This window comes from Cohnella kolymensis (assembly GCF_000829465.1).
GTDB classification, from domain to species: Bacteria; Bacillota; Bacilli; order Paenibacillales; family Paenibacillaceae; genus Cohnella; species Cohnella kolymensis.
In genome coordinates this window covers 173014-218436 of the sequence record NZ_JXAL01000006.1, presented here as the reverse complement: position 1 = coordinate 218436, position 45423 = coordinate 173014, and the positions used below count along the sequence as shown (strand labels likewise).

Below are 45423 nucleotides of genomic sequence, written 5' to 3'. Positions count from 1 at the left end.
AGTGTGGCCGTTCACCCTCTCAGGTCGGCTACGCATCGTCGCCTTGGTGGGCCGTTACCTCACCAACTAGCTAATGCGCCGCAGGCCCATCCGCAAGTGACAGATTGCTCCGTCTTTCCCAGCCCTCCCATGCGAGAGGACTGTTTATCCGGTCTTAGCATTCGTTTCCGAATGTTATCCCGATCTTGTGGGCAGGTTGCCTACGTGTTACTCACCCGTCCGCCGCTAAGTATCAGAGAAGCAAGCTTCTCATCAACTCCGCTCGACTTGCATGTATTAGGCACGCCGCCAGCGTTCGTCCTGAGCCAGGATCAAACTCTCCATAATAGAGAGCCATGAAGGCTCAAAATGCTGACTTAAAAAAGTAAATCGTTGTCTATCGTCCCAAAGGACGACAGGAACCGTATTACGCTCGATGTTCAGTTTTCAAAGAACAATGTTACTGCTTATTTATCCCGCCGCCGTAAGAGGCGACTTGAATAATATATCACAGTTGACAAGTCAGATGCAACAACCAATTTCTCCCTCAACATTGCTTATCGGTTGAAACTTCATTGCCACCGTATCAACTCTCGTTTTTAGCGGCGAGTAATAATTTATCACAGAAACAAACCTAATAGCAACTGGGATTTATCGGGCATTGTTTTGCACAACCTAGACTATGTTGTAATTAGTTGTATTAATAGAGAGGTGATGTTCTATGCGTGAGATTCCCATGCGTTACGTAAAAGCAAATCAGACCGGCATTGTCGCATCCATTATTCTTTTCTTCCTGTTCGGCGAGCTGTGGATCTTGGTTGCACTGTGGCTCATCCAAGTCGTCGGGCTCCTGAGCGGCGGAAAATTCAATCTATTCGTGGCCATCGGCAAGCGCGTACTGCCCGGTAAAGGGCGGGACACGCAAGCGGAAGAGCTGCAGCGTTTCAATAACCTATTGGCTGTCATTTTCTTGACGTTATCGCTTCTTTGCTTCTCCATAGGCTGGGAGATCGCCGGATACGTATTCAGCTCAATGTTATTCGCCGCTGCAGGCATGGCTTTAGCCGGCTATTGTATTGGCTGCACGATGTACTTTCAGTTCAAACAGCTGCGTGCGAGAATTCGCGCGAATGCAAGATAACATCATTGCACCGATTCAACGCAGCTTTGACAGCCTGCCAAAATACCCGTTTGATGAACCGACGTAAAGCTTACCTTTAATGACCCTCAAATATCCGGCCATCAGTTGTTCAGGCGTAAAGTCGTAATAACCGACACGTACATCGAGCAATCTGCCTTCCGCTTGGCCGTTGCGGCTATCCATGACATAGACGCCGTTCGCGTCCGTGGATTGTATATTCGTATTTATGGATGCATTTATACGCTTTCCGTTATAAGTTACCGATGGACCGGCTGTAACAAGATCGCTGTCCCAAAGCTGCCGGCCATTGTTCAAGTCGTATGCCATCGGCTTTCCGTCCAAGGTGTAAAACAATACCCCGTCCATGCGTTCCCCATATTCGGCTTTACCCGAAACCGTCCACACTGACTGCCCAGTTTGCAGATCCACCAAAGAACTGTTCAATTCAACATCATCAGGGAAGGGTCCATTATCTGTTTCCTGATTTTTAAAAACATAACGATCATCGATTACTGAGTAACGGGTGTCCGCAGGTAAATCCAATGTTAGGCGGTCATGCCCATTAGCTGCGTCAACAAAGATGAGTTTGTCCGTTGTCCGTGTCCAGAAACCTCGCCATTTTTGGGTCGATTGTTGCGCATCCACAAGCTCCCGTTCGCCCGCTAGCCGCCGACCGTGCAGTGTCCACAGCATTTTTCCGGACGAAGGAGAGTAACCGCGCAATTCCCCATCATTGGCGGAATCGGAGTTCGACTGCACAAGAACAACCGGCTGATTTGCGATGCTCGTATATGACACTTCGGACGAATCGGGAAGCTTCACCTTCCACAAGTGTTTGCCTGTTTTCATGTTCCATCCTTCAAGGAAAGACTGACCTTTTTGTTCACTGTCCATCGTAAACTGGGACAACACAGCGGCAATATCGTCCGACACGGCCAGCGAGATATTCCATAAAACGCCCGGTTTGAAGCGCAGTGTCTTCTCCCAAACTGTTGTGCCTGTAGATATCTGCAGGGATTGCAGCTTGTAGAACTCTTCACCGTCTTTGACCGATCTTTTTAAAAACATGATGTTCTTGCGGTCCGAACTCAACCCGTAAAAATGGGCTTCGTGTCCGAAATCAAACTGCCATATCTTTCGCCCGGTGTCTGAATCAAGCGCATAGAGATTAGAGTTTTCGTGCATTCCGCTAAAGCCCCCGTCTTCACCCGCAACCAACAGTACATTTCCGATCCGATCAATCAAAAAGTTGTAAGCCAAATCGGAGCGGTAGCGCCAGTCCCAGTCTACCGGCTGCGACGGCACGAAGGGTCCAGGGACTCCGGTTAAGCCGAAACTCGAAAAGCCTGCAACATCTCGAAACTGATAGTTACTTAACTTGCCGTCCTCGGACCATGAAATGACAAGCTGCGTTTTCGCGTTTTCGTACCTCCACACCGGCAGTGTCCGCGCCTTCTGATCATACTGGGCTACATTTTCCGAGGCTTCTACGAAGTTCGGCTCACCTAGTATTTCCCGAACCCGCTTCTGAGGTACGAACGGCAGGAGCTCGCTGCGTACAACCGCAGACAGCACTTCAGACGCCGCTTCTTTGGACTTAACGTCCGAGTACCAGGCCGGCGCCTTCCCCATCGACACCAATTGATCTTTACGAACCCAGAGCAGTCCGGGTTGTCTGTCAGGGTTATCGCGATCCGGCGCGGCAACGCCGTACCAGTCCCCATACCGGCGGTATGCGTACAGCACCGAACCTCTTTTCAGCAGCATCGCGTGCCCTTCCGATTCCGGATACCATGACACAGGCAATTCACCGGAAGCTTGCATGACCAGTGGAGATATTTCCTGTATATCTGAGGCCGCTTTAGTCAAATACCAGACGGGCACCCAGTATCGGTATCCGGTCTCCTCTTCCAGTTCCGCAAAATCATCCGACAGCGTGATCACGCGGTATTTCAAGCTTGATTTAACAAGCGTTGCAGCTATCGGCCGTTCGCCGCCCCACCACTCGTATCCGGAAGCATCCGCATATAGAGTGGCAGGTTGATCCAAAGCAATGCCGTTATTCCGGGCGACCCGATTATTTCCCGAGGAAGATGCTTGCATGCCGCCAAGTGCCGGCAAATAACTTCTTCGTTCGCCCACTGCGTCATTGTCGTAAAATACCGCATGAAGCAATCGACCTTCTCCCGACCAATAGACCATTAATTGAGCGTCGGGTGTTCCGTATAGCTCAAGCTTCACCTTATGCGCCATATTGTTTATTGAAATGTAAGTTTCTTTGACATCCGTTACCGGGCCGAAAATAACATCGAGTTGTTTGGCGCTCATGTCAGACCGCCATAGCGTTTGAACACGTTCGAGCGTCAGGGGTTGCGATGTTTCGGAAGCTGCAGGCGACGCTTTTGGAGTTTGCACCGGCACAGGAGTTGAAACAGCTGTCCGCAGGGGCACGGACTCTGGCTCCACGTCTGACCGGCAGCCACTCACCAATACTGAGCATAGAAAAAGGAAACCGGCTGCCGCCCATTTCTTCGAATTCATCGGTCATCATCCCCAATCTGAACAGTTAGACGATACAGGAGGCATTGAAGTTTCAACAGAAAAAGCCGCCTAGTCGGCGGCTTTCAGCATTTGTAACAACTCGTTCTCATCCTCAAGCACAGGCACGCCCAGCTCGCGCGCTTTGGTCAGCTTGCTGCCCGCACTCTCGCCGGCAATCACGAGGTCGGTTTTCTTCGACACGCTGCCCGACACTTTGGCGCCTAAGGCTTCCAGCTTCTTCGCGGCCTCGTCCCGGGTCATTAACGTAAGTGTGCCGGTAAGCACCACAGTTTTTCCGTACAGCGGATGGCTCGTATCCGTTTTGGCCGCGGCCGCCCGGGATGCTTCGGCCTTTACCCCCAGTTCTCTCATCCGGGTGATGCTCGCCTGCATAACCGGATCCCGGAAGAAGCCGGCGATGCTTTCCGCGACAATGCCGCCCACATCGGGAAGGCCCGTCAGCTCAGCTGCATCTGCAGCCATCAGCCGGTCCAAATCGCCGTAGTGCTCGGCCAGCATTTTGGCTGTGGCTTTGCCGGTATTCGGTATTCCTAACGCGTTAAGGAAGTTAGCCAACTCCCTGGTCTTGGATTTATCGATCGCGGCAAGCAAGTTGCGCGCTTTCTTTTCTCCGAAACGTTCCAGCTTGATGAGGTCCTCGTATGTAAGCGCGTAAAGGTCGGACGGGTCTCGTACATTTACTTCTTCATATAACTGTTCGGCAGTTTTGCCGCTGAAGGTGTCGATGTCCATGCAATCGCGGGAAGCAAAATGGGTGATCCGCCCCACTACCTGCGGTTTGCATCCGAGCCGGTTGTTGCAGAACAGATGAGCGCCGCGCATCTCGAGCGGATAACCGCAGCCCGGACAATTCGATGGCACCTCGATGGTGCGCCGGACTCGTCGTCTGCTTTGCCCAGAATTTCAGGGATCACGTCGTTAGAACGCCGCATAAATACCCGGGTTCCCAGGGCGTGCTTCAAATTTTTGCGTTCGATATCGCCGATGTTGTTCAGTGTGCAGTTCTGCACGGTTACACCGGCGAGCTCCACTGCTTCCACCCGGGCCAGCGGAGTTATTTTGCCCGTCCGGCCGACTTCCCATGACACGGATTGCAGAACGGTGGTCGTTTCCTCCGCCTCGAACTTGAATGCGACCGCCCAGCGCGGGAATTTATCCGTATATCCGAGCACCTGCCGGGTGCGCATGTCGGTCAGCTTCACCACGGCTCCGTCAATCAGGTAATCGAACTGGCTGCGGCGGGCGACTATCCGATCCAATTCGGCGGTCAATTCGTCAATCGTGCTGCAATAAGTGATATAAGGATTGACAGGGAAGCGGTTCTCCCGCAGAAAATCCATCATTTCACGATGATTATCAAACGCAATGCCTTCAGCAAATCCCACATTATAAATAAAAGCATCAAGCTTACGTGACGCGGTAGTCCGGGGATCCAGGTTCCGCAAAGCGCCCGCCGCGCCGTTGCGCGCATTTTTCAGCGGTTCGGCAGCCGTTTTGTTGTACTCTTCGAGCACAGACAGACGCATGATCCCTTCGCCTTGCACTTCGATTGTACCGTCCGCAAATCCGATCGTGAGAGGAAGAGACCGGATGGTCCGCACTTGCGCTAAAATCCCTTCGCCAACCTCGCCGTTGCCGCGAGTAGCCGCTTGACTTAAATGGCCGTCGCTATAGGTCAGGTTTAAAGTCAGTCCGTCAAATTTCAGCTCGATGACATACTCGGGATCAGGGAGCGGCTGTGCGGGATTCTTCGCATTGAAATCATTAATCAGCCGCTGAACACGTGCCGCCCAGGATTGAAGATCTTCCAGGTTCTGCGCTTTGTCCAAGCTCCACAAGCGTGAAAGATGGCGGTGCGGTTCGAACCCTTTTAGAATATCTCCGCCCACCCGCCGCGTCGGCGAATCGGGCATAACGGTGCCTGTCTCGCGCTCCAATCGGGAAAGCTCGTCATACATCACGTCATACTCTTTATCGCTGATAGTAGGAGTATCCTCTGTGTAATAACGATGGCTATGTAAATTAAGCTCGGCGATAAGCTCTCGCATGCGTTCCATGGAATCCGATTGGGTCATCCGACGTCAACCTCTCTTTTTCGGTCAAAATAGGTCATTCACCTAAGTCTATTTCAGCGTACAATAACGTGTCAAATGAAGGCTTCAATGCCATTTTCGACCTGTTTCATTGTTTCACGTTATCAGATGCCTGTGTAAATATAATTAGTGTCGTTGGGAGGTGACCAGAGATGGAAAAACAACGTTACTACGTTTCTGTGTCGACGGGCATGATCAATAAGGAACCGACACTGACGGATCAACTTACGATTATGGCCACAGAAACCGAACGCGATAATCTGCAAACATTGTTGGATAGAGAAAAATCCGTTGATGATAGAACGCATGCGCGTGCTCCGATTCCCTATAAATCAGCGGATCGCGACTCGGCTACGAATCAGTTCAACGATAGCCTGATGGAGGTTTACCGATACATCTATCAAATCGGAACGGTGGAAACGCGGCGCCATATCGAATATATGGACATTCTGGAGGAGCTGCGAACGCCGGATTATCACCATCAGGGATACACCCGCAATTAGGTTGGGACTGCCGAGTGACTCGGCAGTCTTTTTATTAGGGTCAGACCTTCGTAATCGGCGCAAAAGCCGCCAACAATCGCTTAACGCCTACCGGTGCAGGAAAAGCGATCTGCAGCTCCACATCGTTGCCTTCGCCTTTGACGGAAACAACGGTTCCGATGCCCCACTTGGCATGCTGAACCTTGTCGCCGGCTGTCACGTTCAACCCTTCGCCGGCCGGGCGCGGCGCAGCTGCTGCTGCCGGACGAACACCTGCCGTTCCGCCGGATACGGCCGGCCTGGCGCCGAATCCCGCCGGCGATGCAGTGCGCGAACCGAAGCCGCCGCCGCTGACACGTGAACCGTACCCTCCGTATGATCCGAAACGTCCGCCTGCCTGCTCAACCGGTTCTTTCAATTCGGTCGGGATTTCCTCCAAAAACCGTGAAGGAGCGTTGCTGCTCGGACGCCCATAAAGCAAACGACCGCGGGCGCAAGTCAGATACAGCTTCTTCTCGGCGCGGGTGATGCCGACATACGCCAATCGCCGCTCTTCTTCCATCTCGGCATTGTCCATGAACGAACGGCTGCTCGGAAAGATGCCTTCTTCCATTCCAACGATAAATACGACCGGGAATTCGAGGCCTTTGGCGCTATGCATCGTCATCAGGACGACCGCATCGCCATCATCCTCGTCGTTATTGTTCATCGAATCGATATCCGCGATCAGCGCCAAATCCGTCAAAAACGCAACCAACGACTTGTCATCGTTGCGTTTCTCGAATTCCTGCGTAACGGATAAGAACTCGTCGATGTTCTCTAATCTGGACTGGGATTCAAGTGTGTTCTCCCGCTGCAGCTCCATCCGGTAACCGGTCATTTCAAGCATTTTCTCCGTTAATTCCGTTACAGACAGGTAATCCACCATTGCGCTCAGGTTGGCGATCAGCTGACGAAACTCCGACAAAGCGGCTTTGGCACGGTTTTGAATGTCCACACGGTACAGACCGTCACCAAGCAATCCATCCCCTTCGCTAAGGAGCCGGTAAATGGAGATTCCCCGCTGCGCGGCTTCCGCCTGTACTCTCGCCATCGTCGTGTCGCCCAAGCTTCGCTTCGGAACGTTAATGATCCGATTCAAGCTGATGTCATCATCCGGATTGGAAATGAGGCGCAAATACGACAAAATGTCCTTGATCTCCTTACGTTCGTAGAACTTAATACCGCCCACGATCTGGTACGGAATTTCCGATTTGATCAGAATTTCCTCGATCACACGGGACTGCGCGTTGGTCCTGTAGAGAATAGCGTGATCGGCGTATCGCTTGGCATTATCTCGATTTTTGCGAATTTCGCCTGCTACGAAGTACCCTTCCTCATGCTCGGAGTCACCTTGGTAAACGGTAATTTTGTCCCCGCCGCTGCGGTCGGTCCACAAATTCTTCGATTTGCGTCCCAGATTATTCTTGATGACCGAGTTCGCCGCATCCAGAATCGTCGAGGTTGAACGGTAGTTCTGCTCCAGTAGAATCGTCCGGGCTTCCGGATAGTCAGCCTCGAAATTGAGAATATTCGTAATATCCGCGCCGCGCCAACGGTAAATCGACTGATCGCTGTCACCCACTACGCAGATGTTATGATGCTGCTCCGCCAACATTTTGCACAAGCTGTACTGCGCTTTGTTCGTATCCTGGTACTCGTCGACGTGAATATAGCGGAATTTTTTTTGATAGAAATCCAGCACTTCAGGAACATCTTTAAACAATTGTATGGTCATTAAAATGAGATCGTCGAAGTCCAGCGCGTTGTTGCTTTTCAGCCTCTTCTGGTACTGGGTGTAGATCTTCGCGACGAGACTTTGAAAATAGTCCCCTTGCAGCTGCTCATACTTGTCCGGAGTCAACAGCTCGTTCTTCGCGCCGCTGATCGCGGCTTGCACCGCTTTGGGCTCGAACTTCTTGGTATCGATATTCTGGTCTTTCATTACATTGCGAATAACGGAAAGCTGATCGGCGGAGTCAAGGATACTGAAATTCGAGCTGAACCCGATGCGTTCAATATCTCTGCGCAAAATGCGCACACACATTGAGTGGAACGTGCTGACCCAAATGTCACTGCCTTGTGCGCCAACCAGCTTGGACACCCGCTCCCGCATTTCTCGCGCGGCTTTGTTGGTGAACGTGATCGCCAAAATGCTCCATGGTGCAGCGATACGCTTTGCAATGAGGTAGCCGATTCGGTGCGTCAGTACGCGGGTCTTGCCGCTCCCCGCCCCCGCCATGATCAGCAGAGGACCGTTGGTTGTGACGGCCGCTTCCCGCTGCATCGGGTTCAATTTATTGATCGCTGCTTCAATATCAACCGAATTGGTTTCAACCGGTTCAAAAAACATGGCCTTACTCCTTTATTGAATGGTTGACCGCACGCACAGTAGCAAGCGCGGCATCCAAATTATGATAGACAATGTTGCCGATGACAACGGTATCGGCCGCTTCTGCGGCCTGGCGCGCGCGCTCGGGACCGTCAATTCCGCCGCCGTAGAACAAATGCGCCTGTTTCAGACTTTCCCGGATACGCCGAACTAATGCCATGTCTCCAAAAGCGCCGCTGTATTCGATGTATAGTACCGGGACATGCCAGAGCCGATCCGCCACTTGGCTGTATGCCAGTGCTTCCGCTTGGGAGATGTTCGTGTCTGCTTGTGTCAATTGGGCAACGGTAGAATTACCGTTCAGAACAAGGTATGCTTGGCCGGCTATGGAATCCCAGGGCATGATGTGGCCGAAGTCGCGGATCGCCTCGACATGGTGGCCGATCAGCCATTCGGCACATTTCGTGTTGAGCACCATCGGAATGAAATATCCGTCAAAACCGGGCACACCCGCAGCCGGATCGGACAGCTCCAACGCACAAGGCAGTTCATATCTGCGGATGCGGGAAAGCAGGTCCACCGTGTTATCGAAAGTTAAGCCGGTCGAGCCGCCTACGAGAATGGCATCGGTTCCGGAGGTGCACACCGCTTCCAACGCAGTGTCGTCAATCGGCCGATCAGGATCGAGCTTAAACACATGTCTCCAACTGTTATAAAAAGAGGGGCTCATTCGTCCTCCAACCTGGTGCTTGAGTATACCTTTAGTCTACAGGAATTCTTCCGTTCTTCCAAGCAAAAAAGACGGACAAATGTTCGTGTGGGGGCGGGGGGCTGGGACGTTACTCTAATTCTTGTACCATCTCCAGCAGAAACTCGTCCCGCACGCAGCCGTTAGCCTAATTTATAGACTATCTCCAACAGAAACCCGCCGCGCGCCCCGCAGTTAGTCTAATTTATAGACTATCTCCAGCAAAAACTCGTCCCGCAACCCACCGTTAGACTAATTTATGTACTATCTCCATCAGAAACTCGTGCCGCGCCCGCCGTTAGTCTAATTTATATACTATCTCTATCAGAAACTCCTCCCGCACCCCGCCGTTAGTCTAATTTATAGACTATCTCCAGCAAAAAACTCGTCCCGCACGCAGCCGTTAAACTAATTTATAGACTATCTCCAACAGAAACCCGCCGCGCACCCGGCCGTTAGACTAATTTATAGACTATCTCCAGCAGAAACCCGCCGCCCAACGCCGCCGTTAGTCTAAATTTTGTACAATCTGGAGCGATTAGGCCCCAGGAAAAGCAGCTTCCCCTTGTCTGTGATTCGAAACGCATGACAGCGCTTCTCACTGCCACCTACAGGAGCAATTAACTCCTTGGCTTCCAGCCTTTTCATAATCTCGCGGCTGGTAAGCCTCCCAAGCTGCAGCCAGAGGCAGGCGTCTGCCACATGGAAGGCGCCGTTATGTACGATTGCGAAACGCAATACTTCTCGCTCGTACACGGGCAGTTCATTCAAGGCCAGATCCTCTCTATTCGCGAGTCTTCCGAACAGTTCATATACCGCTCGAATGCATGTCTCCGGCTTTTTGTCCATGTCGTCCCAGCTGAATGGAATGTACTCAAACCCATAGGTTGTCTGTATGGTGCGTATACGCATTTTTTCGAATGAAAAGCGGTCACGAGTAATATTCTCGGCATGGGGAACGAAGCCTTCAGCTTCAAAGACGATTCCGAGCGGCTCATAGTACACATCTCCGAAAATCTTCATGCCGCTCATGCTGAGCATCTCGTGTTCCAATGTGATTCCCTCAAATGTTTTCACAATAGGAAGCAGCACAGAGCCTAGCAGCTTCTTCGTACCGGATAAATCCTTGTGCAGCATCTCCAACCTGCGCAAGCCCGCCGAACTTTGCTGCGCCTCCACGAAAGCCTCAATCTCATTCTCATACATCGTTCATTCCTCCTCGAAAATAGAAAATAAAAAACGCCGCCTGCTCCCCATCGGAGACAAGCGGCGTGTGCTTCACGCGTTTCTTACAATATACTATCTATCCCCCAGCTTCTCCAGCAAATACTCCCGCACTTCATTCTTCAGATCGGGACGCTGCAAGGCGAAGTCGATGATGGTTTTGAGGTAACCGAGCTTTTCGCCGGTGTCGTATCGGGTGCCCTCATACTTGTATGCGTACACCGACTCGTTGCGCAGCAGACGGAATATGGCATCGGTCAATTGGATCTCTCCGCCGGCGCCGGTGTGTTGCGTTTCCAACAAGTCGAAGATAGCCGGCGTCAAAATATAACGTCCAATGATGGCGATGTCCGACGGCGCACGTTCCGGAGATGGTTTCTCGACCACACCCCGAACTTTCACAAGTCGATCACCGGCGTAACCATCGGGGTCGACAATGCCGTAGCGGGACACCTCGTTTTCCGGAACCTTTTTCACCGCGAGCACCGAGCTTTCAATCTCATCATACACATCCATCATTTGCTTCAGGCAAGGCACCTCGGACTGAACGATATCGTCACCGAGCAGCACTGCAAAAGGCTCGTTGCCGATAAACTTTCGAGCGCACCAGATGGCATGTCCGAGTCCTTTCGGTTCCTTTTGGCGAATATAATGGATGTCAGTGAGATCGGAAGCCTTATGCACTTCGGATAGCAGATCCAGCTTCCCCTTCTGCAGCAGGTTTTGCTCCAGCTCATAATTGCTGTCAAAATGATCCTCAATCGCCCGTTTACCTTTACCGGTCACGATAAGAATATCCTCAATGCCGGAGGCAACCGCCTCTTCAACAATATATTGAATGCCCGGTTTGTCGATAATAGGCAGCATTTCCTTCGGCATGGCTTTGGTTGCCGGCAAAAAGCGGGTGCCCAGTCCAGCCGCGGGTATGATTGCTTTACGGATCCTCATCGCTACGTTTCCTCTCTGTACGCTGCTGCTTATTTGACCAACTGGCCGCGCGTAACTCCTAGCTGATTCGTCGCTTTCAGCTTGCGCCAAACTTCGCTGCCGCGGATACGTCCGTTAAGGGCAGCTTGGTAGAGTGAGAGAACCTCCCGCACCTTATCGGCGTTCTCTTCCAGAAACTCTACCCGGTAAGAGCGTACTCCGAGCTCCAGGAACGTATCCAAATACTCGGCTCCCGATTGCTCAATCGCATTGTAAACCGTGTTACGGCAGCCTTCATCCACACGCACAGGGTGAGACATTCCGATCCGATCCTGCAGGGAAGCACGCTGCTTCTCACAAGGACGGCCGCAGTTCGTGTAGTTCGTTCCTTCGCTCATGAAAGTGCAGTACACACAGTGCTCGGTATGGAACATCGGCATATGCTGATGAATAACGACTTCCAAACGGGAAGTGTCCGCACGCCGCAGCATGTCCACCATCTGTTGAATGTTCAGATCGTAAGAAGGTGTTATCCAGTCACAACCGGCTTCGCGGAAAACATTAACCGTTTTGTGGTTGGCCACATTCAGCGAGAAATCTCCGATCAGCAATGGATGAACGGCATCCGGTTTCTCAGCCCGTTCCCTCAAATAGTAGTATAGAGCACCGGTATTGCGAACGAGCACCGCATCCGGCTTCAAGTTTAATATATTGCGATGATAGCCGTTCTCTCCAGGCATATGAATACGAGGAGTGGCTAGCGCAATTCGCTTACCCGCTGCACGGCAGACTGCGATCGCATCAGGAAACTGCTTGATGAATTCGAAATCCGCATAGATCATCGAAACATCCGTTTCCGCCGCCGCTTTCACCTGTTCGAGTGTCCGGCAGAGGACGGTAATCTCAACAGGTGCCGCCATTTCTACATTACTGACAGTTGAGCCTGAGTCAGCATAGACATCTACGTGCCGTTTCGAATACTTCGGCGGCTGTTCGCGAAGCAGTTCCAGCTGCTCGGCCGCCTCCCGGCGCATCCTGTTCAGCTCGCGCATCGGAACGATCACATCGCCCTTCAACGCAACCTCAAGTTTGTCCAGATAGAACAAAGTGCCGCCCAAACGTCCGAGCTGCTCGTTCAGTACCTCTTCGCCCAGCGGCCTTTTTTCGGCACGCTCCAGAGGCATTTCCGACTCAACGGCGACCGTCGTACCGAGCCGGGTGTCCGTCCAAATCGTCCGCATAGGGCTGCCTTCCTGGCCGAATACCGACACAGCCAGCGGGAACGTACGATAAGGCTTCTCCGTCTCGAAAGTACTGCGGAGTCTGCGATCCAGTGCAGGATCGCTTGTCTTCCAGATCCGGTCGCCTTCATGCACACGGCCTAGATCGATATCGTTACGGCCGGGCACGATCTCTACAAGATCGCCTTCAGGCACTTCCCCTTCCAGCTTTACACGGTCGCTGCGCAAATCATACACCCGTCCGCCTTCTTCTTTTTTCGTCGGATCGCCGGCATCAAACACGATACCGTCCCCCCGCTTCAGCGGAGCTTCCAGCCGGCAGATCACCGCGTCGCGCAGTATCTTCTCGACCTTGCCGAGATAGACGCCCCGGCTTTTCGGGAATGTCCCTTCAACGAGCTGCTTGTTGTTCGTCCCGTCCAGGAAGCCGTGCGTGAATCCCCGCGAGAAGCTTTGCTGAAGCTCCCTTACCTCTTCTTTGGCCGGTTCGGTGTCATTTCCGTCGAAATACTTGTCAATTTCCTTGCGGTATTTACTTACAACGTTCGCTACGTATTCAGGCTTTTAAGCCGGCCTCGATTTTGAAAGACGCCACGCCCGCCTCTATCAATTCAGGCACAATATCAATAGCCGCGAGATCTTTAGGAGACAGCAGATATGCGACATCCCCCATCGGCTTCTTCACGCCGTCAACCATCAGGTCATACGGCAAACGGCAAGCTTGTGCGCACTCTCCGCGGTTAGCCGAACGGCCGCCCCACATTTCGGAGGTCAAGCATTGTCCCGAGTATGACACGCAAAGCGCTCCATGCACGAACACTTCCATCGGCAGCTTCGCTTGCTCGCCGATTTGCCGGATCTGCTTCAGATTATTTTCGCGCCCTAATACGACCCTCTCCAGCTCGAACGGCTTAATAAACTCTACCGCCTCCGGAGAAGTGATCGTCATCTGCGTTGAACCGTGGATCGGAAAATCGGGGGATATTTCGCGAATCAGCTTCACGAGACCCAAATCCTGCACGATCACCGCATCCACGCCGGCATCAATACACATCTCAACGACTTTCCGCGCATCGTCCAACTCTTCCTCGAACACGAGGATGTTAAAGGTCAAGAAACCTTTTACGCCATACTTGTGCAGAAACGCCATCACTTCATGAAGCTCGTTCGATTGAAAATTATGAGCACGCGCACGCGCATTGAATTTTTCCACACCGAAAAAGATCGCATCAGCCCCGTTAGCCACAGCAGCCCGCAAACAATCCCAATCCCCCGCAGGGGCCAGCAACTCTATATCTTCGCGCCGCAACGCGGACTTGTCTATCATTAATAGAATACCTCCATGCCGACTAACACGCGGCAAATTTACTGAGTCCAGTATACCAAACTATCGCATAAAAAAACGGATCAAAGAGCCGATGCCCCTTGATCCGTTCCCCACATTCTATCGTCGTTTACCAACCGCCGATCATCTTGAAATCGGCCATTAGAAAAAACGAGAAGCGCCACCGTTGCAAATCCGATCGCGAAAATATTTTTGCGAGGCCGCTGCATCAGCAGACGAATCAAACCTGCAGCAATCAGGATCGTAAAAAGGACCATAAAAATATCGAATGTAGTAAAGGTAGTGCTTGGCTCCGCTGCCGCTTGCGCTAGAAACATGGGGAGTCCTCCTTATTCTGTCGTACTAAACCCATCTTCATCTATGTTAGCTTCTGAGAGCCGGGCTTGCAAGTCCGAAATTGCCGAAGTAACAACTTTGTCACATATAAGTCGCGAGTTTTGGTTCCAACGAAGATTTCAATTTTTTCAACTGTACGACGATAATGATGCTGATAATAATAAGCAGAAACCAGGAGCTGAACTTGCCTAAATGCACCATGCTCCACCGCACCGTCTGATTCGGATACTGCCACGCACCCAGAAAAGTCGAAATATTTTCCGCCAGCCAGATAAAAAATGCGATTAAAACAAAGGATGCCAGCACGTGCATTCGATACTGCTTGCCGTCCACAGTAAACCGGATCCAAGTAAGCGGAAATACCGCAAGCAGACTCAGACTCAGTGCCCACCGGAGATCCCATATGTAATGATGCGTGAAAAAATTAACATAGATCATCACTGCCAAAGCCGTAGTCACATAACCGTTCGGCCAACGGTCCACTTTCAGATCGAACCTTCTCCATGCCTGGCAGATGTAACTCGCTACGCTGGCATACATAAAACCGCTGTACAATGGCACGCCCCACAGCTTCGTCCACGCCTCTTCCGGATAACTCCATGAACCCATATTGACCTTGAACAGCTCCAGCCCTAAGCCGATAAGATGAAACAAGGTAATGACCTTAAGCTCATCCGCAGTCTCCAGCTTGAACCTTACCATTGCAACTTGCATGGCGAGGCAGATGATCAAGATGAGATCGTAGCGGGGAATGAACGGGATATCGATGACTTTCGTGACTGCCATGGCTGAAAAAATGACAACAGGAAAAATACAGCACAGCGCTTGATTCCAACCGAAAATGAACAGCTTGCGGATCTGAGGCATCGGGTTCTCCAATCTTCGGGTCTACACTTTTTTATCTATGACGTGACTTTGTTGCTTCATCTCACGCCGCAGCGTGCGGACCTCATCAATCAACTGATCTATTTTCCTGGAAGTTCTCGAAGATCGACTGCATATCGCATAATCGCTACGAGAATAAGTACGATAATTACCGTCCACAACAGCATCAACACAGCTAGAAACTCGTTGCTCATCTGCGGTCTCCTTTATTGGGTACGGGAGTATTCGTATAGAATCAAGTTAGAGAACTCGATAGTGAAACCATCCTTCAAACGCTGCCTCTCGCTGACATCGATTCCGAACGAGAATGAGCTACCTGGGCCACTACCCCTCTGCCCGAGCTCGATCGGTTGCTTATTCCGGTCATAAACTTTGATACCATCGAAGTTGTACTCTGAGACGCTGCCGTCCTCATTGATCTGGTAAGGATACAGGAATGTTCCCTTAGAGTAGCTCATATCCGGCTTAGCGGTAAAGTTAAAATATAGATCGTTACCTCTATCGTAAATGTCATCTAATGTGATGGACGTGTTATGAATGTTCATAAATTCGGAATTATAGGGCCGCCGCTCACCCATTCCCTCATCCAATAGCCAGGCCAAGCCCAAACTTACCGCAAACTTAAACGGCTTCTCGATCGGCACGAGACTGTAACCTCGCTGATGAACCACGTTGTCCAGTATGGCTTCGTTACTATATTTATGATCGTAAATGCGAAATAAACCGACAGCCAATATGCCTGCCATTACGATTGAAATGAATAATTTCGTGCGCAACTTAAACGCCTCCCATTTATGACAGCTGCGCTTCGCACTTTTTCATCAAATCCATCATTAACACAAGGACTACGATTGCAAAAATGAATAACACGGTAATCAGCAAAGGGAGCATCAGTAACGGGAATCCGAGCAGAGAGACGGCTGAAATTAGGCTTACGATCATATAAAGCAGCCAACGATTGTTTGTTTTCTCAACCAGGTCGATGTTTTGGTCGGGATACGGCAAGCTCTTTCACTCCGCAGCAGAGATGATAGACTGCCATCAAATCCAGAAAGAGCATGGCCAAATGGTATACGAAATTAAATGTCGAGCCCGGGTACCACCAACCTGAATAGATGTCCGGCAGAGCTAAAAACGCCAACAGGATCATGAGCCTGGAGGAGCTTGTGAAGTGGCTGCTGTATACCTCCAATTTAACAAGTCCGCTGTATAAGACAAAGTAGCCTATGACATCCGGCAATATATCAATCCCATTAAGTCGAAAGTCAAACAGGAAAAGAAAACCCCAAAACAACTCACGAAAACCCGGCAACCGCACATCCTCCTCTTACATCCCTTTTTCTGGATATTGTATCACAGCCGGGAGGGCACCGGACTCACTTTAGGAGAAATTAGGATATAAATGATTAATGGGGTTAGTCTTTTATATATAGTGCCTCTATATGTGACTGCGAGCCTGCGAACCCGCTTTGTGCGAGAAATAACGGCGAAATTACAGTTATTTCCGGTGTTAAAAGCTCGGCCGATAAAAATAAGAACTATATGCACCTATTTCCTAAGAATATCGCGATTCCGCCTGGGTTTGAGATCATTAGGTGTACTTCTGCACTTATTCATCACGATGGCGATAGAACGGTCAGAATAGGTGTATTTATGCACTTATTTGGTTTGGGTCCGCTTGGTGTCACGTGGTTTGAAAACACAAAGCGCCCGCGGGTCGTTGAGTTGTTTCGCTCATCCACTCGCGGGCGCTCTGCTCTGTGCAACTATCAAATTACACCTTGCTCATTGCCGCTTCCGTTCTTGCGCGGTCCCGTTCAAGTACGGGGCCCAGATATTTGCCGGTATAGGAATCGGCGTTGGCAGCCACTTGTTCCGGCGTGCCTGTGGCGACGATTGTACCGCCGCCGTTACCGCCCTCGGGACCGAGATCGACCAGATGGTCGGCGGTCTTGATGACGTCGAGGTTGTGCTCGATGACGAGCACGCTTTCGCCGGAATCGACCAAGCGGTGCAGTACCTGCAGGAGCCGGTCGATGTCGTCCACATGAAGCCCGGTCGTCGGTTCGTCTAGAATGTATAACGTTTTGCCGGTGCTTCTGCGGTACAGCTCGGCTGCGAGCTTCACCCTCTGCGCCTCACCGCCGGACAGCGTTGTGGCAGGCTGGCCGACATTCATGTAGCCCAAGCCAACGTCCATAAGCGTCTGCATTTTGCGGTGGATACGGGGAATATTCACGAAAAACTCCGTCGCATCCTCGATCGTCATAGCCAGCACTTCAGCAATGCTCTTGCCTTTATATTTAACTTCAAGGGTTTCCCGGTTATATCGTTTGCCTTTACAAATCTCGCACGGTACATAGACATCAGGCAGGAAGTGCATCTCAATCTTGATGATTCCGTCGCCTTTGCAAGCTTCGCAGCGTCCGCCCTTCACGTTAAAGCTGAAGCGCCCTTTCTTATACCCGCGTACCTTCGCTTCGTTGGTCATCGCGAAGACGTCGCGAATATCGTCAAATACTCCGGTGTAAGTCGCCGGATTGGAACGCGGCGTGCGGCCGATCGGCGATTGATCGATATCGATCACTTTCTCAAGGTTTTCGATCCCTTTGATTTCTTTATGCTCACCCGGTCTGGTCTTCGCTTTATTCAAGTCGCGGGCCAAAGTTTTATAAAGAATCTCATTGACCAGAGTTGATTTCCCTGAGCCCGAGACTCCCGTTACAGCGGTGAATACACCTAGAGGAAACTTGGCGTTCAGGTTCTTCAGGTTGTTTTCCTTCGCACCCTTGATCTCGAGCCACTTGCCATTCGTCTTGCGGCGTTTCAAAGGGACAGGGATAAATTTACGACCGCTCAAATAGGCGCCGGTTAGAGAGTTCTCATTGGCCATAACCTGTTCAGGTGTACCCTGCGCAATGACCTGGCCGCCATGAATGCCTGCGCCGGGGCCAATATCAATAATATAATCGGCAGCCATCATCGTATCTTCATCATGCTCAACGATGATCAGCGTATTTCCGATGTCCCGCATATGCTGCAAAGTTTGAATAAGCCTGTCGTTATCGCGTTGATGCAAGCCGATGCTCGGCTCATCCAGAATATACAACACACCCATCAGGCTGGAGCCAATCTGGGTCGCCAAGCGGATCCGCTGGGCTTCGCCGCCGGACAATGTCCCGGCTGCGCGTGATAATGTGAGGTAATCCAAACCAACATTAACAAGGAATCCAAGGCGATTGTTAATCTCCTTAAGAATAAGGTTGGCAATCGCTCTTTCTCTTTCATTCAGCTGCAAGCCTGCGAAAAATTGCTGCGCTTCCCCGATCGAGAGCGAAGTGACATATGCCATGTTCTGTTCGCCGATGGTAACCGCTAACGATTCCTTCTTCAATCGATGGCCATGGCACTTGGCACAGGGCCTGGCACTCATATATTCTTCAATAAACTCGCGGATACCGTCAGAACCGGTTTCCCGATAGCGGCGCTCGAGATTGTGTACGATGCCTTCGAATGGAACCATGGCATCGCGTTTATGTCCGAATTCATTCTCATAGCGGAATCTAATTTTCTCTCCGCCGGTGCCCTGCAAGATGATTTGCAGCTGTTTGTCGTTCAGCGAGCTCACGGGCACATTCGTTGGAATTTTATAATGTGAACAGACGGCCTCCAGGAATTGTGGATAATACGTGGATGTGCTTCCCGCCCATGCCTCGAACGCGCCTTGGTCTATCGTTTTGCTCCGATTAGGGATAAGAAGATCAGGATCCACAACCATCTTCGCCCCCAAGCCGTCACACTCCGGGCATGCGCCGTACGGCGAGTTAAAGGAGAACATCCGGGGAGCCAGCTCATCGATAGAGAAACCGCAAATCGGACACGCCAAATTGGAGTTGAACATCAACTCTTCTTTTTCCATGATATCGACGATCACTTGTCCGCCGGACAACTTCAACGCGGTCTCGAGCGAATCCGCGAGCCGTGAGGCAACATCATCCTTTACGACAATCCGGTCAACGACGACTTCAATGGAATGTTTTTTGTTTTTCTCAAGATCGATTTTCTCGGACAAATCCCGCAGTTCACCGTTCACTCGTACCCGGACGAAGCCCTGCTTCTGAACATCGGCCAACAGCTTGGAGTGTTCGCCTTTGCGGCCCGATACGAGCGGAGCAAGAATCTGCAGACGGGTACGCTCAGGGTATTCCATAATTCGGTCAACCATTTGTTCTACTGTTTGAGAGGTGATCGGCACCCCATGCTCCGGGCAATGCGGTATACCTACCCGCGCGAACATAAGCCGCAAATAGTCATAGATCTCTGTGACGGTACCTACTGTGGAACGCGGGTTACGGCTCGTTGTCTTCTGATCGATCGAAATCGCCGGCGACAGACCTTCGATCGAGTCAACATCCGGTTTGTCCATTTGTCCGAGAAACTGGCGAGCATAAGCGGACAATGATTCGACGTACCGGCGCTGTCCTTCTGCATAGATCGTATCGAATGCCAAAGAAGATTTACCGGAACCGGAAAGACCCGTCAACACAACAAACTTGTCACGGGGTATAGTAACATCTATATTTTTTAAATTATGGGCGCGAGCGCCTTTGATGATAATACTCTCGTTGGCCAAAAGAAAAAGCCCCTTTCGCGACAGCGCGGGGCTCTCATAATGCCGGCCGCAGTCGTCCACCAATAGGAATGGGTGTTCGTGTTCCCATCCAATTATAACGAACTGAAGCCGGTCATGCAAATGAGATATTACAAAAGTTGTTTGCGAAGCTCTTCAGCGGATTTCGGCGACAACAGGCCGTAAGGTACGTCGAACACGGTTTTCGCGCCTTTGTCTCCTGCTTGCGCCATGCGATAGACGGCACGGGCATAGGCCACGAGAACGCTCGCGGTAAACTCCGGGTTGCTGTCCAGCTTAAGGCTGAACTCTACGATTTGCGTGCTGTTCTCTCCGGTCTTGCCGCTGCGCAGCACATTCCCGCCGTGCGGAATGCGGGAATGTTCGGCGCGAAGCTCATCTTCGCTTATAAAATGTACAACCGTATTGTAATCAGCAAAGTAGTTCGGCATAGTTTTGATTTCGTTCGTAATCGCATCCTTGTCGGCACCCTCTTCGGCAACCACGAAACACTCACGCAAATGTTTTTCACGGGTGGACAGCTCAGGATTGCTTCCGCTGCGCACTTTCTCTACCGCTTCCTCGCGAGGTATCGTATATTGAACACCGTTCTTGACGCCTTTTACGCGACGGATCGCATCCGAGTGTCCTTGGCTGACTCCTTTGCCCCAGAACGTGTATTCGTTGCCCTCAGGAAGCACAGCTTCTGCCAACAGGCGGTTCAAAGAAAACAAGCCCGGATCCCAGCCGGTGGAAATAACAGAAACATTGCCGCCGCTGCGAGCGGAAGAATCGACTTTATCGAAATACTCGGGAATACGGGCGTGCGTATCAAAGCTGTCGACGGTATTAAACATTTTAGATAATTCAGGTCCTTGTTCCGGAAGGTCCGTTGCGGATCCTCCGCATAAAATCATGACATCGATTTTACCTTTGTACTCCTCTATATCAGAAATGGACACCATGCGTGTACCGGCTGTAACGGATTCAGGATTGCGGCGAGTAAAAATAGCTTCAAGCTGAATATCCGGGTTTTGGCGAATGGCGGACTCTACACCTCGTCCCAGATTTCCGTAACCTACGATACCGACTGTAATTTTTTTTGCTCATCATCATCTGCCCCCTATTTGATATGTATAAACGCCCATAATATCTTAGCTCATTAATGGTATAAAAAAAAGAGCATACGCACGGTGCGCATGCTCTCCGTTGTTCCGTTTACATTGCAGCTTTGATCTCAAGCAAAGCATCGCGAAGCTCCGCAGCGCGCTCGAATTGCAAGCTTTTCGCCGCTTCTTTCATTTCGGCCTCCAGACGCTCGACCATGAGCAGGCGATCTTTCTTCGACATCTTGCCCAAGTTGTCTGCGCCGGCCAGGTAAGTGCTCTTGGATTCCGCAACCTTCGTCGCTTCAATCACATCGCGCACTTTCTTGTGAATCGTTTGCGGTGTGATCCCGTGTTTCTCGTTGTATTCCAGTTGGATGACACGGCGGCGTTCGGTCTCGCTCATTGCTTTCTCCATCGAGTCCGTGATTTTGTCGCCATACATGATGACCCGCCCCTCAGAGTTTCGTGCCGCCCGGCCGATCGTCTGGATGAGAGAGCGTTCCGAGCGAAGGAAACCTTCCTTGTCGGCATCCAGAATCGCAACCAGAGTGACTTCCGGAAGATCAAGTCCCTCTCTTAACAGGTTGATTCCGACGAGTACATCAAACACGCCAAGCCGCAGGTCCCGCAGAATGGCCATTCGTTCCAACGTCTTGATATCGGAGTGAAGGTACCTGACTTTGATGCCGACTTCTTTCATATAATCAGTCAGGTCTTCCGACATTTTCTTCGTCAATGTAGTGACCAGTACACGCTCATCTTTGGCAATGCGCGCCCGTATTTCACCGAGCAAGTCATCGATTTGCCCTTTTGTCGGGCGTACTTCAATGATTGGATCGACCAGGCCTGTCGGCCGGATAATCTGCTGCACCATCTCAGGGCTGTTCTCTATCTCGTAAGGACCTGGCGTTGCTGATACATAAATCAATTGCTTGGCTTTCTGCTCGAATTCCTCGAATTTCAGAGGACGGTTGTCCTTAGCCGAAGGCAGGCGGAAGCATGGTCAACCAGCACAGTTTTCCGCGCTTGGTCTCCGTTGTACATCGCACGAACCTGCGGAAGCGTTACGTGAGATTCATCGATTACGACCATGTAGTCGTCCGGGAAAAAATCCATCAGGGTATACGGAGTCGCACCCCGTTCCCGGAAGGTCAGCGGCCCGGAATAGTTCTCGATACCGGAGCAGAATCCCATTTCCGCCATCATTTCCAAGTCGTAGCGCGTCCGTTGCTCCAGCCGCTGCGCTTCCAGCAGCTTTCCTGCCTCGCGCAGCTCTGCCAATCTTTCTTCGAGCTCACGTTCAATATTGACCAGTGCCAGCTTCATCTTCTCTTCTGCCGTAACGAAGTGAGATGCCGGAAAGATCGAAATATGCTCGCGTTCGCCGATAATTTCACCGGTCAGCACGTCAATCTCCGTAATCCGCTCAATTTCGTCGCCGAATAATTCTACCCGAACGGCTTGATCGCCGCGTGATACCGGGAAGATCTCAATCACATCGCCCCGTACGCGGAAAGTACCGCGCGTGAAGTTGATGTCGTTGCGCTGATACTGGATGTCTACCAGCTTGTGAAGAATCGCATTACGCGGCTTTTCCATGCCGACACGAAGGCTCAGCCGCAAATCCCGGTATTCTTCCGGAGAACCGAGACCGTAGATACACGATACGCTGGCAACAATGATTACATCCCGGCGCTCGAATAACGCAGAGGTTGCGGAGTGGCGCAGCTTGTCGATCTCGTCGTTGATGCTTGAATCTTTCTCGATGTACGTATCGCTAGAAGGGATATAGCTTCAGGCTGATAGTAATCGTAATAGCTTACGAAATACTCGACCGCATTTTCCGGGAAAAATTCCTTGAACTCACTGTAAAGCTGCGCGGCAAGCGTCTTGTTATGGGCAATGACAAGCGTAGGTTTATTCACCTTCGCGATCGTCTGTGCGATCGTGAACGTTTTACCCGTTCCTGTCGCACCAAGGAGCGTCTGATGCCGTTTCCCCGAAGTAATGCCTTGCTCCAGCTGCCCGATGGCGAACGGCTGATCGCCTTGCGGATCATATTCAGACACCAGCTTAAAAGCTTTTTCCAAGACCGATTCCCCCTTTCTATTCATTATGTTAAGCCCTGTGAGAGTTCGCCTATAACTGCCGATCTATATTCAAATGTGCATTTTTAGCAGAATGTGTGTTCCCATTAATTATATCGTTTTCGTAAAGTCACGTCAAAAGGAGTGGATTGTCATAAAAGCGGCCTGCTAAAAAATGAAATGGAAGGTATTGACACACTTTAATATTTAGCTTATTGTCTAATTAGATGATTATCTAAATATCGAAAAACAAGGACCCGACCATGAAAGGAGGAGCTCCATCCATGAATGACGCGTTCAAGGCACTCTCGGACCCCACCAGGCGCAAAATTCTCCAGCTTCTTAAAGAGCGTGACCTTACTGCCGGAGAAATCGCGGATCAGTTCAACATTTCCAAACCCAGCATCTCACATCATTTGAATATCTTGAAGCAAGCACAACTGGTACAAGACGAAAGGCAAGGACAGAACATCCTCTACTCGCTGAATCTTAGCGTCATGCAGGAAGCGATGGGCTGGTTCCTCGGTATGATCGGAACAAAAGGAGATGGACACGATGACGAAAGAAAATAAGAGCAACGAATTAGCTTGGTCCGCCAAAGATTGGATTTTACTTGGTACGAACGCAGTTATTTTTTTTAATCTTGTTTCTATCGTTTAATGAGCGGCTTCCGGATGTCATGGGTTCCCATTACAATCTCAAAGGCGAGCAGGACGGCACGATGCCGAAATGGGGATTCTGGCTGATGTACATAGGATTAGGGGTCGCAATGCCAACCATTCTTTCGGTTATGCGCTATGTAGACCCGCGCCGCGACAACTACACACGATTCGAGGACTACTTTTACATCATGCGATGGGCGATCAGCCTGTTCCTGCACGGCGTATTGCTGGTCGTCATACTGACGAATCTCGGTTACGAGCTGCCGATGATGAACCTGGTTGTAGGCGCCATGGGCATACTCTGGCTGGTGATCGGCAATCGGATGGGCCAGCTGCGCAGCAACTTTTTCATCGGTGTCAGAACTCCTTGGGCGCTGACGGATGAGAATAACTGGCGGTTAACTCATCGGTTGAGTGCAAGACTGTGGTTCCTCGCCGGATTGATCATGTTTGCAAGCGCTTGGTTCGTGCCCGCCGCATGGATTACCGTTGTATTGTTGATCTGTGTACTATGCAGCAGCCTCATCCCGACTGTTTATTCGTATGTTTTACATTCACGCAAGAAAAAAGCTTAAACGCCTGCCCAATCACTTTTCGGAGGTTTTATGAAATGAGAAAATTACTGGCATCAGCAGCGGCAATCATGTTTTTCCTTACATCTTTTCCTGTTATGGCTTCAGCCGACGGCATTAAGGTTTTGTTCGAGAATAAAGCGATTGTGTTCCCGGACGCCCAGCCGTACAAAAGCCAAAGCGACATGATGGTTCCGGTTCGTCCGATTGCAGAGGCTTTGAAGATGAAAATAACGTTCGATCAAGCAGCCAAAGAGGTCCATCTGAGTGTCCCGTCCGTGGATTTCGCGTTTAAAATCGGCGGCGATCAAGCAACGATAAACGGTACCGCGGTTGTCCCGTTCGGCACGCCGGCTATTTCGAGACAGAACCGCGTATACGTGCCGCTCTCCTTTTTGAAAGAGGTTCTCCGCCTGGAGGCAGCCTTCCATGCAGATCGCAATGAAGCCGTGATCAGCGTGACGAAAAGCGACGGCGCAGTTCTCCCGGACAGCTTGGTGGAGGAAGACATTGTGTTAAACGAAGGTACGCCTTTCCTGTTGAAAGGGACATTGACGATGCCTAAGAATGCGACCGGCAGCCTTCCTGCTGTAGTTCTCGTTCATGGTTCCGGTCCAAGCGACCGTAACGAGGCGGTCGGCGCTTACAAGCCTTTCCGCGATATCGCTGGGGGCTTGCGCAGCAGGAGTAGCGGTTCTTCGTTACGACAAAAGAACTTTTGCGCATGGACGCAGCTTTACTCCCGAAATGCTCGCCAAGTTCACCGTAAAAGAAGAAACGGTGGAGGATGCCATTGCCGCCTCTAAACTACTCAAGAACGACAAGCGCATTGATTCTGCTCGTGTGTTTATTGTGGGGCACAGCCTTGGCGGAATGCTTGCCCCGAGAATCGACGCGGAAGGCGGGAGCTTCGCAGGCCTGATCATTATGGCAGGTACCGCCCGCGAATTCTGGCAGATAAGCTACGATCAGAACGAGGCGTTCATCAAGGCGATGGATGACAACGATCCTACCAAGAAAACCAATGAAGCCTGGCTGGCAGCCGAGCTTGTCAAAGCGCAGAACATTAAAAATATGAGCGATGAAGAAGCGATGGCAGCCGTAATCTTCGGCGTTCCTGCCTATTATTTAAAGGATATGGAAAGCCATAGTACGGCGGACCTGACGGTCAAACTTCGTAAGCCGGTATTGATCATGCAGGGTGAAGATGACTTTCAAGTATTTAAAGACAAGGATTATACGCTATGGCAAGACCTGCTGAAGGAAAATTCTAATGCGGCGTTCAAGCTGTACCCGGGTCTGAATCATGCTTTTGTGCACTATGAAGGTGACGGCAAGGGAACTGTAGAGGAATACAAACATCCGGGGAATGTCGAGCCGCAAGTGATACGCGATATTGCAGATTGGATATTGAAAAACTAACATGCAAAAACCCGAGAGCACGCTCTCGGGTTTTTGCTATCAGAACGTCTTAAGATTTCTTGCGTGATGCGGCGTTTCTAGGTGGAAGAACCGGAGCTTGCGCAGGTTCGAATGCCGAAGGGTCCAGTTCAGACGGGGATTCCGATCCTGCTGCCAATTCAGCAGCCGCGCTTTCCGCCTCACGGCGTGCTGTGATTGCGGGCCTTTCTCCTCGACGCCGTGCACCCGCCTCCCGAAGGATCTTCCAGATGGAACCGGATCGGGCGCCGACCACGTAGTCCACCTGTTCATCCGGCGCTAAAATGAGTCCCAGCTGATGGTGCTCCCCGGCATAACGCGCTCTTTGCGCGAACCGAATCTGCCCGTCCCTGTTAACGACCTCCAGCTTGCAAAAAGCGGCTTGCTTTTGAAGCGCGGCGTGCAGCTCCTCTTTATTCCGGACGGCGGATCCGTTAGCTCTTTTAATAATTTCACCCGACTGGAATTCCATCTCCTCAGCCGGCGTACCGGGAAGAACTGCGAGAACTCTCACCCCTGAACGGTCTTGTGCATAAAGAAACTCCCGTCCGCTCTCCCGCGAACGGCTGACCAGCAGTAAGCCTTCATGAAGAACAAAGGCAGCAATAGCCCCCACCACGCTTAACCATGGCAAGTAGTTTCCCCCCATTGCCAAAGCTGCAATACCCAATCCGTAGATCATAAGAGAGTTCCCGGACATCCGCGCTTTTTGTTCAGGCGTGAAGCTGAGCGTACGGTCGCTGAAGCCGATTAATACCGGAAAAGCCAATAAACTCCAACCTGCGGTATCCTGTGCCATGCCGAAAAGCGGTGTCCAAGGAAGCGACAGCCCTTCCGCTCCTGCTGGGATCAGCCAGAGCAGCGGAATGGGCCACATCCCCGTTAATGCGTAGGCGCCGACCGGTTTGCCTCTTTTACCCTCAACGAACAACGGGATGGCTAACTTCGAGCCTTGCAGCCGCACTAACAGCCCCTCGGCAATATGTAAAATACCCGCTAAAAACAGCAAGCTTGGAACATGTACTTCTAGGATCAACCGCACGGCGTCGGCAAGAACTCCTTGAGCGCCATCCGCTCCCGTCCACTGCACAACCGCTTGAAGCACACCGAGGAGCCCTGCAGCGTAAGCGAGACAAACGTATCGCAGCTGGAATAATGCCAATACAGCCATCGCGATCCATACACACAGCAAAGTGCCGTTGGTCAATTGAGCGCCGGCACCCAAGCTCGCAATAGAAAGAACAGCGCCGACAGCGAGTCCTGCCAGCACCCTTGTCAGCACCAATTGCAAAGAGCCGTAAAGTCTAACATGAAACAGCTTACGCTGAAGGATCGTTCCTTGCCGGGCATGCCACCAGACAAACAGTACAGCGATATAAAAATACGGAAGCGTGAACAGACCGAGAGCCGCCTGTCCCGCTTCCCGCACAACATTCAACAGAGGTTCCAACTGCCCCTCCCCTTTCACAAAAAAGGAGCTGACGCAAAGTCAACCTCCTAAGTATTCGACAAAGGCAAAACAATTCCTTCCCGTCTACGAGGCCGGCATGAGTTCCCGGGCTTTCTTCACCGCCGCTTGCCACTGCGTGTCATACTCGGGGTTTTGCAAATTCACATACAGCTTCTCTTCGAGCCGATCCGCCGTTGCCGCATTAACCTGCCCATCCACCGGCAGCTGCTCGCTAAGCTGGAATTGCTGAACGGCGGCTTCCGTACCCTTGCTGAAGTATCCGTCCTTGCGGTCGGCCGGAAATCCGATCCCCTCCAGAATATTTTGCAGGTTTTTCACCGGCTCGCCGGTCACATCGTATTGCAGCACATGGTCCCTTGGCAGCCTCGATGCAAGAAAGTAATCCGGTTGGCTCACCGCCAAATCCGGGTCGATCCCCTTCTGATGGATCCAGGTTCCGTCAGGCAGCAGCCACTTATACACGGTCAGCTTCACCAGACTGCCGTCGCCGAGCTCTTTATCGTAACTCACCTGGACGGTGCCTTTGCCATAACTCGTATCGCCAACGAGCACGGCATTGGCCGACTGTTTAAGCGCACCTGCCAGTATTTCCGCTGCACTGGCGCTGCCTTTGTTGATGAGGACGATAATCGGGTAAGGCTTGAGACGATCGAGTCCGTTCACCGCAAATTCCGTTTTGTGCCGGCCATCCCGATATTCATTGACCAGGATCGGTTTATTTTTCTCAATGAACTGCTCCGACACTTCGAGCACCGATTGGAGTATGCCTCCCGGGTTGTCCCTGACATCGATAATCAGAGCTTTCAGCCCTTGTTCCTCCATCGCTCGTACCCTATCAGCAACCTCGGCTGAAGTATCGTAGGTAAATTGGTTGATCGAAAGACGGCCGATGCCGTCCTGTCCTAAGTCAGCGTGCACGGTCTCCAGATCGATCCGATCGCGGACCATCTCCAGCTCCAGCGGTTCCGCGGCTCCTGCACGCGATATCTTGAGCTTCGCTTTGGTGCCTTTAGGGCCCCGGATCTTGGATACGGCCTCACTCAAAGTGACACCGTGAAGACTTTGCCCATTCACGCTAAGAAGCACATCACGGGGCTGCAGCCCCGCTCTTTCCGCGGGGGAGCCTTTAATCGCAGAGTCAACGACAACGGTGCCGTTCTCAATTTTCAGCTCGGCTCCAATACCCGTGAATGCTCCCTGCAGGGCATCGCTGAATTTCTGCGCTTCTTCACTGGATTTATATACGGAATAAGGATCGCGCAATGATTCGACCATGCCTTGAACAGCGCCGTCCAGCAGCTGACTGCGGTCTGTGTCTGTCATGTACCGCTCTTCGATCAGATCCAGCGCCTTGTTCAATTTACCCAGTTCTTCCTCGCTCCAACCTTCGGCGGAGCCGCTCGAGGAAGCTCCCGCTTCCACAGCTGAGGGCTGTAAAGCCCAGTCCGGCAGCTTTACCACTGTGTAGGTTACGATACTGGCCGCGATTGCCGTCAGCACCATCACCGCAAAAAGGCTACGACCTCTATACCACACGAACGCCACTCCTCCATATCCGGTTCATTGTTAGAATATGACAAGCCGTAGGCAGTTATCCTCTACTGTTAACCTCATTGCGGGGGCATGAAGCCAAAAACAGCCGATTCCCGACCTCGTGGATGTCGGGCCATCGGCTGTCTGATATGCGATTTATCTCAAATAGGGCGCAGGATTAACCGGCTCGAAATCCTTATTTCTTACTTCGAAATGGAGATGATTTCCGGTGGACTGCCCGGTGGAACCCACTCCGCCGATCTTTTGCCCTCTTTTGACGATTTGCCCTTTCTTTACATATATACCGCCGCTCATCAAATGTCCATACAAAGTTGAAATTCCGCCGCCGTGGTCGATGACGATGCAATTGCCGTACCCGCTCCAGGATTGTGCAACGATAACGACTCCTGATTCGGCCGCGTATACGGGAGTTCCGCGCGGAGCCGCCATGTCCATGCCGGAATGAAGCTTCTTCTTGCCGGTAATCGGATGAATCCGGTAACCGAACGGCGATGACATGCGGTAATCGGACTGGAGCGGCATGCCGAGCTTACCGCCTTTGTAATGATTCTTGATTCGTTTCTTTTTAGCCTCGAGTTGGGAAGCTTTCTTGGCGAATTCCTTCAGCTGCGCTTCGGCTTCCTCGCTGATCTCTTCCATTTCCTCGATCTCTTTGTTCAACTGGGACATGAGAACTTCTTTCTCGTTCTCCATATTTTCCAAGCTGGCGATGTTGCTCTGCCTTTGAATAGAGAGCTTCTTGACCTCGGCCACCGCTTGCTCGAATTCCTGCTTCTCAGCCTCCAGATTCGCTTCCAGCTTCTGTTTCGTATTGAGAATGTCTTTATCTTGGGCGGCAATAGCTTCTACATTCTCGATATGGCCGACAAACTCGCCGAAGCTTTTGAAGCTTAAAAGTACGTCCAGATAAGCAACAGGCCCGTTTTCATACTGCAGCACCAATCGGGAATCCATAAGCTTACCGTGGTTTTCTTTTTGCTTGATCGCATCTTTATATTTCTTGACTGTAGATTGAAGTTGTTCCTGGCTCTGATCGAGCTTGGTCAGCGTGGCTTGCAGAACTTTAGACTCCTGATCGATCTTGGCCAGAATGGCGTGGAGATCGGCATCCGTCGCTTTCACCTGAACTTGTTTATCCTTAATGGTTTTATCCGCATATCTCTGGTTGTGCTCGGCTGCATCCATCTGATTCTTCAGCTGCTTAAGCTCTTTGTCTATTTTCTGGACTTCGGAGAGCGCTTGTCCCTCATAAGGCTGCAGGATCAAACTGGCCGTGATCAGCATTGCCAATAAAAGCACGAATTTCCTTCTCACAAAATGCCTCCTCTAGATACGGTTTCCAGCATCCAAAATACGGTTAATATCGTTTATACCCTTAAATGCTTTCTGATCGAGATCGTACTGCCCCACACACCCAAGAGAGTCCCGAGCGCTAAAATGGTGCCGCCGACCAACCACTTCACCTCGTCGAACGTGGAGAGCTGAAGCATGTATAAGCCCATGGAGTGGTTGGTTTTGATGACCAATTGCGAGTATCCGATGAGCAATCCGGCGGCTGCAGCGGCGGAGCCGCTGAACCCGATGAGCGCTCCTTCAATAAAAAACGGCCAGCGTATAAAACTGTTGGTCGCACCGACCAGCTTCATGATGCCGATCTCGCGGCGCCGGGCCAGTATCGTCATCTTGATTGTCGTAGAAATTAAAAACATGGCCATGACCGCGAGACCCAGCACGATGAACAGGCCGATGTTGCGTACGCCGTTCGTAATGCTGAATAAGGTCTCTATCGTGCCTTTGCCGTATCTGACTCTTTTGACGGGTTTGTCCGGGTCCGATTCGTTAATGGCTTCAATCTGCTTGGCCACGAAAGCGATCTGCTGCGGATTGAACGCCTCCACCTCAAAGGAATCCGGCAAAGGGTTGTTCTCATCGTCGTAGCCTTCCAAAGCCTGCTTGCCATCCTCACCCATGCTTTCACGGAAACGGGCAAGTCCTTCCGCTTTGGAAACGAACGTAACGGATTTAACCTCAGGAATGCGCTTGATCAAACGCTCGACATTCTCGATCTTGGGCTGATCCGTATCCGTTTCAAGATAAACGCTGATCTGCACCTGGTTATCCAGCTGATCGGCGAGCTTGTTCACATTAAGCGCTAGCAGCATGAACACTCCCAGAATGAACAGCGACACCGCGATGGAGCTGATCGATGCGAAGCTCATCCAGCCGTTGCGGCCGACGTTCTTGGCACCTTCGCGAAAATGGCGGGCGACCGTGCTAATTTTCATAGCCGTATTCCCCCCTCGGTTCATCGCGAGAGATGCTGCCTTTCTCGATGGCGATTACACGTTTGCGCAATGTGTTGACGATCTCTTTGTTGTGGGTAGCCATGACGATTGTCGTGCCGCGGAAATTGATTTCCTCCAGAAGCTTCATGATGCCCCACGACGTCTCGGGATCAAGATTCCCGGTCGGCTCATCGGCAACGATGACCGCGGGATTGTTCACGATTGCGCGAGCGATCGCGATCCTCTGCTGCTCTCCGCCGGAAAGCTGAGCCGGAAGGCTGCCTGCCTTATGTTTCAATCCGACCAGTTCCAACACTTCCATCGTACGGCGGCGAATCGCCCGGCTCGGCGTTTCGATAACTTCCATCGCGAAAGCCACGTTCTCATACGCGGAAAGCTTAGGGAGCAGTTTGTAATCTTGAAAAATAACTCCGATATTACGCCGCACGTACGGGATTTTGCGCTGCTTGAGCTTGCCTATATTGAATCCGTTGACGGAGATCTGCCCTTTGGTAGGGACTTCTTCACGATAAATCAATTTCATGAATGTCGACTTTCCTGCCCCGGAAGGACCGACAATATACACGAACTCATTCCGCTCGATGACGACATTGATCGCCTGAAGGGCGGTCGTACCGTCGGGATACGTTTTCCATATATCTTGCATTTCTATCACATTATCACTTCCAGTTAAGATTCGGACCTTATCCATTTCGACATCTTGCATTAAAATCCTCTCTTTGTCGATAATTTCCGAGGAAATATTGTCGTTTTAATTTAGGGAATAGTACTGATTAAAACCCAAACCGGGGAAAGTTTAAAATTTTCTCATTTAAGACGGCAACAAATTCGGGGTTTGGAAGGTATATATAGTGAGTGGAAAAAATGAAGTAAATTGGAATCCGAGGGAAGTGGCTGAAAATGAAAAAAGGATGGCTCTTAACGGGGAGTCTTGCACTTATAATTGCAGGTGCCGGAGTTGGAGGTACGATATATTACGGGAGTGACGATACGCTTCCAAAAGGCTTTACAGTCGGCGGGCTGACCGTGGGCGGCCAGTCCGCGCCGGCGGCGCTGAACCTGCTGCAGAATCGGGTTGCCGATTTGGAGCAAATCCAGGTTACCGCTGTGCTGCCGGCGGGCGGGACCGGTGACATTAAGGTGCCTGACCGCACTTTGAAGCAGTTAGGCATGAGTGTCGATACAAGCGATGCCATGAAGGCCATCGAGAAGTTTCGCGACGCGTCCTGGCTGAACAGGGCCAGAATGCGATTCGAAGGCGGCATGAAGTCCTCCTATGGACTCAGCGTTAATTGGAATGAGCAGCAGTTCCAGCAGGAAGCTCAGGCTTCTTGGGGCTCCGCTGCCGGTGCTGCTCCTAAGGACGCCGAGCGTACGATCAATGATCAGGACGAAGTGATTTATACCGATGAAGTTCTCGGCACGGAGCTTGATTTGCCTGCACTCTTTAATAAGGTTAAAAATTTAGAGCCGAAAACTCTCTCGCCAAAAATGAGCAGCAGCAGCGCGGAAGCCTATAAAGTCGAGCTGCCCATAACGGAAACGGCTCCGGAAATTACGGTAGCCAAGCTGAAAGAAGAAGGCATCGAACGTAAAATCGCCGAATTTACCACCTCTTTCACCACAAGCGGAAAAGGCCGTTCACATAATGTGACGGCGGCTGCCAAAGCGTTGAACGAAACGCTGCTCATGCCGGACGATGTTTTCGAATACGGCAAAATCGTTGCAAAAGCTGAAAAAGAGTACGGCTACAAAGAAGCGCCGGTCATCCTCAAAGGCAAGCTCGTGCCGGGTGTAGGCGGCGGCATCTGCCAGGTGTCCAGCACGCTCTACAACGCGGCGCTGCGTGTGGGGCTGGACATTGTCGAGAGGCGCAACCACTCATTGCGTGTTCATTACTTACCTGCCGGATTGGATGCTACATTCGCCGACGGTTTTGTGAACTTCAAATTCCGCAACTCCACCGGCAAGCAGCTCTTGATCCGTACAGTGGTGCACGATAAAAGGTTAACGGTGAAGCTGTTCGGAACGATGCCTGAAAATGTTGAATATCGCACCGAAACGGTTGAGGTTAAAGTGAATAAGCCGAAGACGGTTTATGTCGCTAACGACAAGCTGACACTGGGCAAGCAAGACACCGTGCAAAAAGGCGAATCCGGCTATGTCGTGGAATCCTACCTCGTGAAGCTCGTGGACGGGAACGAAGTGGAACGCAAGAAATTGTCCCGCGACACTTACCGTACACAGGATAATCTGATCGCGGTGAACCCTCAAGATCCGAGACTGAATCCGGAGGGCAGCACCCCTGCTCCAACGCCTGATCCGACACCTTCTCCAGGCCAGGACGAAGGCCCTGTCGAACCCGTGTAAGTTACATGTGAAAGCCCGTGGGATAATGTCCCGCGGGCTTTTGTTTTGTATCTGTCATCACCCGGCGCGGATTCGGAAATACCACCTCACCTTGCTCCACCGCCAATAACCTGAATCGCCCACCTGCAGACGTCCAGTGCGTAGCTCTGCCGTGTCCACCTCATCTCCGTAAACCGCCGGTAACCCACTCGCAGTATGCGACCAGCCGAAATAATTGCAAAACTACAACTAATTTCCCGGCTTCTGACCCATCGTTTGAAATAATTGCAAAAATACAACTATTACTCTCAAAAAGAAATAAGTGTAGTTTTGCAGTTAATTGTGAAGTCACCGAGTACGCTTTTGCTCTGGTTACCAACCTGTCATTCGAATTAATTCGTACTTCACTACTCTAACCCCGTCTTCCCCTTTGATGGCACGAAACCAACCTTGCTCGGTAAGTGACTGAAGTATGCGAACCGCGCGCCGGAAATTCATATGAAGACGATCAACAACGTCTTTGGGGCGAATGGGACGGGCCAGAAAGTGCGCTAGTCGGATGACTTCCTTTTCCGCAAAGGAGCGCAATTCCGGCAGACTCCCGCTTTCATATTGGCTTAATACCATGCGCAGCAACGCGATCAACAGATCGGGCTCATCTTTAACATCATCGTAAGCGAATGAGACAAGGTGGACAGCCAGTCCTTCGAGAAATAATTCTCTCTTACACTCCTTGCAAAAGCCCTGCCGGTCCAGCTCTTTTACATGGGTGTTGAAGCCTTTGATTTCCCAAATAAATTTATGCCCGCTTGTGGTCACATAGAGAAAATCTCCGAAATACGATTTCCCACGCCAATCAAGCACCTCATACTCCGGATGCAGTCTGTCGAAGTTACCTTTCAGCGGCCACCATACATTCTCCAAAAACAATTTTTCTCCATGTCCATGTCCTCTCTCTAGACGGCCTCGACGCTCACCTTTTCGGCGTGCCAGATGACTGCCGATAAACGCAGCATGTGCTTGCTCGAAACTCATGACAAATCCCCCTTTACCTGAAAAATACAAAAAACGCCCCAACCCACTCTGCTAGAGTAGATTGGGACGTTCTTCGTCACTTGATATGCATTATATCACAGACCCGCTCATCCGCGCTGTGCCGGCGGAACCTGCTCATCGTCGCTGTTCCGGCGGGGGGTGATGGGCATCCCCCGAAGATTACCTGCTCTTCTCCTGATACTCCGCAACCCACTCTGCCGTGCGGGACAAGTCGACCTCAGCCCGGGTGATGGCCGCTGTCACTTGGCCGGTTGCGGTACCGCCGTACACGTTACGCGCGTTCACGACCTGCTCCGGCTGGAGAACCTCGTAGATGCGGTCGTCGAACAACGGTGAGAACTGCTGGAATTCTTCCAGCGTCAGATCGAGCAGAAACTTGTTTTGCTGGATGCAGTATAAGACGGTTTTGCCGATGACTTCGTGCGCTTGGCGGAAAGGCAGGCCTTTGCCGACGAGGAAGTCCGCGATGTCGGTGGCGTTAGAGAAGTCCTGATCGACCGCGCGTCTCATGCGTTCTTTGCGGACTTTCATCGTACCGATCATCGGAGCGAACAGCTGAAGCGCACCCTGAAGTGTTTTAACGGTATCAAACATACCTTCCTTATCTTCCTGCATATCCTTATTATAGGCCAGCGGCAAAGACTTGAGCACGGTAAGAAGGCCGACCAGATTGCCATATACACGCCCCGTCTTGCCGCGAACGAGTTCCGGGACGTCGGGGTTTTTCTTTTGCGGCATGATGCTGGAGCCGGTGCAGAATGCGTCGTCCAGCTCCACGAACTGAAACTCTGTGCTGGACCACAAAATCAATTCCTCACTTAACCGAGATAGGTGCATCATAATCAAGGAGGCGCCGCTCAAAAACTCCACAATGAAATCGCGGTCACTTACGGCGTCCAAGCTGTTCTCGTATACGCGGCCGAAGTTGAGCAATTCCGCAGTATACAACCGGTCGATCGCGAACGTTGTTCCCGCCAACGCACCCGCACCAAGCGGCAGCGTGTCGATTCGCTTGTAGCTGTCTTGCAGACGCTCGATATCCCGGCCGAACATGGACACGTAAGCCATCAGATGATGCGCGAACAAAATCGGCTGCGCACGCTGCAGGTGCGTGTAGCCCGGTACGATCGTATCGAGGTTTTCCTTCGCTTGCCCGATCAAGGCCGCTTGCAACTTCTGCAGCAGGTCCACAAACTCAACGACACGCTTACGTAAATATAGGTGCATATCTGTCGCAACCTGATCGTTACGGCTGCGGCCGGTGTGAAGCTTGCCCCCGACCGGCCCGATTTCATCGATCAGCGCTTTCTCGATATTCATATGAATGTCTTCGTCGCCGACGGCAAATTCCTGTTCACCGCGCTGAATCCGGTCGCGCACTTTCAGCAAACCCTCGGTTATCTTCTGCACATCTTCCGCAGGTAGTATATCGCATTTTCCCAGCATGGTCACATGTGCCAAGCTGCCCTGAATATCTTCCATAGCAAGCTCTTTATCGAAATTAATGGATGCCGTATATTCTTCAACCAGTTGGTCGGTTTGTTTCGTAAACCGGCCGCCCCAAAGTTTACTCATCTCAAGCAGCCCCTCTCATTCAGTATCAACGGAATAAACAGCAAAAGAGGAACCCTTCGCGAAGGTGCCTCCCGCATTGCCCCGCTAGCGGGGGATGGTTCGGCATGCCGCGCGTCAGGTTCCCTCTTTTGTCTTTATCAATTAACGCCGGAAGCGCCGTTGACGCCAGAAGATACCTTCAAGCGCAAAGCGTTCAGACGGATAAAGCCTGTTGCGTCCCCTTGATCGTACGCTTGCGTAGGATCGGCTTCCATCGTGGCGATGTGGGGATTGTATAGACTGACCGGGCTCTTCAGTCCGGCGGCCATCATATTGCCCTTGTACAGCTTGAGCCGCACCGTACCGGTGACGTTCTTCTGGCTTTCCGACACCAAAGCTTGAATGGCAAGGCGCTCGGGCGCAAACCAGAAACCGTTGTACACAAGAGAGCTGTATTTGGAAATGAACGAGTCGCGCAAATGCATGACTTCCCGGTCCATCGTAAGCGATTCGATCTTGCGGTGAGCGGTGAAAAGGATGCTGCCGCCCGGTGTTTCGTACACACCGCGGCTCTTCATGCCGACAAAGCGATTCTCCACCATATCGACGCGTCCGATCCCATGCTTGCCGCCAAGCTCGTTGAGCTTCTCCATCACCTGCAGCGGATTCATCGGAACACCATTCACCGCCACACAATTGCCGCCTTCGAATTCCAACTCGACATATTCGGGTTGGTCCGGTGCCTTCTCCGGCGAAACGCTGAGCACATACATCTCTTGAACATCATCAGCACTTGAGTCGAACCAAGGATCCTCGAGCATGCCGCTCTCGAAGCTGATGTGAAGCAGGTTGCGATCCATAGAGTAAGGCTTAGCCGCAGAAGCTTGAACGGGAATGCCGTGCTTTTCCGCGTAAGCGATCATCTCGGCGCGGCCAGGGAATGCCTGCCGGAACTCCTCAATTCGCCATGGCGCGATCACTTTGATGTTCGGAGTCAGCGCAGCGGCCGTCAGCTCGAAACGCACCTGATCGTTCCCTTTACCCGTGGCGCCGTGCGCGATTGCGGTAGCCCCTTCGGCAATGGCGATATCCACCATCCGCTTAGCGATCAAAGGCCGTGCGATACTGGTGCCGAGCAGATACTGCCCTTCGTACAGCGCACCCGCCTGAAACATCGGATAGATAAAATCCTTGGCGAACTCCTCACGAAGATCGTCGATATACACTTTGGACGCCCCGGTTTTGATCGCTTTCTCCTCAAGACCGTCGAGCTCATCCTTTTGTCCGATATCGGCCGTAAAAGTAATGATTTCCGCGTCGTACGTCTCTTTTAACCAAGTAAGGATGACGGAGGTATCAAGGCCCCCGGAGTAGGCCAGAACGATTTTTTCTTTTGCCATCGGGTTAAAGCTCCTTCGTATCGGAAAATAAGGCTACATGATCGCGGCCATAATTGCTTTTTGCGCGTGGAGACGGTTCTCCGCCTCATCGAAAATAACCGAATGCGGCCCGTCGATGACCCCTTCGCTTACCTCTTCGCCTCGGTGGGCGGGCAAGCAGTGCATGAACAGGTAATCGGATTTGGCGTATTTCACGAGCTCCTCGTTCACCTGATAATGGGCAAAAGCTTTCTCGCGTTCCTTCTGCTCCGCCTCGAAGCCCATGCTGGCCCACACATCGGTGTAGATGATATCCGCATTCTCAACGGCTTCACGGGCGTCCCTCAAAATATCCACTCTGCCGCCGGTCTCAGCCGCAGCCTCTTTAGCCAGCTGAACGATTCCCGCATCGGGATCGTACCCTGCCGGAGATGCGACGGTAAAATGCATGCCCAGCTTGCTCGCTCCCATCATCAGGGAATGAGTCATGTTGTTGCCGTCGCCGATGTAGGCGATCTTGAGCCCTTCAAGGCGCCCTTTCATCTCGAGGATCGTTTGAAAATCGGCAAGCGCCTGGCAAGGGTGCGATCGATCCGACAGCGCGTTAATGACGGGAATCGTCGCGCTGCGAGCCAGCTCCACCACGTTGCGGTGACCGAATGTGCGAATGATGATTCCATCCAGGTAACGCGACATCGTCTGCGCCGTATCCCGGATCGTTTCGCCGCGGCCCATCTGGATGTCGTTCTTGCTCAAAAACAAAGCGTGACCGCCCAGCTGATACATGCCGACTTCAAAAGAAACCCGGGTGCGTGTAGACGATTTTTCGAAAATCATCCCCAATGTTTTACCTTTGAGCGGCTGATAGAATTCTCCCGATTTCTGCTTGCGCTTCAGCTCGATAGCCAAATCCAGCAAATAACGGATCTCTTCCGGTGAATAATCGATAAGTCCGAGAAAATCGCGGCCTTTCAGCTGCGCGGACATGTCTTCCAAATTCGCGGTGGGTTGCAAAGCGTTCCCTCCCTATCTCTTGTCAGTTGACGGGCTTAACCGTCGCATGCTCCTTAAGTACATCAGCGATCAGATCAACCGCTTCGTCGATTTCATCCTTGGTGACGAGCAGATTCGGAAGCAGTCGAATAACTTCTGGTCCGGCCGGTACGACGAGCAGTCCCCGCTTATGAAGCTCGGCGATATGCTCTGCGACGGGAGCGTTGCAGAGGATTCCTATCAGCAAGCCGGAGCCCCGGATCTGCTTCACTTGGGGCAGTCCCGTCAGCTTTGCCCTTAGCTGCCGAAGCAGATAGGCGCCGGCTTCTTCCGCCCGCTCAGGCAGTTTCTGTTCAAGCATCGTTTCTATCGTTGCGGCGACCGCGGCCATTATGATCGGTGTGCCGCCAAACGTTGTCGCGTGCGAGCCGGGAGTGAACGCCGGGATCAGATGCGCCTTAGCCAGCATGGCACCGACCGGAACCCCGCTTCCAAGACCTTTGGCGAGAGTGAAAATATCCGGCTCGACGTCGTAATGCTCATACGAGAAAAGCTTTCCTGTTCGCCCCATACCGGTCTGGATTTCGTCAATGATGAGCAGCACGCCATGCCGGTCGCACAGTTCTCTCACCTGGCGAAGGAAATCCGCTTCGACCGGAATGACGCCCCCTTCTGCCTGAACCAACTCCAGCATAATCGCAGCCGTATTCTCGTTCACGGCCTCTTCCAGTGCGTCCATATCATGCAGTGGAACGTGGCGGAATCCTTCCGGCAAAGGCAGGAATCCGTCCTTCACCTTCTCTTGGCCCGTGGCCGTCAGCGTCGCCAAAGTCCGTCCGTGGAACGACTGGTTGAAGGTAATAATCTCGAACCGCTGCTCGCCCAATACCTTCTGGTAATAACGGCGCGCCAGCTTGATCGCGGCTTCATTCGCCTCAGCTCCGCTGTTGCAGAAGAACACCGCGTCCGCGCAGCTGTTGTCGACCAGCAAACGCGCTGCCTTTTCCTGATTCGGATTATGAAAAAGGTTTGACACGTGCCACAGCTGATCGAGCTGGCTGACCAACGCTTCCTTAACCGCATCCGGCGAATGCCCGAGATTGGTCACCGCCAGGCCGCTCATGAAATCCAGATACTCCTTGCCTTGATCATCCCACAGCCGGCTGCCCTTCCCTTTTACTAATGTAATAGGGAACCTGGCGTATGTCGGAAACAACGCGCTCTCACTCATCCCGAACTCTCCCTTCAACCCCTGACAATGCGGGTTCCGATATTTCCGTCCTTCACAGCTCGGCTCAGAACGCGGGGCATTGCCCCATCGACGATCAGCACATCCTTGACGTTGCCGTGCAAGCAGCTCATCGCCGCCCTTACTTTTGGAATCATGCCGCCGTAAATTTCGCCGCTCTCGATCATTTGCTCGATATCGGCAAAAGTAACCTGCGAAAGAACGCTCTTTTCTCCATTAACCGTTCGCATGATCCCTGGAACATCGGTCACCACAATCATCGTATCGACGCCTAGATGGGAGGCCACTGCTCCCGCGGCGGTATCTGCGTTAATGTTGTATCGCTGCCCGGCACCGTCGATGCCGATAGGGGCTATGACGGGCAGGTAGCCCAGGTTAATGATTCCTTCAATAAGTTCAGTGTTGATTCCGATAATTTCTCCGACAAGCCCGACCACATCGGCGTCAGCCACCGGTTTCACCCGGATTAAGCCGCCGTCCGTGCCGGAAAGTCCGATCGATCTTGCCCCGTTCTGCTGCAGCCTGCGCACGATTTGCTTGTTCATGCCGCCGGCCAATACCATCTCGACAACGACCAAAGTGGCTTCATCGGTAACGCGCAGTCCGTTATGGAACCGGCTCTCGATCCCGAGCTTGCCGAGCGTTTCGTTAATCGCCGGGCCGCCGCCATGCACGATAACAGGCTGAGTCCCTTGCTCCTGCAGCTGCCGCAAATCCTCGAAAAAAGCGTCCGGAAGAGCGGCGAGCGTGCTTCCTCCGCATTTCATCACGAATCTATGAGTGCTCATCAAGTTTCGATCTCCTTACGTCCGATAAGCGGCATTAATGCGCACATAGTCGTACGTGAGGTCGCAGCCCCAAGCCGTCGCCGTCCCGCTTCCCATATTCAAATTCACGTGAATGCCGATCGTACCGGTTTTTAAGTACTCCAGTGCCATTTCTTCATCAAAAGGTACCGGGCGGGACTGCTCCAACACGGGAATGTCACCCAAACGAATATCCACTGTCCCGACGTTCACCGGTTGGCCAGCACGCCCGACTGCTGCGATAATTCGCCCCCAGTTGGCATCTGCGCCATACACGGCTGATTTAACGAGACTGGACCCGATAATCGTCTTGGCGATCGCTTGTGCCGCTTCATCACTGACTGCGCTGACGACCGTTGTCTCGATCAGCTTCGTTGCCCCTTCGCCATCGCGCGCGATGGCTTTTGCCAGCTCGGTGCACACATGCCGCAATCCTTGTACGAATGCTTCATAGTCCGGATGGTTGCGCGTCAATTCGCGATTGCCCGCTAATCCGCTCGCCATCGCCACGAGCATGTCGTTGGTGCTGGTATCGCCGTCAACCGTGATCATGTTAAAGCTCACGTTCGTCACTTCGCGAAGCAGCTCTTGCAGCAGCGGTGTTCCGATCGCAGCGTCCGTCGTTACGAATCCGAGCATCGTTGCCATGTTGGGATGAATCATTCCTGAACCTTTGGCCGCACCGGCTATCGTCACTTGCTGCCCATCTAAAGTCAGCGTCACGCAGGAAACCTTTTTCACCAAATCCGTTGTAAGAATAGCCTGGCAGAAATCGTCGGAACCCTGCGCATCCCCTAGAACCCTCGAGGGCAGCTCTGCGATACCGGAGTTCACCCGATCCATTTTCAACAGTTCGCCGATCACGCCTGTGGATGCAACAGCCACCTGATTCTTGCTAATTCCCAACGCTTCCGCCATATTCGCCTGCATCGTGCGCGCATCGGCGTCACCTTGATCACCCGTGCATGCATTGGCGTTCCCGCTGTTCACGACGATCGCCCGCAGCATGCCGCCTTCACTCAAGGTGTCGCGGGTTACCTTAACGGGTGCCGCTTGAAATAAATTCGTCGTATATACCGCCGCCGCAGCCGCCGGAACATCGCAGACAATGACGCCTAAATCGTGCCGGTCCGTTTTTTTCAAGCCGCAGTGGAGTCCGCCGGCCTTAAAGCCTTTGGGTGTGGTGATGCCTCCCTCAGGGAGAACTGTGTACTGTTTCTCTTTCCCCATAATAAGTAGCCCGTTCCTCTCATCGAGTATTAAGGGTAGACCGGAGTGAACTGAAGCCCGAGCGTTTCATCCCAGTTCATGAGCAGGTTCAGGTTCTGAATCGCCTGGCCCGCCGCGCCCTTCACCAAGTTGTCGATCACCGAAATAATCGTAATCCGGCCTGTGCGATCATCCGTGGAAAAGCCGATGTCGCAGTAGTTGCTTCCGTAGACCTGTTTCGTTGCCGGCCAATGGCCTGCAGGATGAACCCGGACGAAACGGCGCCCTTCATAAAATCGTCGGTACAGGTCCACAAATTGGGCAGTATCGCGATTCTCGTTCTGTGCCGCATAAATCGTGCACATGATCCCTCTCGTCATCGGGACGAGATGAGTGGTAAAAGTGGTGATGACAGGACGGCCCGCCGCTTCCGACAATACTTGCTCGATTTCCGGCGTATGTTGATGTTTATTCAGCTTGTAGGCTTTGAAATTCTCGTTGATTTCGGAAAAATGCGCGCTTAAATTCAAGCCGCGTCCTGCACCGGAGACTCCTGACTTCGCATCGATGATGATCGAGTCCGGGTTGATCCAGCCTGCCTTAACCGCCGGATATAAGCCAAGCAATGCAGCTGTTGAGAAGCATCCGGGATTGGAAATGAAGTCGGCTCCGTAAACTTGTGCGCCGTATACTTCCGATAAACCGTACACCGCACGATCCACCTCGGCTTGTGCAGCGGGCTCGTGTTTGTACCACTCCCGATAAACGTCACCCGATTTCAAGCGAAAATCACCGGAAAGGTCGATCACCTTCATGCCTGCCGCCAAAAAATCCGGAGCGAGCTTCATGCTCACACCGTGCGGAGTTGCCAGAAAGACGACATCCGCCTTAGAACGAACGAGTTCTACATCGATTCCGTCCAACAAGTCGGTACGGATTTCTCTCAGATGAGGAAATCCCTCGGCAATCGGCGATCCCGCGCTGGAGGAAGAAATGACCGACGTCACGGTAACATGCGGATGAGATTGCAGCAAACGAATAAGTTCGACGCCGCCATAGCCGGTTGAGCCTACGACAGCCGCGCGGAGCTTGGAATTATTCATTGTCGTTCCCCCGATAAAAACACATAAAAATATGAATAAATAGCGGATAAAATATGTGATTATGATCTAAGTAACTGTTGGTTTATGCTCGAATACTGAATTATTATACGTCTTATGTATTATTTATGCAACCATAGACAGACTATAAATTTTTATTTTCCCGGAAGCCTTCTCCAAGCACTTCGGCGGCGTTGCTGATGATGACGAATGCTTCCGGATCGGCGTCACGAACAAGGTTTTTTAATCGGGTCACTTCGCTTTGGCCGACGACAACGAGCAGGACGGGACGATTCTCGCCGGTATAGCCGCCGACTCCCTCCAGCTTCGTTAATCCCCGATCCAAATCATGCAAAATAGCGGCGGAAACCCGCTCGGGATCTTTGGAGATGATAAAAGCGGCTTTGGAGGTTTGGAGCCCGGTCTGTACGATGTCGATGGTTTTGCTGGTTACATATAGGCCGATTAACGCGTATAAGGCATTTTCGAAGGAGATAAAAAATGCGGCGGCAAGGATGACGAGTGCGTCCAAGGCAGCCACGGCCAAACCGAGGCGAATGCCGGTTATACGGTGGATAATTTGAGCGGCGACGTCAAGCCCTCCGGTCGAACCTCGTCCGCGGAATACAAGGCCAAGACCGAGTCCGACTCCGAGACCGCCATAAATCGCAGCAAGCAAGGGATTATGTGTAGGCGCCGTCCAGTGGGAAGTGAGCAGCACAAAAAAAGGCAGAATGACGGAACCGACGGCCGTCTTCACACCGAAATGTCTTCCTAATACAAGGATTCCTGCGATAAACAAAGGGATGTTGAGCGCCCACTGGGTGTAGGCTGGAGGAATGTGCACAAGCGTGTTGACAATGACGGAGATACCCGACACTCCGCCCGAGGCGATGCGGTTGGAAAGCAAAAACAGATTAAAGCTGACGGCTATGAGGAAAGCGCCGATGAGCAGAGATAAATAGCTGAAAATTTCGCGTGCTGCAGGGGATACCTTGCGCACCTTGCGTTTTTTCACCGAATACGGGGGCTTCGGATCAGTCGATACCACTCGAGTGTCGCCTCTTTTCCATTCTCGCACTAATGAAAGAACTTCCTACACTTGCGGTACGTGTAGGAAGTTTGTGTTTTATTATGCATTTCATTCCGCTTCCAGTTTGATCTGGCTGCGTAAATATCCGTCGATAAAAGGATCCAGCTCGCCGTCCATCACAGCGCCGATGTTGCCGGTCTCCACCTGCGTGCGGTGATCCTTCACCATGCTGTAAGGATGGAACACATACGACCGGATTTGGCTGCCCCATGCGATATCCTTCTGTTCACCGCGGACTTCCGCCAGCTCCCGCGCCTGTTCTTGAAGCTTCAGCTCGTAGAGCTTGGACTGGAGCATTTTCATCGCTTTGTCGCGGTTCTGGATTTGAGAACGCTGCGTCTGGCAAGCCACAACTACACCGGTCGGCAAGTGAGTGAGACGAATCGCGGAATCGGTCTTGTTGATATGTTGACCGCCTGCGCCGCTGGCACGGTACGTGTCCACCCGGAGATCTTCCGGACGAATATCGATTTGGATATCTTCATCAATCTCAGGCACCACATCGCAAGAAACGAACGAAGTGTGGCGGCGGCCCGAGGCATCGAACGGCGAGATTCGTACGAGTCTGTGCACGCCTTTTTCCGCCTTCAGATATCCATAGGCGTTGCGGCCGCTAACCTGAATCGTGACACTCTTAATTCCCGCTTCATCCCCTGGGAGATAGTCAAGCAGCTCGACTTTGAAGCCGCGTTTCTCCGCCCATCGGGTATACATCCGGTACAGCATTTGCGCCCAGTCTTGCGACTCTGTTCCGCCGGCGCCCGGGTGCAATTCAAGTATGGCGTCGTTCTTGTCATAAGGTTGGTTCAGCAGCAGCTGCAGTTCGAAGGAGTCAATCTTGGCGGTAAGAGCCTTCACGCTCTCCGTCCACTCCTTAACCATCGAATCGTCGGATTCCTCTTCAAGGATTTCCAGCATATCCTGAAGGTCCTGAAGCTCGTTCGCCATACCTTCATATTCATCCACGACGGACTTGATGGCATTCATCTCGGCGATGAGCGCCTGTGCCTTCTCGTTGTCGTCCCAGAAATTAGGTTCGCTCATCTTGACTTCATAGTTCTCAATCTGTTCCTTCTTGAGATCTAAGTCAAAGAGACCCCCTGAATTGCTGGAGTCGCTTCGCGCTTTCGCGAAGATCTTGCTTCACTGTAATGTCTATTTCGGACATGTTGATAATCACCTCATATGAATCTTAGGGTGCTCTTCGGAACGATTATTGTCCGTGGCACTGTTTGTATTTCTTGCCGCTGCCGCACGGGCACGGATCGTTCCGGCCGACACGCTGTTCAGCAGAGCGCGTCACAGGTTTCTTAGGACCCGCTTCCGCTTTGGTATCCACGGCCTGCCCTTCAGCTACCGCTTCACGCTTCAGGTTACTCTCCACATGAGCTTTCATGATATAGAGCGTAACCTCGTCCTCGATCCGCTCGATCATGGAAAGGAACATGTTGTGTCCTTCGAACTGGTATT

34 protein-coding genes, 1 rRNA gene and 4 pseudogenes (1 of these 39 only partly in view) are annotated in these 45423 nt (G+C 52.0%); 8 read left to right on the top strand and 31 right to left on the bottom strand.

Annotation, left to right across the window (positions count from 1 at the left end; genetic code table 11):
* Positions 1–327 (bottom strand): 16S ribosomal RNA (locus tag SD71_RS07010); the annotation flags it as partial.
* Between the two features lie 373 nt (positions 328–700).
* On the opposite strand from SD71_RS07010, the gene SD71_RS07005 reads away from it, so the two are divergent.
* Complete coding sequence (locus SD71_RS07005; RefSeq protein WP_041061402.1) at positions 701–1120, top strand: DUF4395 domain-containing protein; 420 nt, start codon at positions 701–703, stop codon at positions 1118–1120.
* Positions 1121–1135: 15 nt separating this feature from the next.
* On the opposite strand, the gene SD71_RS07000 is transcribed toward SD71_RS07005, so the two are convergent.
* The gene (locus SD71_RS07000; RefSeq protein WP_041061398.1) at positions 1136–3448 is read right to left on the bottom strand and encodes an outer membrane protein assembly factor BamB family protein; all 2313 of its coding nucleotides are present in this window, start codon (positions 3446–3448) and stop codon (positions 1136–1138) included.
* 47 nt (positions 3449–3495) lie between these two features.
* On the opposite strand from SD71_RS07000, the gene SD71_RS23895 reads away from it, so the two are divergent.
* Positions 3496–3690 (top strand): hypothetical protein, encoded by a 195-nt coding sequence (locus SD71_RS23895; RefSeq protein WP_041061395.1) that lies wholly within the window; start codon positions 3496–3498, stop codon positions 3688–3690.
* Positions 3691–3730: 40 nt separating this feature from the next.
* On the opposite strand, the pseudogene ligA reads toward SD71_RS23895, so the two are convergent.
* Positions 3731–5757: pseudogene (gene ligA, locus SD71_RS06990) on the bottom strand (NAD-dependent DNA ligase LigA).
* Positions 5758–5927: 170 nt separating this feature from the next.
* Between ligA and SD71_RS06985 the strand changes: the two are divergent.
* Positions 5928–6278 (top strand): hypothetical protein, encoded by a 351-nt coding sequence (locus SD71_RS06985; RefSeq protein ID WP_041061392.1) that lies wholly within the window; start codon positions 5928–5930, stop codon positions 6276–6278.
* 40 nt (positions 6279–6318) lie between these two features.
* On the opposite strand, the gene pcrA is transcribed toward SD71_RS06985, so the two are convergent.
* The 12 genes and pseudogenes from pcrA to uvrB all read right to left on the bottom strand — a co-directional run bounded on the left by pcrA (position 6319) and on the right by uvrB (position 23187).
* Positions 6319–8649 (bottom strand): DNA helicase PcrA, encoded by a 2331-nt coding sequence (gene pcrA, locus SD71_RS06980; protein ID WP_041061389.1) that lies wholly within the window; start codon positions 8647–8649, stop codon positions 6319–6321.
* A gap of 4 nt (positions 8650–8653) precedes the next feature.
* Positions 8654–9358: a heptaprenylglyceryl phosphate synthase gene (pcrB, locus tag SD71_RS06975; protein ID WP_041061385.1), complete on the bottom strand. Its 705-nt coding sequence runs from the start codon at positions 9356–9358 to the stop codon at positions 8654–8656.
* Positions 9359–9889: 531 nt separating this feature from the next.
* Positions 9890–10582 carry a hypothetical protein gene (locus SD71_RS06970; protein ID WP_041061381.1) on the bottom strand — a complete coding sequence of 231 codons (693 nt, stop codon included), beginning with the start codon at positions 10580–10582 and terminating at the stop codon, positions 9890–9892.
* A gap of 93 nt (positions 10583–10675) precedes the next feature.
* A complete protein-coding gene (galU, locus tag SD71_RS06965) occupies positions 10676–11548 on the bottom strand; it encodes a UTP--glucose-1-phosphate uridylyltransferase GalU (protein WP_041061379.1) in 873 nt (290 codons plus the stop codon).
* Between the two features lie 29 nt (positions 11549–11577).
* Positions 11578–14095 (bottom strand): annotated as a pseudogene (locus tag SD71_RS06960) (DUF3656 domain-containing U32 family peptidase).
* 80 nt (positions 14096–14175) lie between these two features.
* The gene (locus SD71_RS24175) at positions 14176–14430 is read right to left on the bottom strand and encodes a DUF2759 family protein (protein ID WP_041061375.1); all 255 of its coding nucleotides are present in this window, start codon (positions 14428–14430) and stop codon (positions 14176–14178) included.
* 100 nt (positions 14431–14530) lie between these two features.
* Positions 14531–15316 carry a DUF817 domain-containing protein gene (locus SD71_RS06950; RefSeq protein WP_041061373.1) on the bottom strand — a complete coding sequence of 262 codons (786 nt, stop codon included), beginning with the start codon at positions 15314–15316 and terminating at the stop codon, positions 14531–14533.
* Between the two features lie 224 nt (positions 15317–15540).
* Complete coding sequence (locus tag SD71_RS06945) at positions 15541–16110, bottom strand: hypothetical protein (protein ID WP_041061370.1); 570 nt, start codon at positions 16108–16110, stop codon at positions 15541–15543.
* 194 nt (positions 16111–16304) lie between these two features.
* Complete coding sequence (locus SD71_RS06935) at positions 16305–16646, bottom strand: hypothetical protein (protein ID WP_041061366.1); 342 nt, start codon at positions 16644–16646, stop codon at positions 16305–16307.
* A gap of 462 nt (positions 16647–17108) precedes the next feature.
* Positions 17109–19967: an excinuclease ABC subunit UvrA gene (uvrA, locus tag SD71_RS06930; protein ID WP_041061364.1), complete on the bottom strand. Its 2859-nt coding sequence runs from the start codon at positions 19965–19967 to the stop codon at positions 17109–17111.
* A 128-nt stretch (positions 19968–20095) separates the two neighbouring features.
* The gene (locus SD71_RS06925) at positions 20096–21061 is read right to left on the bottom strand and encodes a diaminopimelate dehydrogenase (RefSeq protein ID WP_041061362.1); all 966 of its coding nucleotides are present in this window, start codon (positions 21059–21061) and stop codon (positions 20096–20098) included.
* Between the two features lie 121 nt (positions 21062–21182).
* Positions 21183–23187 (bottom strand): annotated as a pseudogene (gene uvrB, locus SD71_RS06920) (excinuclease ABC subunit UvrB).
* Between the two features lie 257 nt (positions 23188–23444).
* Here uvrB and SD71_RS06915 point away from each other — a divergent pair.
* From SD71_RS06915 to SD71_RS06905, 4 genes and pseudogenes are all read left to right on the top strand, one after another.
* Positions 23445–23732: an autorepressor SdpR family transcription factor gene (locus tag SD71_RS06915; RefSeq protein WP_041061360.1), complete on the top strand. Its 288-nt coding sequence runs from the start codon at positions 23445–23447 to the stop codon at positions 23730–23732.
* Between the two features lie 41 nt (positions 23733–23773).
* On the top strand, positions 23774–24397 hold the full coding sequence (locus tag SD71_RS06910; protein WP_235427020.1) for an SdpI family protein: 624 nt from the start codon (positions 23774–23776) through the stop codon (positions 24395–24397).
* Positions 24301–24828, top strand: a pseudogene (locus tag SD71_RS25845) (copper amine oxidase N-terminal domain-containing protein); the annotation flags it as partial. The gene SD71_RS06910 and the pseudogene SD71_RS25845, both read left to right, overlap by 97 nt.
* A gap of 169 nt (positions 24829–24997) precedes the next feature.
* Positions 24998–25816 (top strand): alpha/beta hydrolase family protein, encoded by an 819-nt coding sequence (locus SD71_RS06905; RefSeq protein WP_082034103.1) that lies wholly within the window; start codon positions 24998–25000, stop codon positions 25814–25816.
* 49 nt (positions 25817–25865) lie between these two features.
* Here SD71_RS06905 and SD71_RS06900 read toward each other — a convergent pair whose 3' ends face one another.
* From SD71_RS06900 to ftsE, 5 genes are all read right to left on the bottom strand, one after another.
* Entirely contained in the window at positions 25866–27284 is a 1419-nt protein-coding gene (locus SD71_RS06900) for a PDZ domain-containing protein (protein WP_152619368.1), read from the bottom strand.
* An 84-nt stretch (positions 27285–27368) separates the two neighbouring features.
* Positions 27369–28841: a S41 family peptidase gene (locus SD71_RS06895; protein ID WP_082034102.1), complete on the bottom strand. Its 1473-nt coding sequence runs from the start codon at positions 28839–28841 to the stop codon at positions 27369–27371.
* A 153-nt stretch (positions 28842–28994) separates the two neighbouring features.
* Positions 28995–30173: a murein hydrolase activator EnvC family protein gene (locus tag SD71_RS06890; RefSeq protein ID WP_041061353.1), complete on the bottom strand. Its 1179-nt coding sequence runs from the start codon at positions 30171–30173 to the stop codon at positions 28995–28997.
* 53 nt (positions 30174–30226) lie between these two features.
* Complete coding sequence (ftsX, locus tag SD71_RS06885; protein WP_041061351.1) at positions 30227–31144, bottom strand: permease-like cell division protein FtsX; 918 nt, start codon at positions 31142–31144, stop codon at positions 30227–30229.
* A complete protein-coding gene (gene ftsE, locus SD71_RS06880) occupies positions 31134–31820 on the bottom strand; it encodes a cell division ATP-binding protein FtsE (protein WP_041061463.1) in 687 nt (228 codons plus the stop codon). Before ftsE ends, ftsX begins: the two co-directional genes overlap by 11 nt.
* A 245-nt stretch (positions 31821–32065) precedes the next feature.
* On the opposite strand from ftsE, the gene SD71_RS06875 reads away from it, so the two are divergent.
* A complete protein-coding gene (locus SD71_RS06875) occupies positions 32066–33535 on the top strand; it encodes a VanW family protein (protein WP_052476043.1) in 1470 nt (489 codons plus the stop codon).
* A 351-nt stretch (positions 33536–33886) separates the two neighbouring features.
* On the opposite strand, the gene SD71_RS06870 is transcribed toward SD71_RS06875, so the two are convergent.
* The 11 genes from SD71_RS06870 to secA all read right to left on the bottom strand — a co-directional run.
* Positions 33887–34549 carry a hypothetical protein gene (locus tag SD71_RS06870; protein ID WP_041061348.1) on the bottom strand — a complete coding sequence of 221 codons (663 nt, stop codon included), beginning with the start codon at positions 34547–34549 and terminating at the stop codon, positions 33887–33889.
* 180 nt (positions 34550–34729) lie between these two features.
* Positions 34730–36145, bottom strand: a complete 1416-nt coding sequence (gene argH / locus SD71_RS06865; RefSeq protein WP_041061346.1) for an argininosuccinate lyase — start codon at positions 36143–36145, stop codon at positions 34730–34732.
* A gap of 137 nt (positions 36146–36282) precedes the next feature.
* The gene (locus SD71_RS06860; protein WP_041061343.1) at positions 36283–37524 is read right to left on the bottom strand and encodes an argininosuccinate synthase; all 1242 of its coding nucleotides are present in this window, start codon (positions 37522–37524) and stop codon (positions 36283–36285) included.
* A gap of 33 nt (positions 37525–37557) precedes the next feature.
* Positions 37558–38490, bottom strand: a complete 933-nt coding sequence (gene argF / locus SD71_RS06855) for an ornithine carbamoyltransferase (protein WP_041061459.1) — start codon at positions 38488–38490, stop codon at positions 37558–37560.
* 49 nt (positions 38491–38539) lie between these two features.
* Positions 38540–39727, bottom strand: a complete 1188-nt coding sequence (locus SD71_RS06850; RefSeq protein ID WP_041061340.1) for an acetylornithine transaminase — start codon at positions 39725–39727, stop codon at positions 38540–38542.
* A 14-nt stretch (positions 39728–39741) separates the two neighbouring features.
* Positions 39742–40533 carry an acetylglutamate kinase gene (gene argB, locus SD71_RS06845; protein ID WP_041061337.1) on the bottom strand — a complete coding sequence of 264 codons (792 nt, stop codon included), beginning with the start codon at positions 40531–40533 and terminating at the stop codon, positions 39742–39744.
* A 15-nt stretch (positions 40534–40548) separates the two neighbouring features.
* Positions 40549–41781, bottom strand: a complete 1233-nt coding sequence (gene argJ / locus SD71_RS06840) for a bifunctional glutamate N-acetyltransferase/amino-acid acetyltransferase ArgJ (RefSeq protein ID WP_041061335.1) — start codon at positions 41779–41781, stop codon at positions 40549–40551.
* 29 nt (positions 41782–41810) lie between these two features.
* A complete protein-coding gene (argC, locus tag SD71_RS06835; protein WP_041061332.1) occupies positions 41811–42863 on the bottom strand; it encodes an N-acetyl-gamma-glutamyl-phosphate reductase in 1053 nt (350 codons plus the stop codon).
* A gap of 142 nt (positions 42864–43005) precedes the next feature.
* Positions 43006–43878: a YitT family protein gene (locus SD71_RS06830; RefSeq protein WP_041061456.1), complete on the bottom strand. Its 873-nt coding sequence runs from the start codon at positions 43876–43878 to the stop codon at positions 43006–43008.
* A gap of 123 nt (positions 43879–44001) precedes the next feature.
* Positions 44002–45121 (bottom strand): peptide chain release factor 2 gene (prfB, locus tag SD71_RS06825; RefSeq protein WP_200889570.1). Its coding sequence is split into 2 segments (ribosomal slippage): positions 44002–45042 and positions 45044–45121, totalling 1119 coding nucleotides; the frame shifts between segments, so codons are not numbered across the junction.
* Positions 45122–45166: 45 nt separating this feature from the next.
* Positions 45167–45423, bottom strand: partial view of a preprotein translocase subunit SecA gene (secA, locus tag SD71_RS06820; RefSeq protein WP_041061326.1) — the 3' end only. Its footprint extends 2254 nt past the window's final position; the window shows 257 of its 2511 coding nt (coding positions 2255–2511); its start codon lies off the right edge, out of view — the gene reads right to left on this strand; the stop codon is at positions 45167–45169.

Coding starts and splice junctions, on each gene's coding strand:
- SD71_RS07005 (WP_041061402.1), top strand. CDS start 701: ATGCGTGAGATTCCCATGCGTTACGTAAAAGCAAATCAGACCGGCATT.
- SD71_RS07000 (WP_041061398.1), bottom strand. CDS start 3,448: ATGAGCGCCAAACAACTCGATGTTATTTTCGGCCCGGTAACGGATGTC.
- SD71_RS23895 (WP_041061395.1), top strand. CDS start 3,496: ATGTTTCGGAAGCTGCAGGCGACGCTTTTGGAGTTTGCACCGGCACAG.
- SD71_RS06985 (WP_041061392.1), top strand. CDS start 5,928: ATGGAAAAACAACGTTACTACGTTTCTGTGTCGACGGGCATGATCAAT.
- pcrA (WP_041061389.1), bottom strand. CDS start 8,649: ATGTTTTTTGAACCGGTTGAAACCAATTCGGTTGATATTGAAGCAGCG.
- pcrB (WP_041061385.1), bottom strand. CDS start 9,358: ATGAGCCCCTCTTTTTATAACAGTTGGAGACATGTGTTTAAGCTCGAT.
- SD71_RS06970 (WP_041061381.1), bottom strand. CDS start 10,582: ATGTATGAGAATGAGATTGAGGCTTTCGTGGAGGCGCAGCAAAGTTCG.
- galU (WP_041061379.1), bottom strand. CDS start 11,548: ATGAGGATCCGTAAAGCAATCATACCCGCGGCTGGACTGGGCACCCGC.
- SD71_RS24175 (WP_041061375.1), bottom strand. CDS start 14,430: ATGTTTCTAGCGCAAGCGGCAGCGGAGCCAAGCACTACCTTTACTACA.
- SD71_RS06950 (WP_041061373.1), bottom strand. CDS start 15,316: ATGCCTCAGATCCGCAAGCTGTTCATTTTCGGTTGGAATCAAGCGCTG.
- SD71_RS06915 (WP_041061360.1), top strand. CDS start 23,445: ATGAATGACGCGTTCAAGGCACTCTCGGACCCCACCAGGCGCAAAATT.
- SD71_RS06905 (WP_082034103.1), top strand. CDS start 24,998: ATGGTTCCGGTCCAAGCGACCGTAACGAGGCGGTCGGCGCTTACAAGC.
- ftsX (WP_041061351.1), bottom strand. CDS start 31,144: ATGAAAATTAGCACGGTCGCCCGCCATTTTCGCGAAGGTGCCAAGAAC.
- SD71_RS06875 (WP_052476043.1), top strand. CDS start 32,066: ATGAAAAAAGGATGGCTCTTAACGGGGAGTCTTGCACTTATAATTGCA.
- SD71_RS06870 (WP_041061348.1), bottom strand. CDS start 34,549: ATGAGTTTCGAGCAAGCACATGCTGCGTTTATCGGCAGTCATCTGGCA.
- argH (WP_041061346.1), bottom strand. CDS start 36,145: ATGAGTAAACTTTGGGGCGGCCGGTTTACGAAACAAACCGACCAACTG.
- SD71_RS06860 (WP_041061343.1), bottom strand. CDS start 37,524: ATGGCAAAAGAAAAAATCGTTCTGGCCTACTCCGGGGGCCTTGATACC.
- argF (WP_041061459.1), bottom strand. CDS start 38,490: ATGTCCGCGCAGCTGAAAGGCCGCGATTTTCTCGGACTTATCGATTAT.
- SD71_RS06850 (WP_041061340.1), bottom strand. CDS start 39,727: ATGAGTGAGAGCGCGTTGTTTCCGACATACGCCAGGTTCCCTATTACA.
- argB (WP_041061337.1), bottom strand. CDS start 40,533: ATGAGCACTCATAGATTCGTGATGAAATGCGGAGGAAGCACGCTCGCC.
- argJ (WP_041061335.1), bottom strand. CDS start 41,781: ATGGGGAAAGAGAAACAGTACACAGTTCTCCCTGAGGGAGGCATCACC.
- argC (WP_041061332.1), bottom strand. CDS start 42,863: ATGAATAATTCCAAGCTCCGCGCGGCTGTCGTAGGCTCAACCGGCTAT.